The sequence below is a fragment of the Pararhizobium sp. PWRC1-1 genome, from assembly GCF_049897905.1.
Taxonomy (GTDB): Bacteria; Pseudomonadota; Alphaproteobacteria; order Rhizobiales; family Rhizobiaceae; genus Pararhizobium.
Window position 1 is genome coordinate 1 of the sequence record NZ_JAFCXE010000020.1, and the last position, 57,671, is coordinate 57,671.

The following is a 57,671-nucleotide window of genomic DNA, read 5'->3' on the forward strand; positions in this document are numbered from 1 at the left end:
AAAGCGTACCTCCTTCGCCGTCGTTGTCCGCACGCAGCAGGAAGAGAACATATTTGAAGGTGACGATGATCGTCAGTGTCCAGACCATCAGGGATATCAAACCGACGACCTCCTGCTGAGTGATGCCGTCGCGCGCGAAAGGCCGCAAGGCTTCCCGAAAGGCGTATAGAGGGCTGGTGCCGATGTCTCCGTAGACAACGCCGATCGAGCCCAGAAGCAGGACGAGGAACTTTCGTGTTTCTGAAGCATCGGTGGTCGGGGCTGTGGATACAGTCATCGTTTCATGGCCCTTCTCGGCGCTACCAGTTGTTGTCCTGTATATGGTCCAGTGCGACAAGTCCGGCAAATTGAATGTGATACATGCGTTTACTGTTAATGGCATCGTGCGCCTGTGCTTGATCTATTGATCGCTCAATCATCGCGCCTACTTCACGGCGAGGTACCAACAGCAGGAAACACCAGATGATTGACCAACTTGCCGCTATCGGCCTGACATTCAATGTCGTTCCCCATCTTGGAGCGCTCGTCGCAGCCTATCTTCTGGCGCTTCCAATCGGATGGGACCGAGAAAAGAGCGAACGGAGCGCGGGGTTGCGTACGTTCCCGCTTGTCGCCATTGCCAGTTGTGGCTTCATCCAGGCCACCGAGAACCTGACCGCGGGCAATCCGGAAGCGACGGCCCGGATCGTCGAGGGGTTGATCACGGGCATGGGCTTTATCGGGGGCGGCGCGATCCTTGTCGTGAAAGCCAGCGTGCGGGGTACCGCCACCGCGGCAAGCCTCTGGGCCACCGGCGCGATCGGTACTGCCGTCGGCCTGGGAGCTTACGACATCGCCGTAGTGCTTTCGATCATGACGTTCCTCACACTCCGTCTCAACGCCAACCTGAAATCGGACGGGCCAGAGAACAAACCCGATTAGAATACGCCCCTGGCATCGATCCAATCGAAAGGCAGCAAGCCGGCGCGTCCGCGGTCCAACTATGCCCACCATGATCGCGGGGTTGGTGAGCGTATTGATTGTGGGCGTCGCGGTCGGAATGACCGCGCGCCTGTCGGCTGGACGCAAATAAGCGGACGCCTAGCCGATAAAAACCGCACTGTCGTGCCACGCTTGCTCTCAAACAAAGGCGCAGCAGGTGTCAGCTCTGCGGCTCCCGAATGTACTCTTGCCGTGCTTAAAACTGCCACGCTTGGCGACCCCGTCAATTTCTCGGACGTAATGCGAGCAGGTCGGTCTCCTCGGCGGACACAGTCTTCTCATGGCCGATATGGGAAAACTATCTTTGTCGCAGATACGGGAATCGAAGGCGAACAGCGCGCCGACTGGATCAAATATGTTTATGCGGAGGTCAAGGCCATCACGGACGTCGGCGTACCTCTGAAGGGTGTGTGACTTTATCCGATCGTCAATTATCTCGGCTGGATGAAGAGCGGCATTGCGAGAATGGTCTGCTCTTGGGGCATAGTTCGGGGAACGGGCGCTCCGAGTACGCGCCGTGGTGACGGACAGCCGACCCGACATGGGTGAGAACGCAAAAGTAGACCTTTAGCTTCACCGAGTTGTCGAATAAGATGGATTGTTCAACCTCGGTTGAGCATCTCAAGCAGTTGTTGCTCGTTCTTCAACCCGAACTGATACCAGCTGACAAGTTCGGCGGCGGCCTCGGCAGCCTCCGAACCATAAATGTCATGATCAGTTTCCAAACACCATTTATCGAGCACCTTTCGCAAAAGCGACAGTCCTGTGCTGTCAATGGCCTCGGTTTGAAACGCGAAAATGTTGGTCACGGCACGCCTCAACGGATGGATGAAGAGGATATGCTTTTGTGACCACGCTTGCCCGCAAAAATCTCATCACTGAAATTGCGCGCTACGTGGCCTACCAATATTGTGGTGGTGAATGCCGCCATACGCAATTCAATCCGATATTCAGACAGCGATATTACGCGACCAAAGGCGGGGTCGGCCGGGGCCGTGGGCGCACCAGCGGCCTCGCGGAGCTTTTCAGCAGGACGGGTTCGGAGACGCTTAGAGCCGATTGCACCGCTTCATTTAGACCAAGGGAGACAAAGTCTGCGTTGATATCCGCTGGCGCTATTTGCGCCGAGCGTTCTCCGTCTGCCATCGGCACGACGATGCCGACGCGCAAAGAGGGTTTTTTGCGCTTCAAGCGCCGAACAATCTGGCGCGCATGGGATTTTGAATTTCCATTCAGAAACGCGACTACAACCGTATCGAACCCGCTGGTTTCTATCGGGTTGGAACTCCGCACGTCTGTGACGGTGTGGTCGGCCGTGACCACGTCGGCTCCTTGTACTGCCAGTATTTGTGCAAGCATAGCCGCGGCGGCATCGTCCATCGCTCCCCTCCCGCCAAGACATATAATTGACCGTCCCGTTCCGTCGGGTAGGTCCAGTCCTTCGACCGCCTGGGGTGTCTCAGCCTGTTTTTGTTGAGGTTCCTCCTCATTTTCCTCCTCTTCGGCTATGTCGGCGAGGTTACCGATCAGCGTCTGCATACTAGCAGCAACGAGTGCGATCTGGGTCTCCGACATCACACCGCGCTGGCGGTCTATTTCCCCGAGGACCAGCGCCGGAAGACCGACTTTCTCATAGTAGTCGATCAGGTATTCCTCCTCGAGAAATTCTTCGGCGTTGTCGGTGGCTTCGCTCGGGTCGCCGGCAAGCAGGCGCTGATAGAGTTTCTCCTGAGGCTGGAGGACGGGTTCGTTCCCGAGGAGAACATCGAGAAAGCTGAATTGCGGAACGTACCTGCCAAGGACGACAAGGCACACAGTAAGCGGTGTCGAGAGCATCAGCCCGAGTGGGCCCCACAACCAGGACCAGAAGATAGCCGAGATGATGATAGCCAGCGGCGAGAGACCCGTGTGACTACCATAGAGCCAAGGCTCGATCACGTTGTTGCTGATCAGCTCTATGGTTATGAACAGCGCTGCAACCCACGCGACCAGTGACCAGCCAGGCGAGATGGCCAATGCGAGAAACAACGGCAGGATCATCCCGATGACGGGACCGATATAGGGGACGAACCGCAACACGAGCGTCAACAATCCCCACAGGATCGCATTCGGAATGCCAAGCAACCATAGACCGATGGTGATGGGGACCGCATAAAGGGCGTTCACGACCAATTGCATCAGAAGGTATTTGCCGACCCTCGTTCCCGCGTCCTGGAGAGCCGCCGTCGTTCGGTGGAGATCACCTAGACCGACCAGTCGTATGAACCGATCTCGCAAGTCCTCTCGCTCAAGCAACATGAATATCACCAGGACGATGACGAGACCCGCAGTCGCGAACGGGCGGATAAGCGGAACGATGACATTCACTAGCGTTTCGATCGGCTTCGAGCGCGTGACGATTTCGACAGGCATGGGTTCGGGGCTGGTCGTTTCCGATGACGCTTCATTTCGACTTTCAGCGGCGCGGGTCTGCATCTCGGTTCCGACCCGCTCGACGATTTTGCTCAGGTGTTCGAGTACCCCATTGCCTGATCCCGCCTGACTGAGAGCGTGCACCTTCTCAACGATGTTGCGCTGATAGGTCGGAATATTCTCCGCCAGGGTGGCAACTTGCCCCGCGACCACGAAACTGAACGCGGTAATCACAACGAACGCGGACGCGACCGTCAGGACGACCGCCGCGATTTTTGGGACATATCGCTTTCTGAGGAAAGACACGATCGGCGCGAGCGTGAAGGTCAGGAGAAGCGACAGAGCCAGCGGCACAAATATTTCCTGGCCGAGACGCAGGATGACCGCAACCCCAATCAGGATGAGGATCATTCGTCCTGACAGGGCAGTGTTCGCTAAGGTGCCCTGACTTGGTACAGCGCTTCCGATATCTGTTGTCCTTGATGATTCCGCGCTCAAAGCCGATCCTCACTGAAAGTCGTGTCGCCAAAAATCCGGCGTAGACAATCATAGATAAACCAGCGATGGCGTTTATCGAGACGGGAGCTAAAATATACCTTTTGGTGCCTGCTACCAATCAGCGCAAGGAGAACCACTCGTCATAGGGTGTATTTTTTACGAGATGTCGGTTGTAGTCCGGCGCGCCATCATCCCACGAAACAGACCCCCGCTCTCCCAGAGCGATTTTCGCCTCATCGACGCGGTTGGGTGCGGCAGCCATCGCCTCTGGGTCGCCATTGGCCTCCCGAACACTTCTCCGGAGTGGACATCAGTTCTCTAACGAAGCTCGTTCGCGTGGGTTCGTCAAGGCCGGGGTTTTTTGGTGCAAAAGGCGTTCACGCATGATGAAGTACTTTCCGTAAGATGTATTGGGATAAGCACCCTTCGGCTGGTAAGCCAATCCTACCTGGATAAGAGGTCTACGGTTTGACTTGGATGGCCACCAAGGCCGCCTACGGCAGTGTAACGGGGGGCACCATCATTTGCCCTCGGGGCGCTGCAGTGCCTTCACTTCCTTCCATGGAGCGGTCATCCGGGTTTCGCACTCCTCCCGGTGGTCAGCAAGACAGGCATTGGTCCAACGCGTGGCGAAGAGGATTGTTCGATGTCGAATTTCCCATTACGCGTTTCGTGGCAAACTATTTCTCAATAAACGTGCGCCGGGTCGAACATTTGACATCTTCCCGGAGGTGGCTGGCAACTTACGACGAACGCGGCGACCCAAGTTGCGATGAAGCGCGTCGGCCGGTGGCCCACGGCGCGAAATCTCCTGACAGGACTGCTTACAAAGCTTGTTACAACCCCTACATATCCTTTTGTCCCCATCGTTAGATCCGAGCCCGATGCTGCTTTCTCTGCGAAACGTCAGAAAATCCTACACCACGGCCGAGGGGCGCCTCGAGATCCTGAAGGGTATTGATTTCGATCTTGCCGCCGGAGAAAGCGTCGCGCTGACTGGAGAGTCGGGCAGCGGAAAGAGCACGCTGCTTCACCTTGCCGGCGGACTCGATCACGCCGATGCCGGCGAGATCGTTTCCAGTGGTCATGTCCTCGCCGGACTTGATGACCGAGGACGGGCGGGGTACCGGCGCACCGCCGTCGGACTGGTGTTTCAGCAATTCAACCTCATACCGTCGCTCGATGTGGGTGCCAACATTTCCTTCCACGCAAAACTCGCCGGCCGGCATGATCCTGCATGGGAACAGGAGCTCGTGGAACTGCTGGGTATCGAAACGCTCCTTGCCCGCTACCCCGAGCAGCTTTCCGGAGGGCAACAACAGAGGGTCGCGATCGGCAGGACACTGGCGGCAAAGCCGCCGCTGGTTCTCGCTGACGAGCCGACCGGAAATCTCGACGAGGCGACCGGGGATGCCGTGCTCGCCGTCATGCTGTCGCTGACGAAAAGCGCTGGGGCAGCGTTGCTGCTGGTGACGCACTCCATCAGGCTGGCGCAAATGCTGGACCGCCGTGTTCATCTGCACGGTGGAAAGATCGCATGATACTCTCAACTGCCGCGATGGCACTCCTCTCGCATTGGCGCTGCCGACCGCTGCAGCTTGCCACCCTCTTGCTCGGACTGTCGCTGGCAACCGCGCTATGGTCAGGTGTCCAGGCGATCAATGCCGAGGCGCGGGCGAGCTATGCGCGGGCAGCCTCGATTCTTGACCAGAACGAGCTGACGCAACTCCTGCCGCGAAACGGCCAGTCCATTTCAAAAGGCACCTATCCCAGGCTGAGAAGGGCGGGGTGGGATGTATCACCTGTGATCGAGGGCGATCGCCGTTTCGGAAATGTCCGCGTCCGAATTATAGGAATAGATCCACTGACCATGCCGGCGGGGACAGGCGGCATCAAAGTGGGAAAAACAGGCGATCTCGCCGCCTTCCTGTCCGAGCCGGGCGTGATGATGGTCTCGCAGGCGACCGCCAACAAGCTTAAGGGGCACACGGAAATCCGGCTGGAGATTTCGCCGGACATGCCAGATGGTGCCGGCTTCGTCGATATCGGTGTCGCCGATCGCATCCTGCAGAGGAGGGGCGAACTGACCCGGTTCATTGTAGCTCCCGAACAACGCACAGATCTGCCCTCGCTCGACAAACTCGCACCCGAAATCATGATCAAGCCGCCCGGCGACCGGCCAGACGTCTCCCGGCTCACCGACAGCTTCCATCTCAATCTCACGGCGTTCGGGTTCCTCGCCTTTGCCGTTGGCCTCTTCATCGTCTATGCCACCATCGGCCTCGCCTTCGAGCAGCGCAGGGCGACTTTCCGGACGCTACGCGCTCTCGGCCTTTCTCTGTCCACGCTGACCTTGCTCCTGATGGCCGAACTGCTTCTTCTGGCATTTCTTGCCGGGCTTCTCGGGGTGGCAATCGGCTATTTCGTTGCTTCTCTTCTATTGCCGGGAGTGGCTGCAACCTTGCAAGGCCTCTACGGGACAAGTGTCCCGGGGACACTAACCTTGCGGCCGGAATGGTGGGCGACAGGGCTCGCGATCGCAGTCGCGGGCACGATCGTCTCGTCGGCACAGAGCCTGTGGCGGGTCCGTCGGATGCCGCTTTTGACTGCGGCACAGCCGCGCGCCTGGGCGCGCGCGACGGCAGTTGGAATGCGGCTGCAAAGCCTATCCGGTCTGCTGCTACTGATAGCGTCGATCGCCCTCGCGATGTTCGCGCAGGGGCTCGCAGCCGGTTTCGCGGTGCTGGGCTGCTTGCTTCTGGGAGCTGCTCTTCTACTGCCGGCCGTACTCTCAGCCGGCTTGTGGCTGTTGCAAAGGCGCTCGTCGGGCGCGCTCACGACCTGGTTCTGGGCCGATACCCGGCAGCAGCTGCCGGGGCTGAGCCTTGCCCTGATGGCATTGCTGCTTGCCCTGTCTGCCAATGTCGGTGTGGGCACGATGGTCTCAAGCTTTCGTCTGACCTTTATCGGCTGGCTCGACCAGAGGCTTGCGGCCGAACTCTATGTCACCGCGCGGGACGAGGAAGAAGCCTCCCGGCTGCGGGCCTGGCTCCCAAGCCATTCCCTGTCGGTGCTGCCGATCTGGAGCGTGGACGGCGAAGTCCTCGGCGATAACCTGCAAATCTTTGGTGCAGCGGCCAGCGATCCGACCTACCGGGACAACTGGCCGTTGCTCGCAGGCACCGCCGATGTCTGGGATCGCGTCGCGCTGGGGCAGGGCGCGCTCGTCAACGAGCAGCTCTGGCGCCGGAAAGGACTGATCATCGGCGACGGTCTCGCGTTGCCCGGAGGATGGGTAATCCCGGTGGTTGGCGTGTATTCCGATTACGGCAATCCGAAGGGGCAGGTCATCGTCGGCATCGATGCGCTGACGGACCACTTCCCAGACGTTCCTAGGCTCAGATATGGTATCCGCGTTGCGCCAGCCGACGCGCCGGCGTTGAGGGAGCAGTTGACATTGAAGTTCGGTCTTCCCGTTGACAACGTTATCGATCAGGCGACCTTGAAACGGCAATCCCGCGCCGTCTTCGACCAGACCTTCGCGGTGACCGCTGCGCTTAACGTCTTCACGCTCGGCGTTGCAGGATTTGCAATGTTCTCCAGCCTGTTGACCCTGTCGGGTATCCGGTTGCCGCAGCTCGCACCCGTCTGGGCAATGGGGGTAAGGCGACGTGATCTTGCCCTGCTGGACGTATTGCGCACCCTGGCGCTGTGGCTGGCGACGTTCGTCGCCGCGGTTCCCGTCGGCCTGGCGCTGGCCTGGGTGCTCTTGTCAATCGTCAATGTCGAGGCCTTCGGCTGGCGCCTACCAATGCAGATATTCCCAGCGGACTGGCTCATCCTCGGGCTTGTGGCGCTCGTCGCCGCGCTCGTTTCGGTCGTCATTCCCCTCAGGAGCCTGGCAACGATCGGCCCGGCGGAACTGCTCAGAGTATTTGCTAATGAACGCTAGACAAGTTTCGGCCGCCGCTCTTGGTGTTGCTGTAATGCTGCTCAATCCCGGATATGCCATCCCGCAAGGTTTCGCCGGTCTGGGCAAAACCGCAGAAGGCTTTGCCATTCCCCGGCCAGGCCTGCAATTCAGCTTTCCCACTGACCACGGATCCCACCCCGAATTCCGCATCGAGTGGTGGTACGCAACGGCAAATCTTCAAGGTCAGGATGGCACGAAATATGGCGTGCAATGGACGCTCTTTCGCTCGGCCCTTGCGCCGAAAACCGCAAATGGATGGTCCGATCCACAGATCTGGTTGGGTCATGCCGCCATTACCACCAAGGACCAGCATTTCGTCTCGGAAAAACTTGGGCGCGGAGGCGTCGGTCAGGCTGGTGTCGTGGCGCAACCTTTCTTGGCCTGGATCGATGATTGGGAGATGAAGGCCCTGCCAAAACCGGAAGGCGATCAGCTTGACAAGGTCAGCCTCCAAGCGAGCGGGAAGGATTTTCGTTATGCGCTGGACCTGTCGGCCACGGGGCCTTTGGTGCTGCAGGGCGACCGGGGATACTCGGTAAAATCCGCCGAAGGACAGGCTAGCTACTACTATTCTCAGCCTTTTTACGATGTCTCGGGATCCCTCGATATGGCCGGAAAAACCGTTCCCGTCACGGGCAAAGCCTGGCTCGACCGGGAATGGTCATCGCAGCCCCTGGCCGCGGACCAAACCGGATGGGACTGGTTTTCCCTGCATCTGGACTCGGGCGAAAAAGTCATGGCCTTTCGGCTGCGCGATGGCAGTGGCGGCTATACGTCGGCAAACTGGATCGCCCGCGACGGAACGCCGACAGTCCTGCCACCCGGTTCGCTGGAGATTTCGCCGGTCCGTTTGGCGCGCGTCGAAAACCGGGACGTGCCGGTCGCGTGGCGCGTCCGGATCCCCAAGCGAGGCTTTGACGTGACCACCAGCCCATTAAATGACCAGGCCTGGATGAAAACCACGACACCTTACTGGGAAGGACCGATCATATTCGAGGGGAGTGCGAAAGGGCAGGGCTATCTGGAAATGACCGGATATGAGTGACGTTCCGAGGAATCGCCCTTGATCTGCAAATTGCTGTTGGGAGTTGGTTAACTGTAAAAAATTGAAAGCGCGATCCGCCGCTGGCATCTTCGAGAACATCTACGCATTCGCGAGATTGGCGTTCGGAAAGACCTGTCGCGGAATACCATCCGCAACTATCTGCGCCTGGATGGCGTGGAGCGAAGGTCAAGGTTGCCTGCCCGGCCGGGCGAGCTTGATCCGTTTGTAGCCCGGTTGTCGGCCTGGCTGAAGACGGAGGCCTCCACGCGCTGCCGTCGGCGGAAAAGACCGGGTGCGGCTCATCGACGACGAGGTCAACGCCGCGGGCGACCGGCACCGCGGCGTTGACGTCTCCGCCTCCATCAATCAATGTGCGAGCATGTGGTCTGTACCGACCGGATGCGGGGACGCTCCCGTCGGCGGCGCTGACGCGCCAGACGATGTTGCCGGCGTCGTCCGCTACCAAAGGGCTCCAGTTCCGTCGACGCCGACGCCAACGGGACGGTCGCGAGCCTGGTCTCCCTTGATAAAATCGGTCACCACATCCTGCCCTTTGCCGGAGGTGCGACTGGTTTCGAACGGGATGAAGACTACCTTAGATCCATTGAACGCACTGCGGTTCCAGCTGCCGTGCTCGCCGACGAAGGCGCCGTTGTTGAACGGCGCGGGCGAAGCGGAGTTTAAGGAAAACGTAAGGCCAAGCGCCGCCCCATGGCATAGTCAGGCTTTGTCGCCTTCTCCAACATATCCTGGCGTAGCGGATGGACCCGCGCATTGACATGGATGCATAATAGCTACCACGCGGGAGTGACCTATATTCGAATAGGAAAGGTCGAGGTACTGAAATGAAGGCGATACTTGCCGAAGGCGAGACATGCTGGCGCGTTGAACATGCCGACAGGGCGGCTGTCATTGTCGATGCCGCCGGATTCTTCAAGCATGCGCGTAGCGCGATGCTGAAGGCAGAACGCTCCATCTTCATGGTTGGCTGGGATTTCGACACCCGGATCGACCTAATTCCGGGAGATGCGAAGGACGACGCGCCTGAAAAGCTCGGCGACTTCCTAAACTGGCTTTCAAAGCGTCGCGATGAAATCGACATCCGTATTCTCAAATGGGACATCGGGTTGGTCAACTCGGTGACCCGCGGCGAGACGCCATTCTACATCTTGAGTTGGATGTTTTCCAATCGCATCCAACTCAAGCTAGACGGCGCGCATCCCTCTATGTCGGCCCATCACATGAAACTTTTGGTAATCGACGACCGAGTCGCGTTCTGCGGCGGGATAGACATGACAGTCGGACGATGGGACACGCGCGACCATCTGGAAAAGGACAAGCGACGGCGCTCGCCAATGGGGTTCGAACAGGGGCCGTGGCACGACGCGACGACTTGCGTATCGGGTCCGGCCGCCGCAGCTCTCGGTGAGCTGGCGAGGACCAGATGGGAGCTGGCGACTGGCGAGAAGCTTGAACCCGTCGACGCTCCGTCTGATCCGTGGCCGGCCGGGTTGGAGGTCGATTTCCACGATATCGAGATGGGCATAGCGCGGACGCAGCCGGAATATGAACAACAACACCAGTCTGGTGAAATCCAAGCGGCAAAACTTGCCATAATCAAAACCGCCCGAAAATGGGTCTACATCGAAAGTCAATATTTTGCATCAAGGGTGATCGCGGAAGCGATCGCCGAAAGGTTGGCTGAAGCGGATGGACCCGAGGTCGTGGTGATCAATCCCGAGGGGGCGGAAGGGTGGCTCGAGGCCAAGTTCATGGACTCGGCGCGCATCAGGCTCATGAAGCTTGTTCGTGACGCCGACCGGCATCGGCGCTTCAGGATCCTGTATCCAGTCAATGACGCGCGAACATCGATCTACGTGCATGCCAAGATTATGATTGGCGACGACCGTGTTCTCAAACTGGGTTCGGCAAATCTAAACAACCGCTCGATGGGGTACGACACGGAGTGCGATATCATCATTGAATCGCGTGAAGACGGGGACGCCATCTCCCAGAGGATTCTCGCCCTTCGAAACGGGCTCGTCGCCGAACACCTCGGACGTGAACCATCTGAGGTCGAAGGAGAGATAGAAGAACACGGCTCGCTGATCAAGGCAATTGAAGCTCTCAACCGGACGGACGGGCGCGGGTTGGTGGAAGTGCCGATGCGGGAGCTTACGCCTGACGAAGAAATGCTGGCGGAGTCCGGTATCGCCGATCCTGAGCGACCGACGGGAGTAGCGAACCGGATGTCGGGATACCTCCGTCGCCGCCGTTACACACATGCATGAGATTTTTTCACCGAAACGTGCGCTCACCGCTGCCCCAAATAGGCTGGATGCCATAATGTGCTCCTCAGCGAGTGCGTTGATGCAGCCTCACTGTCTTATGTTCTTTTTCAAGCGACGCCGAGCGGCTGGAGTGCTTTGACGAAGAATGTTTTGCTCGCGGAATAGTCGCTCCCTCCGAACTTGACGTGGTCTCTCCGATAAGTCCGCCCACTTCGACGATGTAGGACTTTAGTCTGCGACAGATCCCGCAAAAGTCTAGGGTGTGGGTGGAGGCCCCAATTGTGGGAACCTTTCAATTCCGCGTGTGTTTCGGTGTCGAGTATCAACCAACGATCCCGCAAGGAGAACCCAATGCAGAAACTTCTCGTCGCAACCGCAGCCATCGTCCTTTCCGCCACCTCGGTATTCGCGCAGGAATCAAAACCTGCTGCAAACCCCGACGGGGACACTCCGGCGGTGGCAACACCGTCCGAGCAGAATGCCACCGCACCCGTCGAAGGTGCGAACAGCTTCACCGAAGATCAAGCTAAGGAGCGCATTGTTGAAGCCGGCTATGCGGACGTCACCGAGCTGAAGCTTGACGACAAGGGCGTGTGGCAGGGCAAGGCTACCAAGGGCGGCAAATCCGTGATGGTGTCGATGGACTACCAGGGCAACATCGTCGCCAAATAAGCGACAAAAACGACAAGGAGAACACCATGACGAAGACGGTAACAGGGCTTTTTGACCATTATTCCGATGCTAGCGCCGCAGTTGAGCAGCTTAAGACAACGGGTGTTTCCGATAGCGACATCAGCATTGTCTCCAACAATTCGGACGGTCGCTATAAGGATAACGATAATGATGTCGCAGAAGACGCGGGCGCGGGCGCTGGCATCGGTGCGGCCGTCGGCGGCGTCGGCGGGCTGCTGACTGGCCTTGGCATCATGGCGATCCCAGGCGTCGGCCCGGTAGTGGCCGCGGGCTGGCTTGCAGCAACTGCCGTGGGTGCAGTTACAGGAGCGGTTGTCGGTGGTGCGGCTGGCGGCATCGTTGGAGCCCTGACAGAATCCGGCGTCGATGAACGCGATGCGCATGTCTATGCCGAAGGCATTCGCCGAGGAGGCACCTTGGTAACTGCAAGGGTGCCGGATGCCCAGGCAACCGGAGCCCAAGCCATTCTTCAGCGCTCTAACTGGGTCGATCTTCCGACGAGGCGGGCAGCTTACGAGGGCGAAGGCTGGAGTTCATTCGATGAAAAGGCCGACCCTTACTCCCAGTCCGCAATTGACGCCGAGCGTGCGCGTTACGCAGGCCGAGCATCGTCGGTGTAACGGTTAAAAAGTAACGACGAAAACGGGGTCTTCGAAAGGCCCCGTTTTTTTGGCCGAAAACTTCGTGCGTTCCTTCCAAAGAAAGCACATGCCGCATTGTGGAGTCTAGTGCCTGCATCGCGTCGCCTGCGACGCGGAGATCACGCGATCTCCGGCGAGCTGCTTCCATTGCTCGGACGTGTGGGCTGAAGGTCGATCTCTCGACCGACAACCTCTTCCGAAAGAGGTCGGAGACTTAGGCGAACATGGGCTCACTCGGGCTCCCAGGCCAGGCCGATTAACAGCACGCCAACGGCCGTTCTCGCCTCATCCGCAGCGGTGTAGAATCTGACAGTGACTAGATCAACCCTCGTGATAATTTTTGTAGCGGAGCCAGTAATCCAGTGCCATGAGGTTACGGTATCGCTAAACTAGCGTGCTCTGCGCGAAAGAGGCAGAGTGAGAAGCCCGGAGGAGACTGCAACTTGACGACGTCCGCGACCACACAACAGCTCGATCGCCGCCATATCCTCAACGCCTTACGCGCTTTTCGACGCGGCGATTTCTCAGTACGGCTGGATGGTGAATTCGAGGGGCTCGACTTCGAGATCGCCCAGAGCTTCAACGAGATTGTTGAGCTCAATGAAGCACTGACTGACGAGTTCGCACGGCTGGGCCGCGTGGTGGGTAAGGACGGCCGCATCGGCGAGCGCGGCCATGTGCGCAACGCAACGGGTAGCTGGGACGCCAGCGTGCGCTCCGTCAACGAGCTGATCGAGGACATGGTGCAGCCGACCGCTGAAGTGGCGCGCGTGATCGGTGCCGTGGCCAAGGGCGATCTCAGCCAATCTATGATGGAAGAGATCGACGGACGGCCGTTGCGCGGCGAGTTCCTGCGCATCGGCAAAGTGGTCAATACCATGGTCGATCAGCTCAATTCCTTTGCGTCGGAAGTGACGCGCGTCGCTCGCGAAGTGGGCACTGAGGGCAAACTTGGCGGGCAAGCACAGGTCAAGGGCGTTGCCGGCACCTGGAAGGACCTTACCGACAATGTGAACTCGATGGCGCAGAACCTGACGAGCCAAGTGCGCAACATCGCCGAAGTGACGACCGCCGTGGCGAATGGTGACCTCAGCCGCAAGATCACTGTGGAAGTGAAGGGCGAGGTGCTCGAGCTCAAGAACACTATTAACACCATGGTCGACCAGCTCAATGCGTTTGCTTCGGAAGTCACCCGCGTGGCCCGCGAAGTGGGCACCGAAGGAAAGCTGGGCGGGCAGGCACGCGTAGAAGGCGTGGGCGGAACCTGGAAGGATCTTACCGACAACGTGAACCTCATGGCCGACAATCTGACCGGCCAAGTGCGCAACATCGCCGAAGTGACCACCGCCGTGGCCTCGGGTGACTTGAGCAAGAAAATCACCGTTGACGTGAAAGGCGAAATCCTGGAGCTCAAAAACACCATCAATACGATGGTGGATCAGCTCAACTCCTTCGCCTCGGAAGTGACGCGCGTGGCTCGCGAAGTCGGTACAGAGGGCAAGCTCGGCGGGCAGGCGCAGGTGCGTGGTGTCGGCGGCACCTGGAAGGACCTGACTGACAACGTGAACCTGATGGCGGCGAACCTCACCGGCCAGGTGCGCAACATCGCGGAAGTGACTACCGCCGTGGCGTCCGGTGACTTGAGCAAGAAAATCACTGTCGACGTGAAGGGCGAAATCCTTGAGCTTAAATCCACCATCAACACGATGGTGGACCAGCTCAACTCGTTCGCGGGCGAAGTGACGCGCGTGGCCCGCGAGGTGGGTACGGAAGGCAAGCTGGGTGGTCAGGCCGATGTGAAGGGGGTGGGCGGCACCTGGAAGGATTTGACCGACAACGTAAACCTGATGGCGGCAAACCTCACCGGTCAGGTCCGCAACATCGCTGAGGTAACCACCGCCGTGGCGCGCGGGGACCTTAGCAAGAAGATTACTGTGGACGTGAAGGGTGAAATCCTCGAGCTCAAGGATACCATTAACACCATGGTTGACCAGCTCAACTCCTTCGCGTCCGAAGTAACGCGTGTGGCCCGCGAGGTAGGCACCGAGGGCAAGCTGGGTGGCCAAGCGCATGTGGAGGGTGTGGCTGGTACCTGGAAGGATTTGACCGATAATGTGAACTCGATGGCGCAGAACCTGACCGGTCAGGTGCGAAACATTGCCGAGGTGACCACCGCCGTGGCTTCCGGCGATTTGAGCAAGAAGATCACCGTGGACGTCAAAGGCGAAATTCTCGAACTCAAGAACACCATCAACACGATGGTGGACCAGCTCAACTCCTTCGCTTCGGAAGTGACCCGTGTAGCCCGTGAAGTCGGAACGGACGGCAAGCTCGGCGGGCAGGCGCAGGTGCGAGGCGTGGCGGGCACCTGGAAGGATCTGACGGATAATGTGAACGCTATGGCAGCAAACCTGACCGGTCAGGTGCGCAACATTGCCGAGGTGACCACTGCAGTGGCATCAGGCGACCTATCGAAAAAGATCACTGTGGCGGTGCGCGGCGAAATCCTAGAGCTGAAGGACACTATCAACACAATGGTGGACCAGCTCAACTCCTTTGCGTCGGAAGTGACGCGCGTGGCCCGCGAGGTGGGCACGGAAGGCAAGCTGGGTGGCCAAGCTCAGGTTAAGGGTGTTGGCGGCACCTGGAAGGACTTGACGGACAATGTAAATTCCATGGCCGAGAACCTAACGGGCCAGGTGAGAAACATCGCCGAAGTGACGACGGCCGTGGCGTCGGGCGACTTGTCCAAGAAGATTACCGTTGACGTGCAGGGCGAAATCCTGGAGCTCAAATCCACTATCAACACCATGGTGGACCAGCTCAACTCCTTTGCCGGCGAAGTGACGCGCGTCGCGCGCGAGGTGGGTACCGAAGGCAAACTCGGTGGTCAGGCCCGGGTAGAAGGGGTCGCCGGTACCTGGAAAGACCTCACCGACAACGTGAACCTGATGGCGACTAACCTGACCAACCAGGTGCGCGGCATTGCCGAGGTTGTGACTGCGGTGGCGCAGGGTAATCTCAAGCGCAAGCTGGCAGTGGACGCGAAAGGCGAAATCGCGGCGCTCGCCGAAACCATCAACGGCATGATTGAGACGCTAGCCACTTTTGCGGACCAGGTAACCAACGTGGCCCGCGAGGTGGGAATAGAAGGCAAACTCGGGGGGCAGGCGCGCGTACCTGGCGCTGCCGGTTTGTGGCGCGACCTGACAGACAACGTGAACCAGCTCGCAGCAAATCTAACCACTCAGGTGCGCGCGATCGCTGAAGTATCGACCGCTGTGACAAAGGGCGACCTGACGCGCTCCATCTCCGTCGAAGCCTCAGGGGAAGTGGCCGCGCTCAAGGACAATATTAACGAGATGATCCGCAACCTTAAGGATCAGACGCTAAAGAATGCCGAGCAGGATTGGCTCAAGACTAACCTGGCGCGTTTCTCGCGGATGCTGCAGGGGGAGCGCGACCTTTCGACGGTGTCGCGCCTTATCATGAGCGAGCTCGCTCCGCTGGTGAACGCTCAGTACGGGGTGTTCTACGTGACCAACCGCGAGGACACAGATATGCGGCTGGAGCTGGCCGCAAGCTACGGCGCAGAGAGCACCACCCAAATAAAGAGCCAGCTGCAGCTTCGGGAAGGGCTGATCGGCCAAAGCGCAGCCGACAAGCGAGTGATCATGCTGGACGAGGTGCCTGCTGACTTCCTAAAGATCACGTCGGGACTGGGTGCGGCCGACCCGGCCAACGTGATCATCCTCCCAGCGCTGTTCGAGGAAGAAGTGAAGGCGGTAATTGAGCTCGCCTCGTTTGGCGAGTTCAACGACACGCACCAATCCTTCCTCAACCAGCTGATGGAATCGGTGGGGATAGTGCTGAACACTATCGCAGCCACTATGCGTACTGAAGGCCTACTTAAGCAGTCGCAGCTGCTGACAGCTGAACTTCAGGCCCGTCAATCAGAGTTGACCAAGAAGCAGGAAGAACTGCACACCACGAACGAAGAGCTCCAGGAAAAGGCCCAGCTGCTCGAAAATGAGAAAAAGCAGGTCGAAAACAAGAATCTCGAAATTGAAATGGCCCGTAGGGCGTTGGAGGAAAAGGCCGAGCAGCTTGCACTTACCTCCAAGTACAAGTCCGAATTCCTTGCGAACATGTCTCATGAACTGCGGACCCCCCTGAACTCGCTGCTAATCCTGTCGAAGCTTCTGGCTTCGAACCAGCAGGGCAATCTCGATGACAAGCAGGTAGAGTTTGCGCGAACGATCAACGCCGCGGGCACCGACCTGCTTAACCTCATCAACGACATCCTCGACCTCTCCAAGGTCGAATCCGGTACTGTCTCGATCGATCTAGGCGACGTGAAGCTGCTCCAGCTGCGCCAGCACATTGAGCGCACCTTCCGTCAGCTTGCCAGCGACAAGGGGCTGGCCTTCACTATCGAGATCGATCCGGACTTGCCGGAAACAATGCGCACCGACGAAAAGCGCCTGCAGCAGGTCGTGCTCAATCTCCTGTCCAACGCATTCAAGTTCACCGCAAGGGGCGAGGTTAAGCTGCGGTTCGGCCTTAAAGAAACTGTCGCTGCTCCTCGCGGTCACGCCGCATCTCGGATGCTTTCGGTCGCGGTCACAGACACCGGCATCGGCATTCCCGAGGACAAGCAGAAACTTATCTTCGAAGCCTTTCAGCAGGCCGACGGGACAACCAGCCGCAAATATGGCGGTACCGGGCTTGGGCTATCGATTAGCCGAGAAATAGCCAATCTTTTAGGTGGCGTGCTCCGAGTGCAGAGTACGCCCGGCAAGGGCTCGACCTTTACATTAATCGTGCCGCTTGAAGGGCCTCGGATGCTCAACTTGAGGCACAATGACACCGCATTAGGTGCCCTGAACATCTTGGCTACCGATGCTGTAAACGAATTTTCAGATATAGATGACCGCAACACTCTGCAACCAGGCGACAAGGTCATCCTGATCGTGGAGGACGATCCTACCTTCGGCCGTGTGCTACTTGACGTCGCCCGCTCGGTAGGTCTGAAGGCTGTGTTGTCGACCGCCGGATCGGGCACATTGGCACTGACCCGACAGGTCATGCCGGATGCCGTTACGCTTGATCTAGGACTTGCCGATATCGACGGCTGGGTTCTATTTGATTTGCTCCGGCACGACGCGAAAACCGCATCGATCCCGATCCATGTTATATCGGGAGCCGAAAGCGCCTCCGGATTGTCCGACAAGGGCGCGGCATCCGTAATGCTCAAACCGGTGGAACAGGAGGAGCTGTCTCACGTCTTTGCGTCGATAATGGACCAATCGCACCGCCGCCATCGCAATGTCCTTGTAGTAGACGCCGATGCCAAGCGACGGCTCGCCACCGCCGAAGCAATTCGCGACGGTTTGACCTCGGTCACCGCCTTGAACTGTCTCCCCGGTGGTGCCGATGACGGGGCGTTGGAAAAATACAGCCACATCGTCTTCTCGATCGGCCTTGCTGCCGACAACAACGCGGCCCTGGCCAACCTGGCCCGCCAGTCTAGCAGGGTGCTTGATGCCACCGTAATCTTTGCCACGGACGCCGAAACTCTTTCCTTTGTCGGCAACCTGTCAGTTCTGGATGAAGTGGCCCGGGCGGTGGACGTCTCGCAACTGGTCCAACTCTTGGAGCGGCCTTTGGCAACAGATATCGCTGAAGAAGACCAGACACCTGCGCAGGACCTTGCTGGCATCAAAGTCCTGATTGTGGATGACGATATCCGCAACATCTTCTCGCTTACCAGCCTGCTCGAGACTTGCGGTATCGAAGTCCTCCATGCCGAGGGCGGCCGTGAAGGCATCGAAATTCTTGAGCGCCAAAGGGACGTACATGTTGCTCTTGTCGACATCATGATGCCGGAGATGGACGGCTATGAGACTATCGGAGAGATCCGCAACCGCGCCTCCCTTGCCCATATTCCGCTGATCGCCGTGACAGCCAAGGCTATGAAAGGCGACCGGCAGAAGTGCCTTGATGCCGGTGCCTCGGACTATATCGCAAAACCTGTGGATCTTGACCTTCTATTGGCGCTGCTGCGGGTCTGGACCGGCCGGTCCCGCAGCCGTACTGCATCCATCGCGATTGGGAGCGACGCATGAGCCTTCCTTTAGATAACGCTTCAATTCCCGGTGCCCCCGAGTTGGTCGCAGGAGCGGAAGAACCGCTTTTGACCATTCGTCCGCGGGTGCTCCTGGTTGACGACGATCACCGCAATCTCCTTGCCTTGAGCGAGGTGCTGGAGGACGTGGCCGAGATCGTTACGGCAGATTCCGGTGCCGAAGCGCTGCGATACCTCCTAAAAGGTCAGTTTGCGGTGATTCTGCTCGACGTCCTAATGCCAGGGCTTGACGGTTACGAGACAGCTAAGCTCGTGCGAATGCGCGAACAGTCGCGTGACACACCTATCATTTTTCTGACTGCCATCAACAAGGAAGACGCCCACTTGATGCGCGGTTATGACAGCGGCGCCGTCGACTTTGTGTTCAAGCCGTTCGATCCAGTTATCTTGCGATCCAAAGTCGCAGTCTTCGTCAGCCTCTACGAAAAGACGCGCGAAATCGAGCGCAACGCCAGGCGCGAACAAATCCTGTTGCAGGAAACACTCAACGCACAGTCGGAAAGGCTTAAGGTCGACCAGGCTTTGCGCGAAGCCGAGGAGCGCCAAGCCCTGCTGCTGCGCGCCCTCCCTCTGGCTGTGTTCCAGATCCAGGCCGACGGCGCGACCCCAAGCTTTATCGCCGGCGACGTAGAAAGCCTCACTGGGTTTTCCTCCGAAGCGTTCGAGGAGGTCCAGAACATCTGGCAGCCGCGTATCCATCCGGACGATCTCCGCGCTTGGTCTGCATCGGCGAACGCCACTGGACCAACGGAGTATCGTTGGCGACACCGGGATGGTGCCTATCGCGTTTTCGTCGACCAACGGGTGCCGGTATCGGGGCGTTCAGGCACCTTGGTCGGCACCTTGCGCGACATCACCGAGCAAAGGCGTCTGCAGGACCAACTGCTGCAGTCACAAAAGCTGGATGCCATCGGAAAGCTGACGGGGGGTATCGCTCACGATTTCAACAATCTACTGGGCTCCGTGTTGAGCGGCATCGGGCTGCTCGAGCGGCGTACCAACCTCGACCAGCGTGGGCAGACGATCCTGGGGATGATGCGCCATGCCGCACAGCAGGGCAGTGATCTCGTGAACCGGATGCTTACCTTTTCCCGGCGTCAGCACCTGCAACCGAAAATGGTCAGGCTGGCTCAGTCGGCTTCGGCGCTAGACAGCATGCTTGGCCCAGTACTCGGCGGCCTTGTCACTCTGAAGTGGGAACTCGATGAGGAGTTGTGGCCCGCCTTCGTTGATAGCGGCGAGCTGGAATTGGCTTTGATGAACCTCGTGATCAATGCGCGGGACGCTATGCCCAGTGGCGGGACGGTGACGGTGGCTGGCACCAATCGACACTTGTCGGATATCCAGGGAGATCTGCAACAGGGTGATTATGTGCTAGTATCGGTGAGCGACACCGGCGCCGGGATTCCACCCGAATTGCTCCAGCGCGTGCTTGAACCGTTTTTCACCACCAAGGATCCGGGCAAGGGTACCGGTTTGGGTTTAAGTTCGGTGCTTGGCTTCGCCCAACAGTCTGGGGGAAGCTTGCGTGTTTATAGCGAGCCGGGAACTGGCACGGTGGTGGAGGTATGGTTGCCTCGTGCGGTTGGTGATACTCAAGATGACACTTCGGAGCCAAGCGGGGAAATCGAACCTTTGGTGGCCGCAGGACAGACGGTCCTGCTTGTCGACGACGCCGTTGGTCTTCGGGACCTCACGCGCATGCATCTGACGGATGCCGGTTACCATGTCACCTGCGCGGCGAGCGCCACCGAAGCGCTGGAAATGATCAATCATGGCGGGACGATCTTTGACGTGATTGTGACTGATTACGCCATGCCAAACATGTCTGGTCTCGATCTCATCACCACAGCGCGTGCCACCCGAACAACGTGGCCAGCGGTCATCATAAGTGGCTTCGCCGACGTGGAGGACATCGCGAAACGTCCTGCGGACGTTCCCTTGGTCACAAAGCCCTTTACGCGCGCTGCCCTTCTTCAGGCACTGAGGAACGTTCTGACGCCGGGATAATCCAACAGTAGTAAAAGGGCGCCCCGTTAGTTGCTCGCGATCAGTTCGGGACACTAACCTCGCATATCCTTGCGCTTCAGGACCTTTGCGGCCTTCGTCGCACCATCGCTACTGCTTATGGTGCTGTTCATCGCCGCCGCTTGTCAGCGTGTTCGCGCAGAGTTTCTTCGTCATCCAGGCGGTGATTGAGAAAGTCGAAACCGAGCGCTGTACCGCCGGGTTCCTGGAGCCGCAATGCACGACAGAGATTAAAAATGTGCCTGTGCTCGATGAACGCGGCTCGGTGGTGACGACCACGCGCTTCGTCGGACTGGACAACTAACGCGCGGTGGTGAGGCCCGATGGGGCGATCGCCGCGATAAAAGCCTGAGGCGGGGAGCTCTTATGGCAATAGATTTCTGGAAGGCGCTTCGGACCCGGATCGTCTTAAAGCCGAAGGGGTGTGTCCCTCAACCGCCCCCTCCCTTCCCTTGCAACCCGGCCCAGCCGGTCCGGTCGGGGGCTTGCCTCAGCGTAAGTCGACATGTCGAGTGTCGCATTTCTAAATGGCTGAAGCCGCCGCCCAAAGTGACATTTCAACTTTGCACAACAACGGACATTTCAATCCTGCCGCCACAAGATGCCTTAGTACCCATCAAGGCGTACACAAAAGGATATGGCTGCGATCAAACAGCAACTTCCTTTTTCAGAAGAATGCCGGGCGAACGCATATCTGAGGACGCAAATGCCAGTCAGCAAGTCAATTTGGTGGCTCGAGCCAATAGTTGTGGGCTTCAGGAGTTTGAAACGCACCACGGGGATCGCCCTTGCTTCCCTGGCGGAGCGATTAAGCAATATATCCGGAAAGAGAGAGTGTGGACCACGGGTTGATTTCGAACTAAATTCTCTGTCTATCCCCGTTGGGGAAAATATATTTCGAATATTGAAGTATATTAATCCGATGATCGTTTGATGGGGGGCCGCATGCGTGTATTTTCAGATGAGAATTTGGAGGTGATACATCGCGCGGGGACATCTCCCTATCTTCTCATCACCTTTAATGAGATGGAAGTGATGGCGAACGGTAGCCGCTTCTGGGGGCAGCGGTTCTGCGAGAAAGCCGACATTTCGGCGCTCGGCTTCATCAGTCGACGGCCGAACTGGTTTCCGGCAGCGAGCGTCGTCAAGGCTGTCGAGGCCGCCGCGCCCATCCTTCATACAGCACCGGAGCGGGTCCTTTACGGGCACTCGCAGGGAGGCTACGCGGCGCTACGCTACCGCAGGCGCTTCAACGCTGACGTTGCCATCGCCTTTTGCCCGCAAGTCTCGATAGATCCAAAGGCCGTTCCTTTTGACGGCAGGTTTGCACGCCATTTCTCGCCCGACCTCCACTGCAATATGGGGATAGCGCCTGATCACGCAGCCGGGCGGGCCTATCTCTTCTTCGATCCGTTCCACGCCGTCGATTGCCAGCACGCGATTCGGATAAGTATGCGGCAGGAGAAGACGCATCTCGTCCCGGTTCCTATGACCGGCCATGGTACGGTTCGGGCGTTTACCGGGACGGCGCGCGCGCTATCTTTGATAGAGGCCTGCCGCCGAGACGATCTTCCGGCTCTACGCCCTCTGGTTCGTGCAGCACGAGTGACTGCGCCGATGAGACCTTATCAGATCGCCGTGGCGGCGATCGCTCGCCATCGGGCCTGGGCAGACCGGTTTCATGCGCACTTCGGAGAGACTTTCTCACCCGTCGAGCGCGCAAACTTTCTCTACCATCGGGCCAATCGCCACATTCGCGACGGTGAGCTTGCGGCGGCGCGGACCTTGCTTGTGGGCGCAATGACGTATCAGCTAGAAAATCTTGGCTTTGCCGGCCGCTTGGCGGAACTGGACGGCCGTATCACGCGTCGCTGCGGTGTGGATGGCGTCTCGCATTCATGATCTGAATGTTGGCGCGCCTGACCTGGGCGACGGCCTCCCTGAATATGACGGCCCATCCACAGGCCGTGCGTGCGGCCATGAGGTCACCTAAGGCACCGGTTTTTGGGAGCGAACAAGCAGCTGAGCACGAAGGCTGAAGCAGATTGCGGGTTTTCACACGCCATGCACTTCAGTTACCCTGTTCAGGCGACCGCGCTTCGTGCCGTGGTCAGGGCTTCGATTTCCATGTTGACGAAGGCAGCGAGGTCGGCGCGGGCAAGTGCCATGTGCAGGTTGGCACTCACGAAACCTGCTGGCGAGCCGCAATCGAAGCTGCGGCCTCGGAATTCGAACGGCCTGATCGTCTGCCTGGCCATCAGGGCGATCATGGCATCCGTCAGCTGGATCTCGCCGCCGGCGCCGGGAGACTGGTTCTCCAGCAGGTCGAAGATCTCAGGCTGAAGGATGTAGCGTCCGGAAATGAACAGATTGCTCGGCGCCATTCCGGGCGCCGGTTTTTCCACGAGACCGGTGACAAGCGGACCGTCACCGCTTGGCTTCATGGACACGATGCCGAATTTGTGAGCCTCCTCGGGGGCGCATCTTTCCACAGCGATGATGTTGCCACCGTGACGGTCATGGAGCTCCATCATCGACTTGAGGCACGGTTCGTTGTCGACCATCAGCATGTCGGGGAGCAAGACGGCAAAGGGTTCGTCACCGACAACCTGACGCCCCGTCCATACCGCATGGCCCAGGCCGCGGGCCTGCTGCTGGCGAACGAAAGAAATGCTTCCCGTGGCCGGCGTGCGCTCTGCCATCCGGTCGGCCAGCCCATGTTTGCCGGCATTGCGAAGGCAGGTGTCGATTTCGAAGGCGTGGTCGAAATAGTCTTCGATCGCACCCTTCATCCGTCCGGTGACAATGACGACATGCTCAATCCCGGACGCAAAGGCTTCCGCGACGATGTAGTCGATGATCGGCCGATCGACGATGGGCAGCAATTCCTTTGGAACACTCTTTGTGGCCGGCAGCATTCTTGTTCCAAATCCGGCTGCGGGGATGATGGCCTTTCGGACTTTCGTGTGCATGTAGGGAGCCTCCAATTCATGTGGTATTGCAAACTGTTTCTCAAGGGGCTGCCTGATCGATGACCTCTTGGTCGAGGCTGCTTCAGGGGCTCCAAGATAGCCGTCGTTAAAGTGCGTGCGAGAGAAGTGTGGGGGTTTTGGTCGTCGCCGCATCGAGTTTCCTCCGCAGCAACCCGCGATAGAGTTTGACATGTTCGCGTGCGCAACCGAGGTGATCAGCCGGTTGTCGCATCGAAGCACGCAGCCGATCCCAGATCTGGTTGTTGCTCAATGCCTCTGCAATACGGTCCGCGAGATCCTGACTGCTGCCTGCTCGAAAGTGCAGCCCGTCCTTGCCGTCACGCACCTTCTCGGCCATCCCGCCGATATCGGAGCTGATCATCGGTCGGCAATGGAGCAGGGCCTCCTGGATCACGACGGGCGAGTTTTCCCACCAGACGGACGGCAGAACCACCCAGTCGACCGAACGCATCAGGCGCGGTACCTCCGCGTTCTGGTATGCGCCGTAGAAGCGGACGCGAGGCCCGGCGTCTGCGATGAGCTTGTTCATCCGTTCCTGGAATTCGATTGGCTGGCGTTCAAGATTGCCGCCGAAGATCATCAGACTGGAGTCTTCGCCCCATAGCTCCTTCGGAATGCGCGAAACAGCGTCAACCAGGACATCGACCCCCTTGAACGGCGTCATCTGTCCGAAATAGGCAAAGCGGCTACGGCGAGGGTTGGGACCCTGCAACGCACGGGCGGGTGCCGCCGCTTCCACCGCGATCCCGTTTTCGATCACGCAGAGTTTGTCTTTTTCAATGCCCCAAGCGGTGTAGCGATCAGCCAGAAAACGGCTGGGGGAGACGAAAGCGTCGGCAAGGCCAAGCATCCCGCGGGTAAACTGTTCTCGCTTGAGGAAGCGTGAGACGGGGATATCGGGAAAGCAGCCGTGGCAGGCGACGGGAGATGCTGTCTCGCAGAGCTGGCCCGAGGGTCGCTTTACCATCTGCCCGTGGTTGTGGCAGATCGGCAGGTATTCGTGGAAGGTGACGAGGATAGCGGCGTCCGGAAATGCTTCTCTGAGCGCATAGAGCGCTTCAAGGCCGATGCCGAGAACGTGGTGGAAATGTATGACATGGGGCCTCAAATCACGTGCGAAACGCAAAAGGTCCCGGCTGATGGTCTTCGTATCACCGTTGGATAGAAAGAAATGGTCGTAGTCGTCAGCGTGGAACAACAACTCGTCCTCGGCAAGGCGAAGGCTCATCAGCGCGGACGCGGCATGTCGTGGGACAGGATGGCCGACCCGGGCCAAGTAAACCGATTCCACGTTTGGCAATGCGTTCAGGCCGCGATGCAGGTTGTGAGATGCGATTTCCGCCCCGCCAAGCGAGAGTGTCGGGTGCCCGTGCGAGACGATAAGGATGCGAAGCTTCTCGTTCATGCAGGGCTCTTTTCCAGGTGCTTTTTAATGCCGAGAATCGGCGACCATTGGCTCTTGAAGATCTTTCGGTCGATCTCGTCCGCCAGAGCGGCCAAAGCCGGACTACTTCCACCGCGTGCGTCGTCGCAGCCCCACATCTGCACCGATGGAAGCACATAGGACTCGATGCCGGACAGGTTGAGGCGAAGGCCCAGATCCAGACCCTTTTCATGCAGGCCAAGATAGCCGCCGGAAAAGCCACCCGCGCGCGCCAGAGCGTTGCGAGGCATGATGCAGCACACGAGCGACGCTGCTGCGATACGGGTCAGTGTCATGTCGGTAACCGCTTTGAGCGGATATCCGGCATAGCGGCCGACGACGGGCTGGTCGCCATTGTCTTCCTCGATCCAGCTTCCCGCCCAGCGAATGGAATGGTCCTCATATGCTAGAACAGGCGAGACGACGCTTCCTTTCAAAGTCGCGGCCGTGGCCACCAGTTTGCCGTACCAGCCTTTCCCGTGCGGGATCAGCGAGGCGCAGAGTGAGACGACCGTTTCGCAGGTGAGTGCTTGCGTGCCCGCTTCAAGCATATCGCAGCCATCGCCGGTTCCCTTCACCGACACCAGCCGAACCGAAAGGCGATAGAACCGCGCGAGCTCCCTGATGCGGGTGGCTTGCCTGCGAAAGCGCTCTGCAGGCATGGCGATGACGATCGGCGCGCACCGGGTTTCCGGATCGAGCGCGAGCAACGCCAATAGCGGGGCAATATCCTCCTCGCTCTCGCCGGCACCGATGACGATCGGCGGGCTGCTTTCCTCATCGAAGCGGCCATTATCCAAGATGGTGTCGACGATAGGCGCCGACCTTCCGGACTGTCTGAGGAACGGGACAATTTGCGCATCGACGATCGCCGGCAGCGCACAGTTTGTGGGATCGATGGCGCCGATCTGGCGCAATGTTGCTGAACGCGCAGAAACCCGCGTCGGCTTCGCCGGCAAAAAAGCGCGACGCAAATCGCGCAGCGTTAATTCGAAGTAGAGGGGTGCGTCAGGATCGTCACTCGGCAATTGTGCCTGGGCGATGAAGCCATGCGCATGTTGCTCGCTCCGAAAGCTCGGTGCGAAATGCTGCTGCTCGTTGAAACTGTCCGTGACATCGGGGCGATCGAAACGCGTCCAGCATTCGTCGAGGCGAGCCGCGATATTGCTTCGGCGTAACTTCACCGTTGCGACGTGGCCATCGGGGTCATAAAGCCAGCCGGAGACGAGGAGATTCCCTCCATCTGCCTCGAATGCGTTGTCTACTCCCATCCGGACGCGATAGGGCAGGCTGGAAACGGTTTCCTTGCCCTCAAAGCTGTTGGCGGCTGCTCGAAGGGACAGCAGGACGTCGGGGGAGCCGTGCGTCCGCAGCAGGATTGACCGGATATGTTCAGGCGTTTCCAGCGGGCCGGCGATGCGCTTTTTGGGGTGGACCGCAGTGTGCCGCCAACCGGCGCGCGCCCGAAAGACCAGGCCCTCGATGTCGAGTGCGCGGGTCGCCCTGTTGGCATCGAGAAGGCCGACAAAACCGGAGGCGCCATCGGGAACGTCGGGGCGGGGAAAGACCGCGATGCCGCACTCGGCGACCACCGGTGTCGCGTTGCCCACCACGAACACCCGGCCAGGTCCGGGCGCTATGCCACGGCTCCAGCCTTGCAGGAACGTCACGCCATCATGGCTTTCACCGATCAGCTCGACGAAACCATCACTTGCGTGGGCCGCTTGCAAGAGCGCGGTGATGGTCAAAAGCCTGTGGCGGGTAACATCGCCTGCCATCAGAACGTCCACGAGCCCATCGATGACGGCGGCCGACTGAGATCCCGCGGATTCGAGCACAAGCGCGGCCGCTTCCTCCGCGGAGGCGAGCCGGGGCGCGAAGATGAACTGCGCGCCCGTCTCCTGTTCTCCGAACCGTATCGTGCTTATGCCCGGCTGCGCGTCCTCTGTTGGCAGGAGCGCTGCAAATCCGTGCCTGGCCCGTGGTGAGGGCAAGGCCAATCGCCATTCCGAGACAAACGCGCTTCGCGTGTCTGCGTGGTCGTCGCCAATGACGACCATCGCGCTGCCGGCGGTGACACGGCCGAGGCCGATGATCAGCAAGGTTGTCTCGTCGATGCGGCAGCCGATAACCCTCCCAGGGCGCATTGCCCTGTTCGCCGCATGCCTAGCTGCCCTGGGGCTCGTAACAGCCCGGGATTGTTCCGTAACCTGCACGCCGTTCTCTCCCCGCATCAGATCCTGACAATCAGCGCAAGGCTGGCGCCCGCGGCAAATCCCACGAGAACAAACAGCAACAGCAGCAGCGGCTTCAATTCGCCGTTGCCACGCTTGCGCAGGGTGTTCAGGTTCTTTTCGATTCCAGCCACAACCCCATCCAGCCGCATGAGATGGACGTCGAGATCATTCAGCCTGTGGCCGATATCCACCCTGAGGCTTTCGACGGCGTGGCCGACCTCGCTGAGGCCGGTGGTTTCTGCCTTGTCGGCATCAAGGTCCGGTGTGCGCTGCATCGAGCGCTGGGAGACTTGCAGCTGCCGTTGGGACGCCATCAGCACGTCGAGCTTGTCGAGCACCTTCGCAAGCGGCGCGGCGATAAGAGCCTCGGCCGCCTGCTCGTTTGGCTGTGGAACGCGCAAGGCCTGTTCGGAACCACTTCCATTTCGGGCCATGACGACGATATCGTTCGCCCGCGACTGAACAGGATCGGGCAGCGCGATTTCAAATGCGTGTTTGCCGTCGCCAATGCCGTTGCGCCGTAGGTCGGGGCGATTGCGATCGGCAACGGCCTCTGCAATCACCTTACCATCGAGCAGGACACGGATGATCAGCCGTTGATCCGGGGCCATTGGGTCGAATGCCCAGCCGAAGATCCTGCCCATCTCGATGGCGTCTACCCGGCCGTTCATCGGCTTGGCATTGTCCTGTTCGGATGCGGCATCCGGTCGTTCAGCGGGATTGGCCATGAGTTCTCCTATGCCTGAACCTGCGTCGTCTCGATCCGCTTGAGGTAGCGGCGGGCGGTCGTATCGATATCGTCGGGCTTGCGCGCGTTTGCGGCGAACCGGCGCAGCAGGCTCGGCTCTTCCAATATGCTGCGCATCGCTGCGGCGAGCGCTCGGGCATCGTTGGGCGGAACGGTCAGGCCGTTGACGCCGTGCTCAACCATTTCAGCCATTCCGCCAATGTTGCTGGCGATGACCGGGCGACCCTGAGCCTGGGCTTCCTGAATGACCAACGGTGCATTCTCCCACCAGATCGAGGGAACGATGGTGCAATCGACCGCGGCCACCAGATCGCCGATATCTTCGCGGCGATAGGGGCCTCGGGACTGTACCGATGCCGATGTTTCGGCAAAGCGTCGATCGATCTCCTCGACGAAGGCCTGGCTCTGGAAGGGCGCGCCGCCATGAACGCGAAGCTCGAAATCGAGGCCATCGGCCAGAAGCTGGCGCGCGGCGTCGAGCAACACGGTTACCCCCTTCCAGGGGTTGAGATTTCCGAAATATCCGAAGACCGGCCTTCCACCCTCGAGCAGCTCTCTTCGAACGCTGGCATCTCGGCTGGGGATACCATTGGGAATGACGCTGATCTTGTCCGCATCCAATCCCCATCGCACGAAGCGCTCCCTTAAAAAGGCGCTGGGCGAGACGAAGTGGTCGACCGTGCTCATCAGGGCCTTCAGGTGGCTTTCGCGCAAGGTAAAGCGGTCGAGCGGAATGTCCTTGAAACAGCTGTGGCAGCGGTCCGGGCTGGACTCGTGACACAGCTCCTTGCTGCCGGTGCGCACCATCAGGCCGTCATGATGGCAAATGGGGTAGTAGTCATGCAGTGTCATCACGATCTGGCAATGGGGCAGGGTGCGGCGGACAATGTGAGGAAACTCGGCCCCAAGCAGCAGCAGGTGGTGGAGGTGAACCACGTCCGGCCGGAAATCGCGCAACAGTTCCGTTATATCCGGCACGATGCCGTAGAGGTCGATTTGACTCATGAAGAAGCGGTCGAAATGTCCGGACCACAACAGGATTTCGTCTCCCGCCTGGCCGATGCTTTGAAAACTCGTGCCGGGCCTCGCTTCGCGATGGATCTGGTTCGTGGCACCGAGAAACAGGGCTTCGTGCCCCTCGCGCTGGTAGGCACGAAACAGGTCGTGCGCGAAAATCTCCGTCCCGCCGGGATGAAGAGACGGATGGTTGTGGGCGGCCACCAGAATGCGCTTGCTCATCGGCCGCTTCCCCGCCGCTTCGACACGATGAAGTCCTGATGGTGGCTCGCTTTGGTGCCGCGCCAATGGCCCAGCGATTTTAGGGCGACGGAGAGGCCGGCGCGTTCGAGTGCTTTGTCCAGAAAACCGTCCTCGAAGCCGATTGCGGCAAGGCGCGGCTGGTTAGGGACGAACCAGCATGGGCTTTCGCGATAGCGTTGGAAAGCAAGACGCGGATCGCGCCGCCCGTGTTCGTTTGCCGCCGCGATCTGGTCGACCACGAACGCTGTCATAAACAGGCGTCCGCCGGGTGACAGAACCCTGCGGACTTCGGAGAGATAGACGAGGACTTCCGCGGGCGGCAGATGCGTGACCACGGAAGTCATGATCACGAAGTCGAAATGATGGTCCGGAAAGGGCAGCGCCAAGGCCTTGCCGCTGATCTTGCCGCCCGGATTATAGAGCTCGTGTGCGATGTCCAGCCGCTGGAAGGAGAAATTGGGGTAGGCAGGCGTGATCGTACGCTGGCACCAGCCAATACCGTCTTCTACAGGATCGATGCCATCGTAGCGACTTGTTTGCGGATCGAGATACTGGGTGAGCGGCACAGCCATCCGGCCGATACCGCAGCCAATATCAAGCACACGACTGTCTTCGCGCAGGCCACCGATGCGAATGAAGTAACCAAGGAACTCGGCTCCGATCTCGCGAAAATCACCATCTCCTACGAAGACGTTGGTGGTATCCGGTTGCGGCAGGAAACGATTTGCTCGAACGGATTCGTTGAGCCAGCGAATACGGTCTTCATCGATCAGCCGGGCCGGTGCGGGCGGCTGCAGGAGTGCCGCTTTCGTCATGCTGCGCTCCTTTCCCGGACGCTCTCACCCATGGCCGTGGGGCGATGTGGGTCCTTATCGCGTTGGTTCGCCATCAGCGCGCTGATGTCGTCCTCCCAGCGCTGCGTGTGCAGCCATGAATTGTACTGGCTGGCAACACCGCGCATGTAGTCCTGGCTACGGCGGATCGAGCGGCGTTCGAAATGATAGAGGCACGCCGCCGGCTCATAGGCTATCTGCAACCCGAGGCGGCGGATCTTGAGGCAGAGGTCACTGTCTTCGTAATCGCCGATCACGTAGTCGTCGGTGTAACCGCCAACGCGCTCGTAAGTCTCCCTGCGCGCCACGAGGCAGGCGCCGGTGACGCCGGGTACGTCGCGGGTCTGCTGCGCCGGCCGGTAGTCGCCAGGCATGCCCTTGTGGAAATGGTGGTTCAGCCAGATCCCGCGCTGGTCGCGGCCGAAATAAAGCCCGGCATGTTGCAGCGATCCGTCTTCGAAGATCAGTTTCGGGCCGATGGCGCCCAGTGCCTTGTCTTCCAGCAGCGCCTGCGAAAGGATTTGAAGCCAGCCAGGCTTGCAAGGCACGACATCCGAATTGAGCATCACCAGGATGGAGCCGCGTGCGAAGCGCGCGCCGGCATTGCAGGCACGCGCGTAACCACCGTTGCGGTTCATAACCACAAGTTTCATTGGCAGCCCGTGCAGAAGATGCAGTCCGCCCAGCAGATGCTCCGTCTCATCCTGGATTTCCGGTGAATCGAGGACGTAGATGACCTCCGCATTGGCTGCGAGCCAAGGGTCCGTGGCCATCCCCGATAGTTGAAAACGCAGGAAATCGAGAACCTTGTAGAGGGGCACTACAATGGAAACGAGCGGAGCGTTTTTGGGCAGGCTATAGTCTTTTGTGTAGTCGACCTCGATGGTCTTGCCCAATCGTCGTTCAATGTCCTGCAGGGCGGGGGCGAGAATCGTGCGGAAAGCATCGTCGACTGCATGCTGCGGCGGCACGGCGCGCAGAACGTGGTTTCTCTGGATTGCAGGCTCGAAAGGCTGTGTTTTCGGTATTAGAGGCCTGACCGCTCCTGAAGCGAGACGCATCTGAAATCGCGGTTGCAGCAAAGGTCCAGGGGATTGCGCGAGGGGAATCCAGGCAACGAAACCCGTCACATCGGTCTTGCCCTTTTCGTCCTTCCCATGCGCCCATGCCGGGAATTTGTAGTTGTTTCCGTCGAGCGGCACGGCGGTGCCGTCTTCCTTGACATAGTCGATACCGGCGAAGGCCGATGATGGTGCGTGAAACCAGCCGCCGGCCAGAAGGCCGCCGTCGAGCGCCAGAGCGAGATCGACTTCACCGGACGGGTGCATCGACGATTTGGCAATCCGGCTCGCCGCCAGCGGGGCGCGCGTTTGAAGATCGATCGCCGCGGCGGCACCGCCCTCCGGCAACAGGGCGTGTTGACGGATGATCATTTCGCGCAGTTCCACTGCCTCGCGGTTTTTGCTCCACCAACCCTGAAGGCTGGCATGGCGCGGCTTGGCGTCAGGCAGTTGGCGAATGGCCAGGCCATTCTTGCTCAGGAGAACGATGAGAAACGGAGGGGAGGGCGCGTCTGCGATGAAATGGCACAATTGCAGGCCGTTTTTCGCATTGGGCCCGAGGACGAGCCTGTCGGCCATGCGTTTGGTCGAAGTGGCACCGATCGCATAGATCGCTGTGATCTCGCCCAGATCCGGATTGATCGCGGTCTCGATCAGATGGCGCCCCGGCGCAATCTGGCAGACGACACTGGCGGTCTGCGGTTCGGGCGCAAGCGTGTGAAGGGCGTCTTCGACCACCATGTTGAAAAAATGGTCGCTGGCGATGCGGAAAGCGCTTCGCCATACAGTCAGCAGGTTGTTGACGAACTTGATGCGGGCAGCCGGCGCGAGATCGGCGAACAGGGCCTCCACATCGAGAGGTGCGAGCGCGCGTGCAGGCTGCATCACGATGGTTTCGACGGTGCTGCCGTGCTCCGTGCAAATATCCACAGTCACCGGTCGCTGTTCCGGTCTCATCGCCCAGAACATGCGTTGTCCCCCGTTGCCAAGCGGAAGCATCATGCTGACGAGCGGTACCGGCGACGGCTCCATGGACAACAGGCACCTCGTATTGGCGGGAAGGGCTGGAGGAAGGTCCCGGATGAGAACGGCAAGCTCGGTGCCGAGCCGAAAGATCTTTGCGTTCCTGAAAACGCCAGTGGCGTCTATCGAATCGTCGAATGTCACACGCTGTCCCTCTGAATCGGAATAGCGCGCCCCACGGGAGGAGGCAGGGCGCGCCGAGCTCAGGCTCAGTGAACGGTGAAGTAGTTATCTGGATTGGCCTGGATGTCGTCGGCATCGACATTGACCAATGTAAGCGTATCGCCATGACCGAGATCCACGACGACATTGCCGCCGACCTGCGTGACGCGCGACGCCAGGTCCTCGGGCGAAGTCACGTCGAGGCCATTGATGCCCTTCGAGATCTGCAGCAGATCCTCGCCCGCAACAAAGTCGAGGATGACGTCATTCCCACCGCCGCCGTCGAAGACGAAGATGTCATGGCCAGCGCCGCCAGCCAGGATGTCGTTTCCGGCCCCGCCGTCAACGATGTCGTTGCCATCGCCGCCATACAGTATATCGTTGCCCTTGCCGCCGGACAAAAGGTCGCTTCCGTGTCCGCCGAACAGGATGTCACTCCCCTTATCGCCGTAGAGAAGGTCGTCACCCCAGCCGCCGACGAGGGTATCGTCGCCGTTTTCACCATTCAGCAAGTCGCTGCCCTCGCCGCCGAAAAGGGTGTCGTTTCCCTTTCCGCCGAATAGCAGATCGTCCCCGTCATCACCGAACACGATGTCGTGCCCGTTTCCGCCGCTAACGAAATCATCGCCACCATGGGCGCGAATGAAATCGTTGAAGCGGGAGCCGAACAGAGCGTCGTCGTATGCGCCGCCTTCCAATGTAGCCATCTGCCTCTCCTCTTCAGGTTTATATGACGCGTCTTCGGCGCTGGGTGCGACGATTGCGCTCGCGGATTGTGCATCGCAAAAAAGAGGGGCGCAAGTATCTAAATGAGATAAACCGTCCAGTAATGAGAAATAAATTTCTGAATTTGAGTCTTATTGGTACATTGTTTCGGCAATTGCAGTTTTTATGAAGTAAAATTACGTTATTTTACTCGGAAATAACTTCAAAAATTGAAGCAATTTCCACGATACTCTTCATGCTTCGCTTCTGCACACTAGTCTTCCCTGAAGGCGCGATTGAAACTCTCGACGGCGGGAGAGGTAAGGTAGTCGATCGCAAGGCGTGACTTGTGGATAATCAGCACCTCCGCGGGCATGCCTGGATAGAGGCGGACATCGGGATTTGCCTTGAGCGATGCCGCGTCTATTTTGGCGCGCGCGACGAAGAATGCGGTGTTTGACTTTTCATCTACCGACTGGTCTGCGGCGACATATGTGATGGCGCCTTCCATTGGCAGTCGGGAACGCTGATTATACGCCGTCAACCGGATTTGCGTCTGGGAGCCCACGGCCATGCTGTCGATGTCACGAGGATTGACGCGCATCTCGATCAGTAGGGGTTCATTTTCCGGAACGATCTCCAGCAGCGCTTGGCCGGGCGTGACCGCGCTGCCAGGGGTTCGCAGCCAGATGTTGCTGATGATACCGTCCTGTGGAGAGCGGATCTCAAGGCGCCGAAGCACGTCCTTCGAAGCGGTGATCTGCTCCTCGACATCTGCGATCTCGATGCGTGCCGTCGTGATTTCGCCGGCAATCGTCGACTGAAACTCGCTTTCGATTCCGGTCAGTGCAAGCTGCGCGCCGGCTTCGGCCTTTTGTGCCCGGGCCTTGTCGCCGACGAGTTCGCTCCGTTCGCGTGCAAGCTCGCTCAGCCGGGCCTCGATGTCGATGAGTTGCGTGCGGGGGAAGACACCTTTTTTCACCAACGTTGCGATAGCCGTCCGCCGCTCGTTAATAAGCACGATTTGCTGGTCCGTCGCCTGGATCTGGATGCCGAGTGACTTTGCTTGTTCGAAGTGCTCCTCGATGGTCTTTTTCTGGACCTCTATGCGCCCCCCCTGGGTCTCGCGCCGCTTTTCGAAAAACATCGTTTCCGCCATGACCGCGTCCTCGATCGCGGCATCCCGGGCGTGGCTGAAATCCTGTGGAAAGCTGATCTGGGGCGCGCCGGTCTGCTCGGCCTTCAGTCGCGCCAGTTTCGCGATTAGGCCAATGCGCCGGATTTGGAGCGACCGCAGGCTGGAACGCGCTCGTGTATCCTCCAACTCGATCAGGGGCTGCCCGGCAGAAACCTTGTCGCCCTCCTGAACGAGCAGTCGGCTCATCACACCGCCTTCAAAATGGCTGATGGTCTTTCTCTTCGAATCAACGATGACCGTGCCGTTGGCGACCGTCGCGCTGCTGAGTTCGGTCGAAAACGCCCAGGCAAAAAATCCACCGAAGGACACTAGGATCGTGGCGATCCCCGCGATGACAAGGCGGCGAAGCGGTGAGCGGTTATCAAGTTGTTCGAATTCCAAGTCCAAGGGACTGACATTCAGCGACACCGGCTGATGCGATGGTAAGCGACGCTCGGAAGAGCCGGGGCGGACCGCAAGAGGCTTCATCTCCGTCATATCGCGGCCACCTCACGGCGTGCTTCGCCCGGCATTGTGGCCGGGATCACATCCGTTCGCGGCCCGAACTGTGTGACGCGGCCGTTCTCGAGCACGAGCAGCTTGTCGGCGACTTGCATGATGGCTGGCCTGTGAGCGATTAAGACGACGATGGCGCCGTCAGCGCGCGCGTGCTGGATCGCCCGGATGAGGGCCTGCTCGCCAATTGCGTCTAGGTTTGCGTTCGGCTCGTCGAGCACGATGAGGCGAGGTCTGTTGTAGAGGCAGCGCGCCAACGCTATGCGCTGCCGCTGCCCTCCGGACAGGGTCAAGTGTCCGTCGCCGACGGGCGTGTCATAGCCAAGTTGCAGGCGTCCGATCATGTCATGGATGTCGGCCAGTCGCGCTGCTTCCAGCACTTTGTATGGGTCGCTTTCGGCCATCCGCCCAATGTTTTCTCGAATCGTGCCTTCCAAAAGCGATACAGATTGCGGCAGATATCCGACCACTTGGCCAAACGAACTGCGCTCCCAGAGGTAGGTGTTATTGCCGTCGAGGAAGACGCCACCGGACGTGGGCCGCAAGATTCCGACCAGCAGGCGCGCGAGGGTCGATTTGCCCGCCGCGGAGGGACCGACCACGCCCAGAACCTCGCCCGGAGAGAGGGAGAAAGAGATGCCCTTGATGATCGGCACATCCAGTCCCGGGGCTGCGTAGACCAGTTTGTCGACCACGATGTCGCCTGACGAATGCGGCGTGGGCATCGTTTGGCGGATCGCAAGGTCCGCCTTGAGGGTGGCCTCAAGACGACGCCAGCCCGCAATCGCCAGAACCCACTGCCGCCAATTGTCGATGATCGAATCGAAGGGGATGAGGAGGCGGCCGACAAGAATGCTCGACGCCATCATCGCGCCGGGCGTGATTGCCTGCTCCAGAACTAGAAACGCTCCGGATGCCAGGGTGACGATCTGGATGGAATAGCGCAGGCTGCGGGTGATGGACGACATCGCCTTGCTCCTGCTCCCACTCGCTTCAAAGGCACTGAGGGCCTGCATTTGCAGGGCGCGCCAACGATTCGCCAGGGCCGGCAGCATACCCATTGCCTCGATAGCCTCGGCATGTCGCAGCGATGCGCCAATCTTGGACACGGCCTCGATATTTGTCTGGTTGGCTTCCTTGGTGAGTTGGCGTGTCAACATGTCCGTGACCAGGCCGCCGCAAAGGAGCAGCGCCGCAGAGACAGCCCCAATGAGGCCGAAAAGCGGATGCAGAACGAAAAGGGCGCCGAGGAAGATTGGTGACCAGACCGCATCGAGGGGTGCGGTTACCGCTGACGAGGTCAGGAAGCTTCGCAATTCTGAGATGTCGCGAAGCGACTGGGTCGCGCGCGACAGGCCCTGGTCGACCGAGGTCTGAACGGCGGCGGCCAGGACTGGCGTGTTTAAACGGCGCACGAGCGCCCCCCCGATTGCTTGGAAAGACAGGGCGCGGATGAATTCCAGAACACCAAGCACCACAAGGGCGCCGATCGCCAAAATGGTGAGCATGACGAGCGTGTCCATGCTCTGGCTATTAAGTACCCTGTCATGAACTTGCAGCATAAACAGGGGCATCGTGAGCTGTAGCAAATTGAGACAAACGCTAAGCGCTGCCGCATATAGCAACCCGGACAGGAAGACACGCTTTGCTTGCAACATCAGCAATCCCGGGTTGTTTTGATCTTTGCCTCCCCAAATTTGACTCTTGCTTATTGTCTCATTTTGAACAGTATCACGCATGGCGATTTGCCTTGGGTTAACGTTGTAGCCATCTTGTGGAGGGCAGAATTGGTTATAACTGTGCCGAAGTGTAGTAATGCCTCTGCCAATCTGGCACAGAAGGGAGGGCTTGTGCAAGCTTGGGATATTCAGAGGTGATGAGCATATTTGAAAAGTACTTCTATTTTTGAAGTATTTTTCCAAATCGGAGCGTGAAATGAAAGAAAATAGTGTGCTCAATCTGTCCGTACTTAATGATGATCTAGGAATTCAAAATAACGGGCAGGCAGCACAAACGGACCTTGGGCATTCTCGGGGTGCCGAGTTTGGTGACCTCCGGCAAGTTACATATTTCGAGCTTGCTCGCCTCATGGAGCGGGCAAGTCGACGGTTTGCAGGCCTGATTCGGGCGGAGCTGACCAAGCTACGTGTTGATGACATCGGGCCGGCACAGGCGATGATTCTCCTGGCAATTGGCGACTCGGAGCTCTCGGTCGCCGAGCTTCTGGATCGTGGGCATTATGTGGGTTCCAACGTTTCCTACTATCTGAAGCAGCTTGCCGACGGCGACTATATTGATCGCGTTGCCTCCCAGCGCGACAAGCGGTCTGCACGCATCAAGTTGACAGAGAAGGGGCGGCAACTGAGAGCAAATCTCCGCGATGCGGCAATGACCTATGAGCGCGCGGTGAATCGTGGCGACCAGGACCAGCGGATGCTTGAGACGGCCTTCCAGACGTTGCACCAGCTTGAACTCGCCTGGGGCACCAATTCACGGTATGGCGTCTAAATGGTGAGTGATGCCGTGGGCCTGGCAATGGCGGACTAGGTGCGATGCATGTGGCGTTTGTTCATCGGCGCGGCTTCGGCCAGTTCGCTGCCTTGGCCGCCCATCTCGCGCAGGCGGGCAATGAGGTAAGCCTCATCACCGAAACCATAGATCAGAAGATTCCGTCCGTTCGGGTCGTTCGACATCGCGCGGAATCAGGTCCGCGCGCAAATCCAGACATGGCCCGGCACATGGGTACTCCCGATCATCACGCGCGAATCGGCCATCGCGTTGCCGACACGTTCGACGCCATGGGCCGGCAGGGGCTGGTGCCCGATATAGTCGTTGGCCATATCGGCTGGGGCAGCATGATGTTTTTGAAGGACGTGCTGCCGCAGGTGCCCGCATTGGGATATTGCGAGTTCTTCTATCGATCGGAAGGGGCGGACATTGGGTTCGCCCCCGACGACCGGGCCGATTTGGAGACGCGAAAAAGGCTGCGGCTGCGTAACATCGCGCAGCTCTTGTCCCTTGAGGCCATTGAGGCCGGCATCAGCCCCACCCATTGGCAAAGAAGTCTGTACCCTGCCGACGCCCAGGGGCGCATTTCGGTGTGTCACGAGGGCGTCGACACGGCGCGGTTTCGACCAGATCCGACAACTTCGGTCAGGCTTTCGGACGGGCGCGTGCTTGGGGCTGGTGGTTCTCCCATTGTCACCTTTGTCGCGCGCGACCTTGAGCCGTATCGCGGATTTCCACAGGCTTTGGAGGCTGCCGCGAAGGTTGTGCGACAGCGCCCCGATGCGCTGTTCGTTTTCGTCGGCGGAGATGGCACCAGCTATGGTGTGCCGCCACCCGGCGGCGGGTCGTGGAGGGACCATCTCCTGGAATCGCTGGACATACCGCGGGAAAATATTCTCTTTCCCGGCGTGGTGCCGCATTCAGTTTTGCGGCAGCTTTTCCAGATCTCGGCCGCACACCTCTACATGACCTATCCGTTCGTTTTGTCTTGGTCGGTGTTGGAGGCAATGGCGTGCGGCGCTCTGGTCATTGGATCTGATACCGCGCCTGTCCGGGAGGTTATACGCGCCGGCCGGAACGGTCTGTTGGTGCCATTCTTCGACGCCGACGCACTCGCCGAGGCCATTCTTGGCGCCCTGGAGAATCCGCAACGCCACGTCGCGATGCGTGCCGCGGCGCGTCGGACGGTTGAGCGTCGTTTCCGACTAGCGGACTGCCTCGGGCGCCAACAGGATATGCTTGAAAAATTGAGTGGAAAATCACTTCTCCGTCAAGGGTAAGTGTGGATACGAATTATTACTTTGATTTTTTAAGTATATGTGAAGTATTTTTCTTTTATTATTTTGAATGTTACCATTGTGCAGCGCAAAATTAGTTGCTAAGCTTTCGTTGATGGCGCCGGTTAACCTACCAAGCAACTGATTATCCAGCGTCTTTGAACTTTTGTCCCGAAATTATTTTTCAGAGGCAGCGCGTGCAAGATTTGATGTCTACCGGCATAGGGCGGCGACTAGCGGCAAAAAAACTGGTGGCAGCATCGGACCGGGACCGGTCGTACTTCGAGGGAAGCGAAATAGAGCATCTGGTCACCTACCTCGAAACGGATAGGCGCCCTCAGTTGACCTTGCAGAACGCCTTTCCGTTGATTGCCGTCGCCTTTTCCGACGAGGGCGAGGCGGATCTGCAAGAGCGCCTGGCGCTGCTGGGGTCTCTGGGTACGGTGCCCGCGGTTCCCCTCCAGCGGCTTGATCCCGCCAGCAAACCGGACAGTCTCGCGCTTCTGCGAACGTTGGCCGAGGGTGGCGTCGGTCGGCTCGCCCGATACAACGCCTCGATCACTTCGGAGCTGTCGATTCTGCGGCGGGAACGCGAGACGCTGCTGGAAAATTACCGGGCTCTCGAAGACGCGTTCCAGGCGCGAAACTGGGAGCCCGTTTCCGAGATTTTCTCCCACGATCCGTATGTCGACCCAAAGGATGAGGGGATCAGTCAACTGCTCGCCAACGCCTTTGTCGAGCAACTGCTGCCGGTGTCCAGCCTCGGTGTGGCCGGGCTCGCGCTTCATCTGCATTCCGTGCCGAAAGCCAGCGGAGAGCTCGTCGTTGCGTTGCGGTATCTTGAAAGCGGGGAAGGGGTGGCCGAGTGGACCGTCCCCTATGCACAACTCGTTCCGAATTGGAACTTCTTCTCACTGCCGCGAGCCTGCGGAGGCGCGGCACGGACACTCCGGCTGCGGATATCCGCGACCGGACCCGAGACCGTCGGTCTTTCGCTCGGCTATCCGATCGCCAGCGAACGTTATTCGGCGCGGTCGGAACTTCCGCATCCGGATCTCGATCTGCGTCCGCTGGCATTCAAGGTGTTCACGGGACTGCCCGGGGTGAAGCCCGTCACGGCGCCCAACATGATTGCGCCGAGCAGCCTCCTGGAGGGCCAGTACGTCGTCGACTATCGCCTGGCGGTCGACACGTTGAGCCAGATTGCGGACGTTTCGGTCACGCCCATCGTCCCTGATTTCCAGACTGTGCGCTTCCTGGAGCATGAGCATGCCATCGTCTGCCACCCGTTGAAGAGCGGTATATCGGCCGGAGCGGTCAGTCGCGCTGTCGAACCGGGAACGATATCCTTCTCTGCAAGCGCCGTTATCGATCATCCGCAAGGCCAGCCCGCGGCGGTCAGCTTCCTACTTGCCCCGGCGAATTCGAATGCGCGTTCCGAAGTGGCTGAGCTTGCGCGAAAGGGCGCAGCCAAGCCGTCGGCATTCTTCAGCGGGTGGCGCGAAGTCACGTCCAGTAAGGTCGTCAACATCAACATCCAGTTGGACGAGCCGGCACGCGGCCCGATGGATCTGATGATCCTCAGTCGTGCAGTTACGGATTCGGTCGATTTCTCCTGGCTCAAGGTGTCCGGATTCAGGCTGGTCAAGCAATCAAAGGAGGCAGCCGATGTCCGGTAACCGGCAATTCACGGACCTGATCGCCGTGGCCATGCCCCTCTACGGTCACGCGGCACTCGCCCTAGAGGCGATAGAGTCCGTTCTTGCCTCGAATCTCGGCAGCTGCCAGGTCGTCATTGTCATCTCGGTCGACGGCGATCCACGGCACGAAACGTTCGATCAACTGTTGCTCTACGCGGCGGCTCATCCTTCCGTCCATGTCATGTTTGGCCAGAACGCCGGGCCGGGCGGTGCACGCAATCGCGCCATCGATTACGTCCTTGAGCACTTTCCCGAGGCGAAGGCTGTCTATTTCCTCGATGCCGACAATCGCGTCCTTCCCGGCACCATCGAAACGCTTTATCGGCAGCTCCTCTCCAGCAACTGTGGGTGGGTCTACACCAATATCGATACGTTTTCGGTAAGCTGGCGCGCCCACTACGGAAACCGCTATTCACGGCTGGTCCACTGCGTCACCGATAATATCTGCGACACGGGCTCGATGATCTCGATCGATGTTTTTTTGGAAGGCGTCCGCTTCAACGACGACAGGCAGAACGGCTTCGAGGATTGGGAGTTCTGGCTGTCCTGCATCGAGCATGGTTTTGTCGGTACACCCTGCCACGACACCGTCTTCGAATACCGGCTGAGGGCGGAGAGCCGCTTCAAGGAGGCGAACCGGGACCGTGCCACGTCGGTAAGCTTCCTGCGCAAGCGCCACATGCCGTTGTTCCAGCGCCCGATGCTGGTGGATTTCGAGCACGAGGACTGCCCGCGCTACCTGTTTGCGCGAACGGAAGACGCCGCGATCTCCTTCTTCACTGATCCCCTCAAGCCACCGACGATGCTTCGCCTTGACGATATCATCCCGGCGTTCTGGGCAAACATTGGCGAACCCGACAACGAACATTTCCCGCCGTTCATGGTGGCCGGAAGTAGTGCAGCGCTCGACTTGCTCCGGCGTTCGCGCATGTTGCCGAACGTGCTTGCCCACCTCGAGCGCCTCAGCGAGACTAGCAACGTTGTCTTCGTGCAACTCGCCAACGATGCCGCCCAGCGTAAGATCGAACCAGTCGGTCTGGGGGCGGGTGGACAAAAAATCGGCCCCGCCGATCTCATTTTCCTTTCGTCCCGGCTCGTTCAGGACGTGGTCCAGAACAACGCGGTGGACTGGTTCGCGTCCATCGGCAACCAGCAGGTATGGCCGACATCGACGGTCCTGAAAGTACGCTTCCCTTTTTCAAGAAGCCTTCCGCGCCGCTCTGTCATCACACCTCAGCAGGTGATAATCAATTGCGTCAACGCGATTGCGGCGAGTCCTCTGCGGGAGACGGTGGGCAAGCGGTGGACCTGGCGTCCGGCGCGACTCGTGCCTTATAGCGATCTGCACAAGGCGCTGCGCAAGGAAATCGGGGGATCACCGGTCCTGCCGCTCGGGCACAGCGAAGGCAAACGGACCGTGGCGCTGCTCGTGCCGAACGCCTCGTTCGGTGGGGCCGAAAAAGTCGTCTATGCGGCCGCCCGGGAATTGAAGGCGGCGGGTTACGAAACCCATCTCTTCGTGCTCGGCACGTCCCGGATGGACGTGATCGATGAATTCGATTCCAGCTTCGACCACATTCACTTCTGGGACGCGGGAATTCCAGCCTGGGGAGGGTCGGGTTCCTTCCTTGGGCAGGACTTTATCGCCGAGGAGCATGCGGTCGACTGGGAGGCGCTCAAGGGACAGCTTTCCGGCTTCGACCTGGTCATCAACAACCATGTGATGGCTGTCCATCCCCTCATCGCCCGTCTTCGCTCTGAAGGTACGCGCACCGCCTGCTATCTTCACGTCGTCGACAACACGGCCTTCAAGAGGCCCGCCGGTCAGCCCTTCGCGGCGATTGCCCACGAGCATTGCTACGATGCCTTCCTGACCTGCTCCGAACAGCTCAAGATTTATCTGCACAGCTACGGCGTCCCCCACGAGAAAGTCTTCGCGGTTGCTAATGGCGCGAGCTTTTCGGTGCCGCCTAAGGTCCTCGCGGAGGTTCTGGCGGTGAGGCGGATCGAGCGCAAGGGCGACCGGTTGCGACTTCTCTACATGGGGCGGCTCGATCAGCAGAAGGGCATCGATCGACTTGCGGCGATACTCGCGGAATTGCGGGCCTCCAACGTCCCGTTCGACGCCCGCGCTATCGGCGGCGAAATCCTCGCTGATTCAAGCGTGTCCTGGAGCGAACGGTTGAAGGATCTAGGCGTTGACGTGCGCCCACCCGTCTTTGCCAGCAAGGACCTGATCAAGGCGCTGGGCTGGGCGGATGTTCTCGTCATGCCTTCACGCTGGGAGGGCGCGCCACTGATGATCGCCGAGGCGCAGCAGCTCGGCTGCGTTCCTATCGCGACCGCGGTCGGGGCTGTGGACGAACTCATTTCCGACGGCGAGGACGGCATCCTCATCGACGCGGCTTCCGATCCTCAAGTCGTGAGGGGGATGGCGCGGATCATCGAGGAGGTGGCGTACAATCGCGAGAGGCTCGCTCCGCTCATGGAGGGCTGCATCAGGACCGCCGCGCGCCGGTCATGGGCTTCCTCCTTCTCAGATTTCATCGCGTGGAGCGATCGCTCCGTCAAAAATTCATCACTGTCGCGCTCCGCGGTCTTTCGCGAGCAGTCGGTGGCAAATCCCGTGGTCGCGGCGCTCGGCTGATTGCCAGGCCGCCTCCCTGAACAGAAAGGTCTAGTCGAATGCGTCCACGAATTCTCGTGACGGGTATTCCTGGTCACTACACACGCCTTGCCAATGGCGCCCAGGGCTTGTCCGTGTCCTATGCGGAGCGGCAGAAGCAGCCGGAAGCAAAAGAGGAGTTTCTGCAGGAGCTGCGCAACATCAGCAACACCGGGAACTACCTCATCGGCGAGGGCGCCCTGCGAGCGCTCGCGCCGCATGCGAAGCAGGTTCCCTTCTGGCATCTCTACAATCTGAGCCAAAGCGGCGGCGGGTTCGATGAGTTCAATGCCAACTTCGACATCTGCGTCTTTACCTGCGCGAACCTCCTGCGCAAGGGGCTCTCCGCGGACGCCGAGGCGGAGGTACTCAGCCGGCTCAACATGCCGATTGTCATGCTAGGCATCGGCCTGCAGAACCGCAAGGACCTGGAGAACAATCTTCCGGAGGGAACAAAGCGGCTTCTCGCCATCTTGAAGGAGCGCGAGCACTACTTCCTGACGCGCGGCCACGAGTCGGCCGGCTTCCTGAAAGACCAGGGCTTCTCCTTCGTGCGACCGACCGGATGCCCTTCCGTCTATTTCATGCCGGACAACATGCGCCGCTCCATGAAGAAACTGTCGAGCGTGGAAATCGGCAAGGCGCGGACAATTTTTTCAGGCTACCTCGGCGGCAATCAGGATGCGATCCTCGACGCCAATGCGCTGGCTCCACAAGGCACCGCGCCGCAATACGTGGTGCAGGATGAGTTTCTTCACTTCGACATGCAGGTGGAGCCAAACGACGAGGGGCGCGTCTACGATTCCGCGTCGGGCCTGATGATCGGCAATCTGACCTATCCCGGCACGGAGCGCGAGAAGCAACGGTTCGAGGTTCGCACTTTCTACGACACCAACCAGTGGCGCGCCTGGGCCTCGTCGATGGACTTCAATCTCGGCCGTCGTTTCCACGGCTCAATTATCGCAATGCAGGCGGCGGTACCGAGCCTGATGGTGGCGGTGGACGATCGCATGCGCGAGATGCTCGGCTTCACCGGCCTACCCGCCGTCGATATCGACGAGATCGACAAGGCAGAAAACCGGGCAGAGTTCGTAGCCGATCATCTGGCAAAGCTCAACACGAGCGAGCTTATCGATCGATATTCCGACCGCGAGCGCGCCTTCCGCACGACGCTTCGTGAAATCGGCATCGCCAACTAATGGCGCAAAGGCCACCATTTATCGGTTCAAGGGATAGTTATGCGTATTTTGCTCACGGGAATTCCGTCTTATCTGCAGAGAACGATTGGGCAGGTTTTGGGCACGACTGTCGTCCATCGGCCCTATTTTGAAGAGACCAGTACCAAGAAGGACCTGATTTCCCAGGTCAGGCGGATTGCCAATACCGGTAACTACCTGATCGGAGAGGGCGCGGCCGAAAGCCTGCGCGGTCATGACGTCACTTACCTTCCCTTCTGGCACCTCGCCAACAACCGGGAAGCGGAAGACCTCTACGAGCGCGTCAACCGCGAGTTCGATATTTGCGTTTTCGCCTCCGCCAATCTCTTGCGGCCAGGTTATTCCGCGGACCTGGAAGCTGAAGTCTTTGCCAAGCTGAAGATGCCGGTCGTGGTGATGGGCATTGGCATCCAGCGCAAGGAGGGACTGAAGGAACTGCTGCCGGCCGGTACGCTCCAGTTCCTTGAGGTCTTGAAGAAAAAGGAGAGCTTCTTCCTTACCCGCGGTTATTTCACCGCCGAGTTTCTGAGGGAACAGGGGATGAAGTTCGTCAAACCGACCGGCTGCCCATCGCTCTATTTCGCTCCGAACGAGATGAAGCGGTCACTTGCCGCGCTTGCCAATCCGGGACTGGCAGAAGCCCAGAAAATAACCTTCGGCGGCTATCTTGGCAGCGTTGCCGATACGATCGTCGACGCGCATGCCTTGCTTAAGCCTGACAGCGTCGCAAGCTATGTCGTCCAGGACGAGGTGGTTGCATATAACCTCTCGCTGACCGGCGACGACAATGACATTGTGTATGATCGGGCGAGCGGGCGCATCACTGGCGCGACCGAATACAAGCATTCGGAAAAATGGCAGCGGAAATCCGAGCTGCTGGTGTTTTTCGACACGAACCAGTGGCGGGGCGCGATGTCCTCGCGCGATCTTTGCTTCGGCCGCCGTTTCCACGGCTGCATCATCGGTATGCAGGCCGGCACACCCGCCCTCATGATCGCCGTCGACGACCGCATGCGAGAAATGCTGGAGTTCATCGGCTTCCCCTATATAGAGGCTGCGACCTGGAACCGGGAAGCGGACAAGCGCCCATACCTGTCGAGCTTCCTCGCCAAGATAGACACGCAAGCCGTGATCGACCGCTATTCCGCTTGCGAGGCGAATTTCCGAGATGCTCTTGGGCAGATTGGACTGTGAGAGGATGAAAGCGGTGGCGCGAATGGGCGCGCGCCTCGCTTGCGCGCTGGCAGTGTTCTGGGCCTTTTCACCGGCGCCGCCGGCAAACGCAGACGATGTGTTCCCCGATCGCATCGGCATTAACCGGGTAAACCTCGCCTGGGTTTCCCGCGCCGATCAGAAGCGCGTGCTGAAGGAAATTGCGGCAAGCGGTATCACTCATGTCCGACTTTCGCTGTCGAGGCCGGTGGATAAGAGCATCGACGCGCTCGAAATCGCGGACCGGCTGGGGCTGAAAATCCTTATCGAGATCCAGCTCGGCAACAAGGACTACTATCCGGCGGAGGTGCGCCCTCGCACCGGTTTCGGGCGCATCTGGGATGTTCGGCGACTTTCGGATCTAGACCTCGATCTTTACCGAGCGCAGCTGCGCTCGGCGCTTCGCCGCATTGATGGCATGGGCATCCGCATCGACGCCTTCGAGCCCGGAAACGAAATAAACTACAGCGCCTACAATGGCGACCTCGTCGTCTACGAAAAACCTGGGCGGCAGACACCGCGCAGCGTTTCGGAAATCGCAAATCGCTCGGACTTCGAGCGTGGGCTCGACGCATATGTCGGCGCCATCCGGATCACCCGGGAGGAGTTGCAGGCGACGGTGCATAACCGGGGCGCGCTGCTGATTTCCGCGGGACTTTCCGATGTTGGCGCAGATGAGGCCGACTTCCGCGGGATGGAGCGGCTCGATCCTGATGCGTTCGTCTCACTCCTGCGGGAACGGGGGATCGACGCGCTGATCGACGGCTATGGCATTCATGTTTATCCGGGGCGCAAAGGCGAAGCGGCTCTAGCGCGGTATGTGACGGCGCTTCTCGACTTTTGCCAGCCTGAAGGGGAGGGCAAGCCGTGCTGGGTTACCGAATGGGGCATTGCCAACACCGCGCTTTCTTGTCCAATCGATGACCGGGAGCGAGAAGGGGCGATCCGCGCGATGCGCCGCGTCTTTGGGCAACGCATGGCGCAGCGAACGCTGAAAGCGGTCTTTTACTATGATTGGGATACCCAGCCGGTCTACAGCGTCTGGCGTTGCGGTGCCTTGAGCCCGGCCGGTGTTGCGGCCACCGAACCGGATGCCGGTGAAGGATCGGTGAGATGAACAATGTGATCTGTCCCCTCCAGTATTCTCGGCCCGCGCGTGGCCGCCGAGGGTGAAGCGTGGAAATGGCGACGGGAGAACCTGCATGAAAGGGATCATTCTGGCAGGCGGCACCGGAGGCACTACTTCATTGGCCGATTTCGCGCGCCATGTGCTCTCCTCTCGCCGCGCTCGTGGGGGGGCGTGGGCTGGGGTTCGTGACATAAAAGCCGCCGAATTTCCCGTGCAAGCACCGCGCCCATGGACACGCAACTGTCCACCACCAAGTTCGCCTCGACATTCGGCTGGACCATGCCGCATTGGCCGCTGTCGCTTGACGAGACGGTGAGACAGTTATTCCAGGACGCCGCGGGTTAGCAAATGCCCACAACTCCGCGGCGCGCCGCATTCAGATGATGGGCAACGGCGTCCGTGTCGCTGCCGCGTCGATACCTCCGGGGCAGGCTCGTTTGCCCCAGAGCGGAATCGTTGCATAGGCGGTCACACGTATGCGCCCCTGCACAGGATAAGGCGATGCCGCAAAGCAGGCCCGAAAGCCATCCTGTCACGAAAACAACTCCCGGAATAGGAGGGGGCCAGCTTCGTCCTCCGCAAGGGCGGCCTGATTAGCTGCCTCGCGGAGTGTCTGAAAGTCGGCCTGGTCCCCGACCCTGGTACCGCCAAGCCGAACCGTCACCGATATATGGCGCTCTTGCCCGGCTGTGAAGGTTGTCTCGTCTATCCGCGCGCGGATGCGCTCGCAGATGTCGCTGGCGTTTTCTGTTGTTGTGCCTGGCAGATATATCCCCAGTTCGTCGGAGGCAAGGCGGGTGACGAGATCACCATAGCGCACAGAAGAATGTACGATCCGAACAATCGATTGAAGCAGCGTATCTGCCCATTGCGGGCCATAGCGACGACCGATCTCATCGAAATTGCCGACCCTAAGAACGAGCATGATGCCATCCGGGTTTTCAGCAGTGCTCAGGCGCCTGCGGTCTATCGCATGCTCGACCGAGCTCGCAAATGCGTTGGCGCGCAGTGTACCCGTGACGGGATCATGACTGAGTGCGTGCTGAAGTTCTTTTTGGATCTCACGAAGCGCTTCGTTGCGTTGAAAAAGCGCCAATTGAAGCGGAAATGTAACAGCTGCCGTTATTGACGCCACGGTGGTCAATTCTGCCCAAAGCGGACGGTCGGGAATAAGCAGGCTTAATACGCAAACTACTGCGATCGCCCCAACGGCGCAGGCAAGGGCGCCGAGCGTTGCTGTCTTGATACGCGGGACGATTGCGGCTTGGCGAGAATGAAATTGCAGAGTCATCGGTTAATGGAGCTTTTGCATGGGGTGCTATCTTTGAAGGCCTCGGTGAAAATATCAGGTGAATAAATCTGATGGCATTTTAGCAATCGGCTACGCAAAACTTGACCAGCACACCAGCCGGAGGGCGGGCCTGTGAAGTCCATGCAGCCAATGCCCTCGTTTAAAAGCCAATTCGCAGCAAGTAGTTGCTTCTAACAAAGAAAACTATGTAGCAGCAGTTCAATTCCCATCAATCACAGGTCTTGGGTTCGAATCCTGTCAAGGCGACAAAAAGTACTGCCGGAGTCCGGACTCAGCATTGCCGGGCATGCGGGTCGTGGTCGAAGGGATCGAAACCGATGCAAATCGTGATCAGTTCTCGTCGTTTGGACTTAAGCTTGGGTCGGCATGCAGAGATTAACGTCGTCCGCTCAGAGCTTGACGGTGGGTCAGGCGGCGCCAATTCGGCTGCCGCCTGTCTTATGTGCTCGGTGGTTTCGTTCTACCGACTATGCGGGTCGCTGTGGCGCTTGCTACGTTGGGCCACAAGAATGCCAGTTTCAGGTGCCAGCAGATCATGTTTTTCCGCAAAGGTGACAAACACCGCCCGCGCCGTATGCGCTTCGATATCACCGCTCAGCGCCGCCCGGCAGGCCTTCAGCGCCAGCTCGCGCGCTGGGTCGGTTGGATTTCGCCAGTCCATCAGGATCTGGTAGGCGCGCATCACTGAATTGACCTCGGTCGGGACACCGAGACCCAGAAGGATCGTGACAGGTTTCTCAAACATATCGGGTTTCATCGGCTGCTCCTTTCCGTCTGCCCGATTGTCTTGGTGAAAAGCGGAGAGCGCTGTAGGCGCTCCGCTTCTGGTCATGTCCTGGCAAGCAGCGCCGGCTGCGACGGCAATCTTTCGAATGCACGGGCGATGAGTGTGCCCTCAGCAGTTTTGATGTCTGGCCGCGGCGTTTCCTGATTCCAAGACAAAGTTTTTCACTAGGCGTTTCTTCATGGCAGATGCCTTACGCGACCTGACGTTCTGCTTCGATCTGCAGCGGAGCAGTTTGCTCGCCACCCGTGCCGATTGCGATCTTGCGCGGCTTCATGGCCTCGGGGATCTCGCGTTTCAACGCGATGCACAGGAGGCCGTTGACCAGCGAGGCTTCTTCTACCTTCACGTGGTCAGCCAGTTCGAAGCGACGCTCGAACGAACGTCCGGCAATACCGCGGTGCAGATATTCGCCATCTTTCGCCTCAGCCTTGCTACCCTTCACGACCAGAACGTTGCGTTCCTGCATGATGTCGAGATCGGAATCGCCAAAGCTCGCGACCGCCATTTCGATGCGGTAATCGTCGTCACTCGTCTTGACAATGTCATAGGGTGGCCAAGTGTCGATCGCCTGCAGGCGCTGGGCGTTGTTCAGCAAATTGAACACGCGGTCGAAGCCGACGCTGGAGCGATAGAGTGGTGCAAAATCAAGATCGTTTCTCATAACCAAATCCTCCGTAAAGCGATAAGGAATGGAGACGCGGAAACTCGGGTCCCCAGTTGTGCCAGCCCCGGTCGGCGACTGACGAAAATGATCTAATTTTGAGAAAATCGAGTTTCAAGATTTCGGGGTAAATTTTTTTTCAGGTGGTTTCAAGGCAACCCGCTGTCGGCCAACAGCATCGAAACTTGCTTATCCGTACCATGGCGTCTCTTATCCGGTTTACCTGGTAAATGGGGTGCCGGAGATCGAAAAGCAGGCAGACTACTCCCGGCCGCAAATCAGTCGTTCCACCTGCATTTGCTACTGACGTTTTGTAATAGCTGAGTCGTTGGTTCTGAACTCTTCAACGTGCCCATGGGCGAACCACCGATAAAGTCCTGCGACGCTTGCGGTCAGCACAAGGAGGTCACGTGTCTTTGGCCCCAACTCCCCTTTAGTTGCTACGCTTCCCAGGCCAGGCCGTGAGCGCGAGATCGATCAGCCGCTTCAAACTCGCATTGCAGGCGCCATCGCAGGCCTGTGCGGACATGCCTTGTATAATCGCGCCATAGAAGCGCGCGAGCGTATCGGTATCGGTTTGCGCCGGCAATTCGCCTTCCTCGACGGCACGGTCAAAGCGGACTTTGAGAGTCTGCATCGACGTCTCGCGCAATGCCGCCGTCATCCGCGCGATGGACGCATTTTCTTCCGCATGCTGGAGGACGGCCGTGGAGACCATGCAACCTCGCGGCTTGTCCGGTTGGGTGTCACCGTCAGCTATATCGTAAAGATAGAGGCTTAGGGCTTCGTGCGCTGGAAGGTTGGATGCTAAGATTTCCAACCGGCGGCTGTTTTCGCGGGCAATGCTGAAGTCGAGGGCCTGACGGTACAATTCTTCCTTTGATCCAAACATCGAATAGAGAGTCGGCGGATTGATCCCCATGGCCTTCGTGAGGTCGGCGGTCGAGGTTCCTTCGTAGCCGCGCTCCCAGAACAAGCGTGCCGCAATGTCGAGCCCTACGTCGCGATCGAGCACGCGCGGTCTGCCTCGTTTGCGGACTGGATCCCTCATTAAAATAGTGACTCCTATTAAATTGTTGACAGGCGGCTTTCAGTTCTTATTATAGAGATCACTATTTAATTTAGCAACGGAGTGATCCATGTCCCTAAGACTAGCAAACAAAATAGCCCTCATCACTGGAAGTTCGCGCGGTATCGGCCGCGCGGCTGCTCTTGCGTTTGCGAAGGAGGGGGCGGCGCTGATTGGCGTGCACTACACCGCCAACGCGGATGCGGCCAATGCAACCGTACGGGACATTGAGGCGCTTGGCGTCAAGGCCGTCGCGGTGAAGGCCGATCTCAGACAGGGCAAAGACGCGGCCGACAGCCTCTGGGCGCTGTTCAGCGAAGCCGCGCGTACGGAGACGGGATCGTCTGCTCTCGATATTCTGGTGAACAATGCCGGCATCGCGCCCGCACTGCCGTTGAAGCAGACAAGCGAAGCTGCTTTCGACGAAGTGATGACGATTAACTACAAGGCGCCGTTCTTCCTGATCCAGGCAGTGGCGGACGACATTCGTGACAACGGCCGCATCATCAACGTCTCCACTGGGTTTACGCGAATCGCGGCGCCGACCCATCCCGCCTATGCGGCGTCCAAGGGGGCGCTGGAAACATTGACACTGGCGCTGGCACCTGAATTTGCCGCTCGCGGGATTACGGTCAATGCCGTGCTGCCGGGTGTGACGGAGACGGATATGAATGCCGAGTGGCTGGCATCCCCGGATGCGCGCGCCGGCGCCGAAGCCCTCTCGGTCTTCTCACGTGTCGGACAGGCGGAGGACGTCGCCGACGTCATCGCCTTCCTCGCATCGAACGATGCGCGTTGGACAACGGGCCAGATGATTGATGCGACGGGTGGCGCCCGGATCTGATCGATCCCGACACTCCGCTATGTTTGCAGCAATTCAAACCACTGCAGAGGATGAATGGTTGACGAGGAGCCGGTTGAGGTCTGGTTCCCCGTCAGTCCACCAAACAGCATCTCGCCCCCCGAGCGCGATTCTGTCTTCATCAACTCGGCGGAGCGCATGCCCCAAGTTGGCGGAATCACCGCCGCCGCGACATCAACTCATCGACAAGACGCCGACTGCGAATCTGTTTCGCTTGACACTGAATGAAATGCCTATGGTTCAGATCCTTTCAACGCCTCAAACCATTGCAAGCTGCGAACGCTTCGACAGCTATGCGCGCCCATTTTGGCCGTTCCCGCCAATAACCTTGGCTTCAGCAAGCGGACGTTGCTCGGCTAAGTCGAGTGGTAGCCTGAGCGTAGTCTGAGATTTAAAAACCTGCTTTTCAGAGCGTTGCAGTCCGCGTCGGCCCCGATGGTGGAGAGGCATACGACCCTTTCAGGGCGGGCAGCAAGGAGAGCAGTCGTCACACCAGATATTCGGCGCATCGTCCTCGGGATCGATCCTGCCCTGCTCCATCGCCATGTCGATCGGTTTGAAATTTCCGGACCGCCCTTGCGGTTTGGCTGCCCGCGCATGAACCGGCGTATTCGCAGGGGCTGTACCGGCTGCCAGCAAGAGGCTGCCGCGTGCCAACAGGCTTCTGCGTGAGATCGCATTCATGGACTATTCCTTCTCTGCAATGCCGGAGATTTACGCGGTTCCGGCATGCCGCTGGTGCCGTCTGGGCGCTGAGGAAGTCGTTACGGGACGAAGAAAGATGATTCACGCGCATTAAAACCAAAGGTAAGATGACTTAAAATCATCATGAAAAGACGGTCGGCGAAGACCACCTTGCGCCGGAGAGAGGGCATGAGTTTCGACACGCGGCTGGTGACCGGGTCGGCGTTTTCGGGGCGGCGATGGAAGCGGGCAATTTCGTGCGGGCCGCGGATGTCCTCGGCCTCACGCCATCGGGGGTCAGTCGTGCGGTAGCGCGGCTCGAACAACGCGTCGGCGTCAGATTGTTTGACCGCAATCCGCGTGAAGTTACGCTGACCGAATAGGGCGCCCGCTTAGCCTCGCCTGGCTTAAATCAGCGCTAGCAATAGTTCCGTTTACATGGACAGAGGCATGCAGCACGATTGAGCGGCATGCATCAGCTCTGGGCCACGTTTCAGTTCGGACCGTCTGACGCCGGATTACGATGTGGACCGCTGTTCGCCAATCGATGTTCTTCAGACGCTTAGGTGTCACGTATGACCAGAACATGGTTCGGATCCCATCAAGGCATATGTGGTTTGCCAATCCGTGTACTTAAAACCGTGGTAGCCAAAGCCATGGCGAGCTTGCACTTGCCGTACTCCCGAAGAGTTCGCGTGCACCTGTCGGTTGGACAGCCTTTGATGCCGCAACCGCATTCATCCTACCGCTAGGCGCAAGCCCCGTAAGTGCTCCACCAGCGCTCTCAGTTTCGGCGCCATGTCGCGGCGGCTCGGATAGTAAAGAAAGAAGCCGGGAAAGCGTGGGCAGAATTCTTCCAAGATCGGCACCAGTTCACCGCGTGCGATCGTATCCCGAAAACTGTCCGCCATGCCAAAGCTGATCCCGGCTCCTGCCGCCGCGAGCTTGATCATCAGCGCCATATCTGTGGTCGTGATCGTATCCGCCACCGCCACCGAGAACTCCCGGCCATCCTCTTCGAACTCCCAGCGGTACGGTGCGAGGCTCGCCGCCCGACGCCAGCCGATGCAGCGGCGGCTTGCAAGTTCGCTAGGGTGGCGCGGCGTCCCGAACTGTTCGAGATAGCCCGGCGACGCCACGGCGAGTTGCCGCTGCGCACCCGAGACCGGCACGGCGATCATGTCCTGGGCAATGACTTCCCCGAGCCTCACCCCGGCATCATACCCTTCCGCGACGATATCGAACTCCTCGTCGGTAACGGTGACATGCATCGTCACATCCGGGTTTTCCCCCAGAAAGGAGGCCAGCAGCGGCCCGGACAGAAAGCTCTCGGCAATCGACGAAACCGCAAGCGTCAGCCGTCCACGCGGCCGCCCGCGAAGGTTCGCGGCCGCCTCTATGGCGCCCTGCATATCGAGAAGTGCGGGAGCCGCCTCGGCATAGAGCCGCTCGCCGGCCTCCGTCAGCGCCACGCTGCGGGTCGTACGGCTGACCAGCGCAATACCTACCGTCTCTTCGAGCCTGCGGATCGTCTGGCTGACGGCAGAGCGTGTGACGCCCATCCGGTCGGCAGCGGCGCGAAAACTCTTTTCCTCGGCAACGAGAGCGAACACGGCAAGCGCGTTAAAGTCCGGCAGCATTGGTTAGCTATCCTTACCTCGCAATGAAGAAATAGGCGGCTTATCACGACAATGCCCCACGCTTATCTTCCTTACACCCGCAATGAAGCGGACGAAAGAGGAGAAAGTCATGGACAAGGTTGTTCTCATTACGGGCGCCTCCAGCGGCATCGGTGTTGGAATTGCTCACGAACTGGCAAAGGCCGGCGCGACCGTCGTGCTCGGCGCCCGCCGCACCGACCGTTTGGAAGCCGTCGCCGAGGAAATTCGTGCGGCCGGCGGCAAGGTCATGACCCGCAAGGTCGATGTGACGGATCGTAGCGACGTGGCAGCTTTCGTCGAGGCCGCCCGCCGGGAATTCGGCCGTGTCGACGTCATCGTCAACAATGCCGGCGTCATGCCGCTGTCGCTGATGGCTTCGTTGAAGGTCGATGAATGGGACAGGATGGTCGACGTCAACATCAAGGGCGTGCTCTACGGCGTCGCCGCCGTCCTGCAGGAAATGACCGAGCGCGGTTCGGGCCAGATAATCAACATCGCCTCTATCGGCGCACTGACGGTGTCACCGACGGCTGCTGTCTACTGCGCCACCAAATATGCGGTCCGTGCCATTTCCGATGGCCTTCGCCAGGAAAACGACAAGCTGCGTGTTACCTGCATCCATCCGGGCGTCGTGGAAAGCGAACTGGCCAGCACGATCACTGATCCGAGCGCGATCGAAGGCATGAAGACATACCGCGCCATAGCCATCACGCCCGATGCCATCGGCCGCGCCGTCCGCTTTGCCATCGAGCAGCCCGAGGATGTCGACGTCAACGAGATAGTCATCCGTCCAACCAGGGCAGCGATCTGACCAGTCACTCCGGAGCCAGCCAGTCAAACAGGAGGTTATCATGTTTCAGCAAATCAGGACCCATGTCGCGGCGGCCGGTGCTGCCTCGCTTCTCGGCCTCTTTCCCGACGCCGCTCTCGCCCAGACCACGGACGAAAGGCGGGAGCGCGGGGCCGCGGTGATCCACAGCCTGAACAACGGCATGACGCAGCCAACGCTTGAAGGCATGCGGCGGGAATTCCCGTTCCTGGCCGAGGCGACCGAAGCCTATGCACTGGGCGACGTCTGGTCGCGCCCGGGTCTCGACAACCGGACACGCCAGCTCGCAGCGGTAGCTGCCTTCGCCGCCATCGGCGAGACGGCTTTCATGAGGGTTCATGCCGGCTATGCGCTCAATATCGGCGTGCCGGAGGAAGAGCTTAAGGAGGTCATCTACATAGTGACCGTACCGGCGGGCTTCCCCAAGGCAATCGCCGCCTCCCAGGTACTGTCGCAGCTCTTTGAAGAGCGACGTCAAGCCCGCGGCGGCGGACCCGCCGAACAAAGCCCCGCGACGGCGACAGGGGAGGAGGCTCGGCCATGAGTAATCCAATCCTGATCATCGCCACCGCCGCGTCTCTCGGCGCGGTGGCTCATATCGCCAAGGCAGAGGACACAATGCCAATCCAATCCAGCACCCAGGCCCAGCCGCAGAACCATGTCTATCTTGGCATGTGGGTCACCAGCGACGGCCACATCCGGCAGGAACTCCTGCCAACGGGCCGCTACGACGAGGCCCGCGGGGATCGTCAAAATGCCTACCAAGGCCACTACGTTGTAGCCGGCAATCACATCGACTACTGGGACGACACGGGCTTCACTGCCGACGGCACGTTTGTCGACAAAGACACGCTGCAGCACGGCGGTATGATCTTTTACAGGGAAAAGCCTTAGCTCTGCCAACTTCGTCTCAGCGGCGGTGAGCTGCCCTTGACCAACAAGGGAGGGCTTCCTGGATGAGAGTGGCGTCGGTACTTGCGCGATGCCACTCCTCAACGCCCGAAAAGTGATCTCCACCAAAACTTCCACTGAGCGCACATCCATTGAAACACCGGGATGCTCGCGGCCAAATGCGTCACTCCACCTTTGCTTGCGGGCGCTGAGAGCGCGGGAAGGCTGGTACGTTGGTCGTCTCATTGACCTATCACGCCGCCATGCCCTCTCGTTGTCAATCCTAATCGGAAGGCGGTCAGACATCTGGCGGCCCGAATACGTCATGCTGCCAAGCCTAAGTTAAGCCTGGACGAAACAAATTCATGCGGATGGGCAATCCGGTGTCAGGGTCGTCGATTCTGATCTCTCCAAGACCTGTCAACCTTGATTCCGGCGGAAGGGGCACTCTTTGTCCAAACTTTACAACAGATGACACGACATGTCCTGATCCAGCACTATGCGCTCAGATGACGAAGTCGAAGCGTCCGAACCGACCGTCGCCGGTTTCGTTTACGGTAAGAAGCAGGGACTCGTGGAAAATCCGATCATCGGCATTTCCCGGCTCGTTGGAAAGAAGAGTTGGGTGGTCAGGACACTTCCGCGGGAGCGTTGTACCTTGAAGTGGAAATGACGTGTGCGACCAGGATACAGCGCCGGCACGACGGTGTTGAACCACCAACGTCCCTGCGCGTTGGTAAACTGATGTCCGCGCAAGCGAAAGCTTTCACGGTCGTATTCGCCGTTTTCATCAGCGTGCCAAATCTCCACAAGGCTCCCAGGTAGCGGCTGACAGCGATTGTCGAAGACAAACCCTGCAACGGTTATCCGTTCGCCACTAGGCGAACCCGGATACAGACTGTGACTGAGCGGTGCTTTCGGCTTGAAGAAGGGGCCGGCTTCCCGTTCAAGGGTTAATCCGTCCTCGTCATCGCAAGCGCGGGTAAGGGGCAGATCTGGTGCCGCCTGCGCGAACGCCCGCAAATTGCCGACGTCAATGAAAGGCAGCGAAAGAAAAGCTGTAAGAAGAGAGCGTCGGGTCGCGGACAAGGTATTTTCCCGTTTTGAAAGTTTGTTTGTACACGAGGTGATGGCAGACTGAGATTGCTGTTGGCCTATTGCAGCCGCCTGGAAGCGTTGGCCTGCGCCTCTCTGATGAGACCAGAGTACATCGTCTCCTTGCCGGGATACCACGGCATGGTCGCGATGGTGGCAAAACCAGGGATCGTTTCCATATGCGCGACCATTCGTTTGCGCATGCTTTCGTCCGGAAGTGGGCCGGTCATCGCCTGGACATTGTCGCTCATATGATCCGGATTTGACGTGCCGCACAGCACGCTTGAGACCGCAGGATGCGCCATGACCCACTTGAGGAAAAACTGAGCCCAGCTTGTCGCCCCGAATTCCTGTGCGAAATCCGGTAGAGTGTGTCCTTCGACCACCTTGATCAGCCGTGCCTTTTCGAGGGGGAGATTGATCAGAACACCGACGCCCTTGTCGGCCGCGGCAGGCAGCAGGCGTCGCTCGGCGTCGCGATTGAAGATCGAGTAGTTGGTCTGGATGAAATCGACATCGCCCCGTTCGACGATGGCCGTCAGTGGATCATGCGCTGCCGACTCGTGATGGGTCACGCCGACATGGCGTATCAGGCCATCCTGCTTCCATGCCTTCATCAGAGGGATTACGACGGGCGCATTGGTGATGCTGTGGCACTGCATGAGATTGATCGTGTGCCGCCAGGTGCGCAGCCGCGACTGCCGTAAGCTTTCCACGGCGTGGCTTTCGTCGCCGAGATATTCTCCCGTGGCCCAGACCTTGTTGGCGAGGAACATCTCGTCCGATCCCGGAAACTCGCCCATGAACTGGCCGACGCTGACTTCAGCCGAGCCGTAGAGCGGCGATGTGTCGACGACGCGGCCGCCTGCGGCGACATATCTCTCGAAGACCTGACGGAGATTGTCGCGGCGATCACCCGGCTTCAGATCGAAGGTCAGAAATGTCCCGAGGCCCAGGGCGGTGACCCTTTCACCGGTGCGCGGCAAGGTGCGGGTCAGCACATCCGGGTTCGATCCTGAGGCGGGGGAAGCTGCATTCGTATCCTGTGCCGTGGCGGGGGCGTGGGCAGCCAGGGCCAGCCCGGTTGCCGCCGCTCCAACTGTTCCGAGAAAGCCGCGCCGGTTGATCTTCGACTGGTCCATGAGAGATCTCCTGTTCGTTTACTGTTGGTTTCAGAACTGCCAGTTGGCAGGGACCCAGGCGTAGCCGCCATCGGTCTTGAGCATCCGGCCGAGGCCCGGAAACGGAAAATGGAAGCCCAGCA

44 protein-coding genes and 2 pseudogenes (1 of these 46 running past the window's edge) are annotated in these 57,671 nt (G+C 59.3%); 23 read left to right on the forward strand and 23 right to left on the reverse strand.

Going from position 1 to position 57,671, the window contains the following annotated elements:
• A partial coding sequence (locus tag ACP7E0_RS25325; protein WP_426128918.1) for a KUP/HAK/KT family potassium transporter occupies positions 1-277 on the reverse strand: 277 nt, incomplete at its 3' end.
• Between the two features lie 185 nt (positions 278-462).
• On the opposite strand from ACP7E0_RS25325, the gene ACP7E0_RS25330 reads away from it, so the two are divergent.
• Complete coding sequence (locus ACP7E0_RS25330; protein WP_426128920.1) at positions 463-921, forward strand: MgtC/SapB family protein; 459 nt, start codon at positions 463-465, stop codon at positions 919-921.
• Positions 922-1,583: 662 nt separating this feature from the next.
• Here ACP7E0_RS25330 and ACP7E0_RS25335 read toward each other — a convergent pair.
• Together ACP7E0_RS25335 and ACP7E0_RS25340 are read right to left on the reverse strand one after the other, a co-directional pair.
• Positions 1,584-1,790 carry a hypothetical protein gene (locus ACP7E0_RS25335; protein ID WP_426128922.1) on the reverse strand — a complete coding sequence of 69 codons (207 nt, stop codon included), beginning with the start codon at positions 1,788-1,790 and terminating at the stop codon, positions 1,584-1,586.
• Positions 1,791-1,944: 154 nt separating this feature from the next.
• The gene (locus tag ACP7E0_RS25340) at positions 1,945-3,804 is read right to left on the reverse strand and encodes an AI-2E family transporter (protein WP_426128924.1); all 1,860 of its coding nucleotides are present in this window, start codon (positions 3,802-3,804) and stop codon (positions 1,945-1,947) included.
• Positions 3,805-4,775: 971 nt separating this feature from the next.
• Between ACP7E0_RS25340 and ACP7E0_RS25345 the strand changes: the two genes are divergently transcribed.
• The 3 genes from ACP7E0_RS25345 to ACP7E0_RS25355 are packed head-to-tail and all read left to right on the forward strand — an operon-like array spanning position 4,776 to position 8,909.
• Positions 4,776-5,432 (forward strand): ABC transporter ATP-binding protein, encoded by a 657-nt coding sequence (locus ACP7E0_RS25345; protein ID WP_113316504.1) that lies wholly within the window; start codon positions 4,776-4,778, stop codon positions 5,430-5,432.
• Complete coding sequence (locus ACP7E0_RS25350) at positions 5,429-7,843, forward strand: FtsX-like permease family protein (RefSeq protein ID WP_426128927.1); 2,415 nt, start codon at positions 5,429-5,431, stop codon at positions 7,841-7,843. Before ACP7E0_RS25345 ends, ACP7E0_RS25350 begins: the two co-directional genes overlap by 4 nt.
• The gene (locus ACP7E0_RS25355; RefSeq protein ID WP_426128929.1) at positions 7,833-8,909 is read left to right on the forward strand and encodes a lipocalin-like domain-containing protein; all 1,077 of its coding nucleotides are present in this window, start codon (positions 7,833-7,835) and stop codon (positions 8,907-8,909) included. The genes ACP7E0_RS25350 and ACP7E0_RS25355 overlap by 11 nt, the downstream gene beginning before the upstream one ends.
• A gap of 384 nt (positions 8,910-9,293) precedes the next feature.
• Here the strand turns inward: ACP7E0_RS25355 and ACP7E0_RS25360 are convergent.
• Positions 9,294-9,691: pseudogene (locus ACP7E0_RS25360) on the reverse strand (PQQ-dependent sugar dehydrogenase); the annotation flags it as partial.
• Positions 9,692-9,754: 63 nt separating this feature from the next.
• On the opposite strand from ACP7E0_RS25360, the gene ACP7E0_RS25365 reads away from it, so the two are divergent.
• From ACP7E0_RS25365 to ACP7E0_RS25395, 7 genes are all read left to right on the forward strand, one after another.
• Positions 9,755-11,200 (forward strand): phospholipase D-like domain-containing protein, encoded by a 1,446-nt coding sequence (locus ACP7E0_RS25365; protein ID WP_426128931.1) that lies wholly within the window; start codon positions 9,755-9,757, stop codon positions 11,198-11,200.
• A 351-nt stretch (positions 11,201-11,551) separates the two neighbouring features.
• Entirely contained in the window at positions 11,552-11,872 is a 321-nt protein-coding gene (locus ACP7E0_RS25370) for a PepSY domain-containing protein (RefSeq protein WP_426128933.1), read from the forward strand.
• A gap of 26 nt (positions 11,873-11,898) precedes the next feature.
• Complete coding sequence (locus tag ACP7E0_RS25375) at positions 11,899-12,513, forward strand: hypothetical protein (protein ID WP_426128935.1); 615 nt, start codon at positions 11,899-11,901, stop codon at positions 12,511-12,513.
• Positions 12,514-12,977: 464 nt separating this feature from the next.
• Positions 12,978-18,662 carry a HAMP domain-containing protein gene (locus ACP7E0_RS25380; protein WP_426128937.1) on the forward strand — a complete coding sequence of 1,895 codons (5,685 nt, stop codon included), beginning with the start codon at positions 12,978-12,980 and terminating at the stop codon, positions 18,660-18,662.
• A complete protein-coding gene (locus ACP7E0_RS25385; protein ID WP_426128939.1) occupies positions 18,659-20,692 on the forward strand; it encodes a response regulator in 2,034 nt (677 codons plus the stop codon). Before ACP7E0_RS25380 ends, ACP7E0_RS25385 begins: the two co-directional genes overlap by 4 nt.
• 148 nt (positions 20,693-20,840) lie before the next feature.
• Positions 20,841-21,014, forward strand: a complete 174-nt coding sequence (locus ACP7E0_RS25390; protein ID WP_426128941.1) for a hypothetical protein — start codon at positions 20,841-20,843, stop codon at positions 21,012-21,014.
• A gap of 641 nt (positions 21,015-21,655) precedes the next feature.
• Complete coding sequence (locus ACP7E0_RS25395; RefSeq protein ID WP_426129115.1) at positions 21,656-22,612, forward strand: hypothetical protein; 957 nt, start codon at positions 21,656-21,658, stop codon at positions 22,610-22,612.
• A gap of 182 nt (positions 22,613-22,794) precedes the next feature.
• Here the strand turns inward: ACP7E0_RS25395 and ACP7E0_RS25400 are convergent, their stop codons facing one another.
• The 10 genes from ACP7E0_RS25400 to ACP7E0_RS25445 form a co-directional block, all read right to left on the reverse strand.
• On the reverse strand, positions 22,795-23,682 hold the full coding sequence (locus ACP7E0_RS25400) for a UTP--glucose-1-phosphate uridylyltransferase (protein ID WP_426128943.1): 888 nt from the start codon (positions 23,680-23,682) through the stop codon (positions 22,795-22,797).
• Positions 23,683-23,788: 106 nt separating this feature from the next.
• A complete protein-coding gene (locus tag ACP7E0_RS25405) occupies positions 23,789-25,108 on the reverse strand; it encodes a glycosyltransferase family 4 protein (RefSeq protein ID WP_426128945.1) in 1,320 nt (439 codons plus the stop codon).
• Positions 25,105-27,342: a glycosyltransferase family 2 protein gene (locus ACP7E0_RS25410; protein WP_426128947.1), complete on the reverse strand. Its 2,238-nt coding sequence runs from the start codon at positions 27,340-27,342 to the stop codon at positions 25,105-25,107. Before ACP7E0_RS25410 ends, ACP7E0_RS25405 begins: the two co-directional genes overlap by 4 nt.
• Positions 27,343-27,359: 17 nt before the next feature.
• Entirely contained in the window at positions 27,360-28,091 is a 732-nt protein-coding gene (locus ACP7E0_RS25415) for a hypothetical protein (RefSeq protein WP_426128949.1), read from the reverse strand.
• An 8-nt stretch (positions 28,092-28,099) separates the two neighbouring features.
• A complete protein-coding gene (locus ACP7E0_RS25420; protein WP_426128951.1) occupies positions 28,100-29,350 on the reverse strand; it encodes a glycosyltransferase family 4 protein in 1,251 nt (416 codons plus the stop codon).
• Positions 29,347-30,186, reverse strand: coding sequence for a class I SAM-dependent methyltransferase (locus ACP7E0_RS25425; RefSeq protein WP_426128953.1), 840 nt, complete (start codon positions 30,184-30,186; stop codon positions 29,347-29,349). The genes ACP7E0_RS25420 and ACP7E0_RS25425 overlap by 4 nt, the downstream gene beginning before the upstream one ends.
• Entirely contained in the window at positions 30,183-32,432 is a 2,250-nt protein-coding gene (locus ACP7E0_RS25430) for a glycosyltransferase family 2 protein (RefSeq protein WP_426128955.1), read from the reverse strand. The genes ACP7E0_RS25425 and ACP7E0_RS25430 overlap by 4 nt, the downstream gene beginning before the upstream one ends.
• Before the next feature lie 65 nt (positions 32,433-32,497).
• Entirely contained in the window at positions 32,498-33,157 is a 660-nt protein-coding gene (locus ACP7E0_RS25435; protein WP_426128957.1) for a calcium-binding protein, read from the reverse strand.
• A gap of 272 nt (positions 33,158-33,429) precedes the next feature.
• On the reverse strand, positions 33,430-34,830 hold the full coding sequence (locus ACP7E0_RS25440; protein ID WP_426128959.1) for an HlyD family type I secretion periplasmic adaptor subunit: 1,401 nt from the start codon (positions 34,828-34,830) through the stop codon (positions 33,430-33,432).
• Complete coding sequence (locus tag ACP7E0_RS25445) at positions 34,827-36,587, reverse strand: type I secretion system permease/ATPase (RefSeq protein ID WP_426128961.1); 1,761 nt, start codon at positions 36,585-36,587, stop codon at positions 34,827-34,829. Before ACP7E0_RS25445 ends, ACP7E0_RS25440 begins: the two co-directional genes overlap by 4 nt.
• Before the next feature lie 196 nt (positions 36,588-36,783).
• On the opposite strand from ACP7E0_RS25445, the gene ACP7E0_RS25450 reads away from it, so the two are divergent.
• The 7 genes from ACP7E0_RS25450 to ACP7E0_RS25480 all read left to right on the forward strand — a co-directional run bounded on the left by ACP7E0_RS25450 (position 36,784) and on the right by ACP7E0_RS25480 (position 46,544).
• Positions 36,784-37,356 carry a MarR family transcriptional regulator gene (locus ACP7E0_RS25450; RefSeq protein ID WP_426128963.1) on the forward strand — a complete coding sequence of 191 codons (573 nt, stop codon included), beginning with the start codon at positions 36,784-36,786 and terminating at the stop codon, positions 37,354-37,356.
• 44 nt (positions 37,357-37,400) lie between these two features.
• Positions 37,401-38,636 (forward strand): glycosyltransferase family 4 protein, encoded by a 1,236-nt coding sequence (locus ACP7E0_RS25455; RefSeq protein ID WP_426128965.1) that lies wholly within the window; start codon positions 37,401-37,403, stop codon positions 38,634-38,636.
• A 206-nt stretch (positions 38,637-38,842) separates the two neighbouring features.
• Positions 38,843-40,312 carry a DUF6212 domain-containing protein gene (locus ACP7E0_RS25460; RefSeq protein WP_426128967.1) on the forward strand — a complete coding sequence of 490 codons (1,470 nt, stop codon included), beginning with the start codon at positions 38,843-38,845 and terminating at the stop codon, positions 40,310-40,312.
• Positions 40,302-42,980, forward strand: a complete 2,679-nt coding sequence (locus ACP7E0_RS25465; protein ID WP_426128969.1) for a glycosyltransferase — start codon at positions 40,302-40,304, stop codon at positions 42,978-42,980. Before ACP7E0_RS25460 ends, ACP7E0_RS25465 begins: the two co-directional genes overlap by 11 nt.
• A 38-nt stretch (positions 42,981-43,018) precedes the next feature.
• Entirely contained in the window at positions 43,019-44,197 is a 1,179-nt protein-coding gene (locus ACP7E0_RS25470; protein ID WP_426128971.1) for a polysaccharide pyruvyl transferase family protein, read from the forward strand.
• 39 nt (positions 44,198-44,236) lie between these two features.
• Positions 44,237-45,409: a polysaccharide pyruvyl transferase family protein gene (locus ACP7E0_RS25475; RefSeq protein WP_426128973.1), complete on the forward strand. Its 1,173-nt coding sequence runs from the start codon at positions 44,237-44,239 to the stop codon at positions 45,407-45,409.
• 22 nt (positions 45,410-45,431) lie between these two features.
• Positions 45,432-46,544 carry a glycoside hydrolase gene (locus ACP7E0_RS25480; protein WP_426128975.1) on the forward strand — a complete coding sequence of 371 codons (1,113 nt, stop codon included), beginning with the start codon at positions 45,432-45,434 and terminating at the stop codon, positions 46,542-46,544.
• Between the two features lie 544 nt (positions 46,545-47,088).
• Here ACP7E0_RS25480 and ACP7E0_RS25485 read toward each other — a convergent pair.
• The 4 genes from ACP7E0_RS25485 to ACP7E0_RS25500 form a co-directional block, all read right to left on the reverse strand.
• Positions 47,089-47,847 carry a GGDEF domain-containing protein gene (locus ACP7E0_RS25485; RefSeq protein WP_426128977.1) on the reverse strand — a complete coding sequence of 253 codons (759 nt, stop codon included), beginning with the start codon at positions 47,845-47,847 and terminating at the stop codon, positions 47,089-47,091.
• 481 nt (positions 47,848-48,328) lie between these two features.
• Positions 48,329-48,625 (reverse strand): DUF982 domain-containing protein, encoded by a 297-nt coding sequence (locus ACP7E0_RS25490; RefSeq protein WP_426128979.1) that lies wholly within the window; start codon positions 48,623-48,625, stop codon positions 48,329-48,331.
• 220 nt (positions 48,626-48,845) lie between these two features.
• Positions 48,846-49,316, reverse strand: a complete 471-nt coding sequence (locus tag ACP7E0_RS25495) for an Hsp20 family protein (protein WP_426128981.1) — start codon at positions 49,314-49,316, stop codon at positions 48,846-48,848.
• A 433-nt stretch (positions 49,317-49,749) separates the two neighbouring features.
• A complete protein-coding gene (locus ACP7E0_RS25500; protein ID WP_426128983.1) occupies positions 49,750-50,367 on the reverse strand; it encodes a TetR/AcrR family transcriptional regulator in 618 nt (205 codons plus the stop codon).
• Between the two features lie 88 nt (positions 50,368-50,455).
• Here ACP7E0_RS25500 and ACP7E0_RS25505 point away from each other — a divergent pair, with 88 nt between their 5' ends.
• Positions 50,456-51,229, forward strand: a complete 774-nt coding sequence (locus ACP7E0_RS25505) for an SDR family oxidoreductase (protein ID WP_426128985.1) — start codon at positions 50,456-50,458, stop codon at positions 51,227-51,229.
• Between the two features lie 477 nt (positions 51,230-51,706).
• Here the strand turns inward: ACP7E0_RS25505 and ACP7E0_RS25510 are convergent, their stop codons facing one another.
• Complete coding sequence (locus ACP7E0_RS25510) at positions 51,707-51,931, reverse strand: hypothetical protein (protein ID WP_426128987.1); 225 nt, start codon at positions 51,929-51,931, stop codon at positions 51,707-51,709.
• A gap of 239 nt (positions 51,932-52,170) precedes the next feature.
• Between ACP7E0_RS25510 and ACP7E0_RS25515 the strand changes: the two genes are divergently transcribed.
• Positions 52,171-52,314 (forward strand): helix-turn-helix domain-containing protein, encoded by a 144-nt coding sequence (locus ACP7E0_RS25515; RefSeq protein ID WP_426128989.1) that lies wholly within the window; start codon positions 52,171-52,173, stop codon positions 52,312-52,314.
• A gap of 354 nt (positions 52,315-52,668) precedes the next feature.
• Here the strand turns inward: ACP7E0_RS25515 and ACP7E0_RS25520 are convergent, their stop codons facing one another.
• Positions 52,669-53,571: a LysR family transcriptional regulator gene (locus ACP7E0_RS25520; protein WP_426128991.1), complete on the reverse strand. Its 903-nt coding sequence runs from the start codon at positions 53,569-53,571 to the stop codon at positions 52,669-52,671.
• A gap of 109 nt (positions 53,572-53,680) precedes the next feature.
• On the opposite strand from ACP7E0_RS25520, the gene ACP7E0_RS25525 reads away from it, so the two are divergent.
• Genes ACP7E0_RS25525 through ACP7E0_RS25535 form a run of 3 tightly spaced genes read left to right on the forward strand, consistent with a single transcriptional unit; the run spans position 53,681 to position 55,315 of the window.
• Positions 53,681-54,403, forward strand: coding sequence for an SDR family oxidoreductase (locus tag ACP7E0_RS25525; protein ID WP_426128993.1), 723 nt, complete (start codon positions 53,681-53,683; stop codon positions 54,401-54,403).
• Between the two features lie 40 nt (positions 54,404-54,443).
• Complete coding sequence (locus ACP7E0_RS25530; protein ID WP_426128995.1) at positions 54,444-54,965, forward strand: carboxymuconolactone decarboxylase family protein; 522 nt, start codon at positions 54,444-54,446, stop codon at positions 54,963-54,965.
• The gene (locus ACP7E0_RS25535) at positions 54,962-55,315 is read left to right on the forward strand and encodes an Atu4866 domain-containing protein (RefSeq protein WP_426128997.1); all 354 of its coding nucleotides are present in this window, start codon (positions 54,962-54,964) and stop codon (positions 55,313-55,315) included. The genes ACP7E0_RS25530 and ACP7E0_RS25535 overlap by 4 nt, the downstream gene beginning before the upstream one ends.
• A 502-nt stretch (positions 55,316-55,817) precedes the next feature.
• Here ACP7E0_RS25535 and ACP7E0_RS25540 read toward each other — a convergent pair.
• The 3 genes and pseudogenes from ACP7E0_RS25540 to ACP7E0_RS25550 all read right to left on the reverse strand — a co-directional run.
• Positions 55,818-56,401 (reverse strand): annotated as a pseudogene (locus tag ACP7E0_RS25540) (intradiol ring-cleavage dioxygenase).
• A 65-nt stretch (positions 56,402-56,466) separates the two neighbouring features.
• Complete coding sequence (locus ACP7E0_RS25545) at positions 56,467-57,549, reverse strand: aldo/keto reductase (RefSeq protein WP_426128999.1); 1,083 nt, start codon at positions 57,547-57,549, stop codon at positions 56,467-56,469.
• A gap of 30 nt (positions 57,550-57,579) precedes the next feature.
• Positions 57,580-57,671, reverse strand: partial view of an MBL fold metallo-hydrolase gene (locus ACP7E0_RS25550; protein WP_426129001.1) — the final stretch only. Its footprint extends 895 nt past the window's final position; only the last 92 of its 987 coding nucleotides appear in the window; the start codon falls outside the window, past its right edge; it ends in the stop codon at positions 57,580-57,582.

Excerpts from the sequence above, each read along its gene's own strand:
- ACP7E0_RS25330 (WP_426128920.1), top strand. The coding sequence starts at position 463 with ATGATTGACCAACTTGCCGCTATCGGCCTGACATTCAATGTCGTTCCC.
- ACP7E0_RS25340 (WP_426128924.1), bottom strand. The coding sequence starts at position 3,804 with ATGATCCTCATCCTGATTGGGGTTGCGGTCATCCTGCGTCTCGGCCAG.
- ACP7E0_RS25345 (WP_113316504.1), top strand. The coding sequence starts at position 4,776 with ATGCTGCTTTCTCTGCGAAACGTCAGAAAATCCTACACCACGGCCGAG.
- ACP7E0_RS25350 (WP_426128927.1), top strand. The coding sequence starts at position 5,429 with ATGATACTCTCAACTGCCGCGATGGCACTCCTCTCGCATTGGCGCTGC.
- ACP7E0_RS25355 (WP_426128929.1), top strand. The coding sequence starts at position 7,833 with ATGAACGCTAGACAAGTTTCGGCCGCCGCTCTTGGTGTTGCTGTAATG.
- ACP7E0_RS25365 (WP_426128931.1), top strand. The coding sequence starts at position 9,755 with ATGAAGGCGATACTTGCCGAAGGCGAGACATGCTGGCGCGTTGAACAT.
- ACP7E0_RS25370 (WP_426128933.1), top strand. The coding sequence starts at position 11,552 with ATGCAGAAACTTCTCGTCGCAACCGCAGCCATCGTCCTTTCCGCCACC.
- ACP7E0_RS25375 (WP_426128935.1), top strand. The coding sequence starts at position 11,899 with ATGACGAAGACGGTAACAGGGCTTTTTGACCATTATTCCGATGCTAGC.
- ACP7E0_RS25385 (WP_426128939.1), top strand. The coding sequence starts at position 18,659 with ATGAGCCTTCCTTTAGATAACGCTTCAATTCCCGGTGCCCCCGAGTTG.
- ACP7E0_RS25395 (WP_426129115.1), top strand. The coding sequence starts at position 21,656 with ATGCGTGTATTTTCAGATGAGAATTTGGAGGTGATACATCGCGCGGGG.
- ACP7E0_RS25400 (WP_426128943.1), bottom strand. The coding sequence starts at position 23,682 with ATGCACACGAAAGTCCGAAAGGCCATCATCCCCGCAGCCGGATTTGGA.
- ACP7E0_RS25405 (WP_426128945.1), bottom strand. The coding sequence starts at position 25,108 with ATGAACGAGAAGCTTCGCATCCTTATCGTCTCGCACGGGCACCCGACA.
- ACP7E0_RS25415 (WP_426128949.1), bottom strand. The coding sequence starts at position 28,091 with ATGGCCAATCCCGCTGAACGACCGGATGCCGCATCCGAACAGGACAAT.
- ACP7E0_RS25420 (WP_426128951.1), bottom strand. The coding sequence starts at position 29,350 with ATGAGCAAGCGCATTCTGGTGGCCGCCCACAACCATCCGTCTCTTCAT.
- ACP7E0_RS25425 (WP_426128953.1), bottom strand. The coding sequence starts at position 30,186 with ATGACGAAAGCGGCACTCCTGCAGCCGCCCGCACCGGCCCGGCTGATC.
- ACP7E0_RS25435 (WP_426128957.1), bottom strand. The coding sequence starts at position 33,157 with ATGGCTACATTGGAAGGCGGCGCATACGACGACGCTCTGTTCGGCTCC.
- ACP7E0_RS25440 (WP_426128959.1), bottom strand. The coding sequence starts at position 34,830 with ATGACGGAGATGAAGCCTCTTGCGGTCCGCCCCGGCTCTTCCGAGCGT.
- ACP7E0_RS25445 (WP_426128961.1), bottom strand. The coding sequence starts at position 36,587 with ATGCGTGATACTGTTCAAAATGAGACAATAAGCAAGAGTCAAATTTGG.
- ACP7E0_RS25450 (WP_426128963.1), top strand. The coding sequence starts at position 36,784 with ATGAAAGAAAATAGTGTGCTCAATCTGTCCGTACTTAATGATGATCTA.
- ACP7E0_RS25455 (WP_426128965.1), top strand. The coding sequence starts at position 37,401 with ATGCATGTGGCGTTTGTTCATCGGCGCGGCTTCGGCCAGTTCGCTGCC.
- ACP7E0_RS25460 (WP_426128967.1), top strand. The coding sequence starts at position 38,843 with ATGTCTACCGGCATAGGGCGGCGACTAGCGGCAAAAAAACTGGTGGCA.
- ACP7E0_RS25465 (WP_426128969.1), top strand. The coding sequence starts at position 40,302 with ATGTCCGGTAACCGGCAATTCACGGACCTGATCGCCGTGGCCATGCCC.
- ACP7E0_RS25470 (WP_426128971.1), top strand. The coding sequence starts at position 43,019 with ATGCGTCCACGAATTCTCGTGACGGGTATTCCTGGTCACTACACACGC.
- ACP7E0_RS25475 (WP_426128973.1), top strand. The coding sequence starts at position 44,237 with ATGCGTATTTTGCTCACGGGAATTCCGTCTTATCTGCAGAGAACGATT.
- ACP7E0_RS25480 (WP_426128975.1), top strand. The coding sequence starts at position 45,432 with ATGGGCGCGCGCCTCGCTTGCGCGCTGGCAGTGTTCTGGGCCTTTTCA.
- ACP7E0_RS25485 (WP_426128977.1), bottom strand. The coding sequence starts at position 47,847 with ATGACTCTGCAATTTCATTCTCGCCAAGCCGCAATCGTCCCGCGTATC.
- ACP7E0_RS25490 (WP_426128979.1), bottom strand. The coding sequence starts at position 48,625 with ATGAAACCCGATATGTTTGAGAAACCTGTCACGATCCTTCTGGGTCTC.
- ACP7E0_RS25495 (WP_426128981.1), bottom strand. The coding sequence starts at position 49,316 with ATGAGAAACGATCTTGATTTTGCACCACTCTATCGCTCCAGCGTCGGC.
- ACP7E0_RS25500 (WP_426128983.1), bottom strand. The coding sequence starts at position 50,367 with ATGAGGGATCCAGTCCGCAAACGAGGCAGACCGCGCGTGCTCGATCGC.
- ACP7E0_RS25505 (WP_426128985.1), top strand. The coding sequence starts at position 50,456 with ATGTCCCTAAGACTAGCAAACAAAATAGCCCTCATCACTGGAAGTTCG.
- ACP7E0_RS25510 (WP_426128987.1), bottom strand. The coding sequence starts at position 51,931 with ATGAATGCGATCTCACGCAGAAGCCTGTTGGCACGCGGCAGCCTCTTG.
- ACP7E0_RS25515 (WP_426128989.1), top strand. The coding sequence starts at position 52,171 with ATGGAAGCGGGCAATTTCGTGCGGGCCGCGGATGTCCTCGGCCTCACG.
- ACP7E0_RS25520 (WP_426128991.1), bottom strand. The coding sequence starts at position 53,571 with ATGCTGCCGGACTTTAACGCGCTTGCCGTGTTCGCTCTCGTTGCCGAG.
- ACP7E0_RS25525 (WP_426128993.1), top strand. The coding sequence starts at position 53,681 with ATGGACAAGGTTGTTCTCATTACGGGCGCCTCCAGCGGCATCGGTGTT.
- ACP7E0_RS25530 (WP_426128995.1), top strand. The coding sequence starts at position 54,444 with ATGTTTCAGCAAATCAGGACCCATGTCGCGGCGGCCGGTGCTGCCTCG.
- ACP7E0_RS25535 (WP_426128997.1), top strand. The coding sequence starts at position 54,962 with ATGAGTAATCCAATCCTGATCATCGCCACCGCCGCGTCTCTCGGCGCG.
- ACP7E0_RS25545 (WP_426128999.1), bottom strand. The coding sequence starts at position 57,549 with ATGGACCAGTCGAAGATCAACCGGCGCGGCTTTCTCGGAACAGTTGGA.